Raw genomic sequence first — 54164 nt, 5'->3', positions numbered from 1 at the left:
GGTCGGCGCGGCGGGTCATGACCCCCTTCATATGCGCCTTTCACGCGCGCTTTGCACCGGCTCCGCATGCATGAAACACACGCGCCCGCAACGCCTTGCGCGCCCTCGGGGCCACGCCCATAAACACGCGATGGCACGCAGGAGCGAGCGGATCCAACTGGGGCTGGCCGACCAGCCGGAGGCGCCGGTGCGCTCCTGCGAGCATGCCGGCTGTTCCAACGCGGGCGAGTTCCGCGCCCCCAAGGACCGCGCGCATCTCAACCAGTATCGCTGGTTCTGCCTGGACCATGTGCGCGAATACAACCGGGCCTGGGACTACTACAAAGGCATGGGGCCGACCGAGATCGAGGCCGAGCTGCGATCCGATTCCGGCTGGCAGCGGCCGACCTGGCCGCTCGGCCGGCTCGGCGGCTTCAACCCCTTCGAGAGCGAGTATCTGCGCGACCCGCTCGGCATCCTGCGCGACACGCCGCTGCACAAGGCCAAGCGCGACCGGGTTCCGAGGCGGGACGAGCCGCCGGCCGAACTGCGCGCCGCGTTGGACGTTCTGGGGCTTGCCTGGCCGCTCGATGCCGCCGCGCTGCGCACGCGCTACAAGGAGCTGGCCAAGCGCTACCACCCCGACGCGAATGGCGGCGACCGCCAGGCGGAGGAGCGGCTGAAGGACATCAACCGGGCCTACAGCCTGTTGCGGCGCCGCGTGCCCGCCCGGCCGGCGGAAGCCGCCGCGGCCGCCCCGGCGGGATAGGGCCTGCCGCCCATCGCCAGCAGACCAGCTTCCACCGCGCGACGGGTAGCCTCTGCCGCCCGCCCGCCCTAGATTGCGCCCCTCTTGCCACAGCCGGACCGCCACATGACCAAGGTCGCCCTCGCCGAGAACCGGACCACCACCGCGATCGACATGCCGGACACGCAGGTCAAGGTGCGCGAGGCCTTCGGCATCGACAGCGACATGGTCGTGCCGGCCTATTCCGTCCGCACCGAGCATGTGCCGGAGGTGGACGCCTCCTACCGCTTCGACCGGGAGACGACGCTGGCCATCCTGGCGGGCTTCGCCTTCAACCGTCGCGTGATGATCCAGGGCTACCACGGCACCGGCAAGTCCACGCATATCGAGCAGGTGGCCGCGCGGCTGAACTGGCCCTGCATCCGCGTCAACCTCGACAGCCACATCAGCCGCATCGACCTGATCGGCAAGGACGCGATCGTCCTGAAGGACGGCAAGCAGGTGACGGAGTTCCGCGAAGGGATTCTTCCCTGGGCGCTGCAGCACCCCTGCGCGCTGGTCTTCGACGAATACGATGCCGGCCGGCCTGACGTGATGTTCGTGATCCAGCGCGTGCTGGAGGTCGAGGGCAAGCTGACGCTGCTCGACCAGAACAAGGTGATCCGGCCGCACAGCCAGTTCCGCCTCTTCGCCACGGCGAACACCGTGGGCCTCGGCGACACGACGGGCCTCTATCACGGCACGCAGCAGATCAACCAGGGCCAGATGGACCGCTGGAACATCGTCGCGACGCTGAACTACCTGCCGCATGCGCAGGAGACGGCGATCGTCATGGCCAAGCTCGGCATGGACGAGAAGGACGCCAAGCAGAAGCGCCAGGTGGAAGCGATGGTGGCGCTGGCCGACCTGACCCGCGCCGGCTTCATCGCCGGCGACATCTCCACCGTCATGTCGCCGCGCACGGTCATCACCTGGGCCGAGAACGCGAAGATCTTCGGCGATATCGGCTTCGCCTTCCGCCTGACCTTCCTCAACAAGTGCGACGAGGCCGAGCGGTCCACGGTGGCCGAGTACTACCAGCGCTGCTTCAACGAGGAACTGCCCACCGGCCTGCTGCTGCGCAAGGCGGGCTGACGGGTTTCTCCCTCCCCCGCCTGCGGGGGAGGGTCGGGGTGGGGGCCGCGCACCCTCCACGGCGTCCAGACCGGGGCGACGATGTCCAATACCTCCAAGGACCAGACACGCCAGGAAGAATTCAAGCGCGCCACCGCCGGCGTGCTGCGCGCCATCGCGCAGGTGCCGGAGGTGCAGGTGGCGTTCCAGCCCGGCCCCTCGGGCCTGGCCGGCAAGCGCGCGCGCCTGCCGCTTCCCACGCGCGCCCTGCCGCCCGGCGAGATGGCGAAGCTGCGCGGCGCCGCCGATTCCATCGCGCTCAAGCTCCGCCACCACGACGAGGGCGTGCATGCCGCCCGCGTGCCGTCCCGGCGCGAGGCGCGCGAGGTCTATGACGCGCTGGAGGATGTGCGCGTCGAGGTGATCGGCAGCCAGCACATGTCCGGCGTCGCCGCCAATCTGCGCGCGCGCCTGGCCGACCAGTGCGAGGCCGAGGGCTATGACCGCATGACGCGCAAGGACCAGCTGCCCATGGCCGCTGCCCTTGGCCTGCTCGCGCGCGAGAAGCTTTCGGGCGAGACGGCGCCGGCGGCGGCGCAGCGCGTGCTGGATCTCTGGCGCGACACGCTCGGCGACAAGGCCGATGCGGCGCTGGCGGAGATGGCGAACAACGCCGGCGACCAGGACGCCTATGCGCGTTCCGCGCGGAAACTACTCGCCGCCCTCGACCTGGCCGAGGCCGAGGTGGAGGCGGAGAGCGAGCAGGACGAGGAGGAAGGCGAGGGCGGCGAGACCAGCCCGCAGCAGGACCAGTCCGGCGAGGGCGAGGCGCAGGCCCAGGACACCGAGAGCATGCTCGGCGCCCAGCCCGAGACGATGCAGGGCGACGCCGCCGAGGACGAGACCGAGGAAGGCGAGGAGGAAGGCGCCGCCGCCGAGGGCGACGATCGCCCCGGCGGCCCGACCCAGCGGCGCGAGGTGCCGCAGGTGGACGATCCCTCCGCCTACAAGGCCTTCACGCGCAGCTTCGACGAGATCGTCGAGGCCGAGGATCTCTGCGACGCGGACGAGCTCGGGCGGCTGCGCCAGCAGCTCGACCAGCAGCTGTCGCATCTGCAGGGCGTCGTGTCGAAGCTGGCGAACCGGCTGCAGCGCCGCCTGCTCGCGCAGCAGCAGCGCGCCTGGGAATTCGACCTGGAGGAGGGGCTGCTCGACGTCGCGCGGCTGGCCCGCGTCGTCGCGAACCCCATGCACTCGCTGAGCTACAAGCGCGAGCGCGAGGCGGATTTCCGCGATACCGTGGTGACGCTGCTGATCGACAATTCCGGCTCGATGCGCGGACGGCCGATCACCGTGGCGGCGATGTGTTCCGACATCCTGGCCCGCACGCTGGAACGCTGCGGCGTGAAGGTGGAAATCCTGGGCTTCACCACCCGCGCCTGGAAGGGCGGCCAGTCGCGCGAGCGCTGGGTGCAGGAAGGCAAGCCGCGCAATCCCGGCCGCCTGAACGATTTGCGCCATGTGGTCTACAAGGGCGCCGACCAGCCCTGGCGCCGCGCGCGCCGGAATCTCGGGCTGATGCTGCGCGAGGGGCTGCTGAAGGAGAACATCGACGGCGAGGCGCTGGAATGGGCCTACAAGCGCCTGCTGGCCCGCACCGAGCATCGCCGCATCCTGATGGTGATCAGCGACGGCGCGCCGGTGGATGACAGCACGCTCTCCGTGAACCCCGGCAACTACCTCGAGCGGCACCTGCGCAAGGTGATCACCGACATCGAGGGGCGGGAACTGGTGGAGCTGATCGCCATTGGCATCGGCCATGACGTCACGCGCTACTACCGCCGCGCGGTGACGATCGTGGACGCCGAGGAGCTCGGCGGCACCATGATGAAGAAGCTCGCGGAGCTGTTCGACGAGGACGCCGCGATGGCCTGGCAACGGGCCGCGGCGGAGCGCGCGCCCGCCATCGCCTGATCACCTGAGGTCGGTCGTGCCCCCACCCAACCCTCCCCCGCACAGCGGGGGAGGGCTGAAGCGGCGCGGGATCCTGGCGGCCGCCTTTGGCGCGTTGCTGCCAAGTGCGGCGCGGGCCGCGCTCGCCACGCCCTTCGCCCTGTCGCCGCTGCCGGACTGGCCGCTGCTGCGGCCGCTTGGCGGCTTCGAGATCGACCGGGCCATGCTCGGCTTCGGCGGGCTGTCGGGGCTGCATATCGCGCCCGACCTGACGGTCACCACGATCAGCGATCTCGGGCGCTTCGCGGAATTTGCGCTGACTCTCGGGCCGGAGCTTCGGCCCACCGGCCTGGCGCTGCGCCGTTCCGGCCCGCTGCGCGATCCCGCCGGGCGTCCGCTGCCGCGCGGCCATTACCGCGACGCCGAATCGCTGGCGCGGCTGCCGGATGGTGCCTGGCTGGTCGGCTTCGAGCGCTGGCCCCGCATCGCCCGCTACCAGGCGCTGGACGGCCCCGCGCGCTACATCGCGCCGCCCCCGGGCCTGGCGCAGGCGCCGGCCAATGCCGGGCTGGAGACGCTGGCTGTGCTGGAGGATGGGCGCTGGCTCGCCATGGCGGAGGACCTGCCCTTGCCCGAGGCGCCCGGCGCCACCACGGCCTGGCTCGGCCGTCCCGGCGCCTGGATGCGCCTCGGCTGGCGCACCGGCGACCGGATGCACCCCGTGGACGCCACGCCATTGCCCGGCGGCGACGTGCTGGTGCTGGAACGCGCCTTCTCCTGGATCGGCGGCTTCTGGGGGCGTGTGGTGCGGCTCGACCGGGCGCGCATCGCCGCGGCGCAGCCGGGGATGGTGCTGGAGGGGACGGAGATCCTGCGGATCGAGCCGCCGCTGCCGATGGACAATTACGAGGGCATCGCGGCGGTGCGGCACGCCGGCCGCATGCTCGTCGGCATGGTCTCCGACGACAACCAGAGCCGCTTCCAGCGCAGCCTGATGCTGTTCTTCGAACTGGCGGAGTGAGCGCCGCCCGCGGCGCGGCGCCGTGACCGGGGGCGTTTGGCGCGGCGCGACGACGCATGGCAGGCTGGGCCCCCTTTCGCGCGGCCAGAGCCAGGAGGACCCATGCCCGGATCGGACAGCGCCCTCGGCCCGGCGCCGCCGGCCGTGTCCCTGCGCGGCACGCTGGAGATGGGGCTCACGCCGCGCGGGCGTCTCGCGATGCTGTGGTCGGCCCGGACTCGGATGGAGCGTCTCGTGGCGCTCCATCGCGGCCCGCGCGTGTTCAAGTGGCGCCACTTCTACCCGATCTACGAGGGATACTTCCGCCGCTTCCGTGGCCGGCCGATCACGCTGCTGGAGATCGGGCTCGGCTATGGCGGGTCGCTGCAGCTCTGGCGCCGCTATTTCGGCCGGCGCGCCCGGATCGTCGGCGTGGATGTGCGGCCCGAGTTGCGCGCCTTCGCTGCCCGCAACACCGCCATCGAGATCGGCGACCAGGGCGATCCCGCCTTCCTCGCGGAGCTCGCGCGCCGGCACGGGCCCTTCGACATCGTCATCGACGACGGCAACCACCATTTCGCGCACCAGCTCACCACCTTCCGCGCGCTGTTCCCGGCGATCAGCAATGGCGGCCTCTATGCCTGCGAGGACCTCTGCACCTCCTACTGGGAGGATGAGTTCGGCGGCGGGCTGCGCCAGGCCGGCACCTATGTCGAGTTCCTGAAGGGCCTGGTGGACGAGCTGAACCTGCCCTTCTGGCACGAGGCCGCGCGCGAGGGGCGGGAGCATGCCGCGGCCGGTGCCGCGGCGGTGCATTTCCACACCGCGCTGGTGGTGGTGGAGAAGCGCGCGGCCGAACCGCCGGTCCTCCTCCATGTCGGTCGGGAGGGCTGAACTCCCGCCCGCCGCGTTCAGGCCGCTTCCAGCAGCCGATCCCGCGGCAGGGTCAGCCAGGCGCGGGCGCCGATGCCGGGCGCCGATTCCAGCCGGATGTCGCCGCCATGCGCCGCGGCGAGGGAGCGCGCCAGGCTCAGCCCGAGGTCCAGCCCCCGCGTGCCCGCGGGGGCGAAGGGCGATTCGGGCAAGAGGTCCATGGCGGCCAGCCCGTCGCCCTCATCCTCCACCACGATGGAGACGGTCTCGCTGGCCACCACCCAATGCAGCGCCACCACGTCGCCGTCGCGGGAATGGCTGGCGGCGCGGCGCAGCAGGGCGGTCAGCGCGCCCTGCAGCGCGCGGCGATCGGCATTCACCACCAGCCGGCGCAGCGCCGGGTCCACCTGCCAGTGGCGGATGCCCGGGCGGATCTGCGCACTGACCGTGGTGAGCGCGGCATCCACCATCGGGCCAAGCGGTGCTGGCGCGGCATGGATCGCGTGCTGCGGCGCGCCGGCGGCGATCTCGGCGAGGTCGTCCGCCAGGCGCAGGATCTGCTGCGCGGGGCCATCGGCCGGCAGCCAGGACATGGCGCGGCAGGGATCGACGCGGCCGAGTCCACCCATCGCGGCGGCGATCCCCCGCATCTCCTGTGCGGCGAGGGACATGGACCGGGCGCGCGTGGCGGCAAGCTGCTCGGCCTGCCCGGCCTTCTCCCGCCAGGCGGTGCGGTCCCGCAGCAGATGCAGGGCAGCGAGGATCGCCATCATGGCGACCGCAATGGCTGCGAGGGACATGGCGTTCATCTCCATGTCCCCCATCCTCTCGTGGGATGGTTTATGACCGGTTAACGGGCCGGATCCGCCGACAGGATTGGAAAGAGAATCACGGGTTCGTGTCACGTCCGCGTGACGGAGGAGAACGCGAAAACCGGGCCGGACGATGTCCGACCCGGTTGCAGCGTGTCTCTTCGGCTGTCAGGCCGGGGTGACAACCCCGGCGCTTCAGGCTCAGGCGGCGGCCTTGCGGGCCTGCGCCTTCTCAAGCCGGCGCTTCAGCACCAGCGCCTCCTGCGGCAGGCGGCGGTCCGGCGTGCCGAGCAGGAAGCTGTCCAGCCCGCCATTGTGCTCCACCGTGCGGATGCCGTTCACCGACAGGCGCATCCGCACCGGCGCGCCCAGGATATCGGAGAAGAACGACGTCTCCTGCAGGTTGGGCAGGTAGCGGCGACGGGTCTTGTTGTTGGCGTGGCTGACGTTGTTGCCGGTCAGCACGCCCTTGCCGGTGACTGCGCAGCGGCGGGCCATGAGAGCGTATCCCAATGAACGCCCAGGCAAGTGCGCCGGCGAAGGGCGCCGGCAAGCCGGGGACGGAGTGGTTCGGAGCGGCGCCGTATCGCGGAAACCGGCCGCCGCGTCAAGGCCGAGGCTGTCTCGGGCGGGGCGATTCAGACCTGCGGGGCTGGCGCCCCTCCGGTCATCGCGGCGGCTTCGCACCGTGGGCGGGCCGATTCAGACCTGCGGGGCTCGCGCCCCTCCGGTCATCGGGCCGCGTCAGGCGCTCCCCGGCGCATCGCCATGCTCGCGCATCTCGGCCAGCTCGCCGGCCTCCACGGAACTCAGCGCGTTGCGCAGCACCTGGGCCACGCCGCGGTCGTCCATGCTGCGCGCGAGCATGCCCAGCGCACCGCCCAGCAGCGCCGAGGCGACCGAGATCGGGGCGATGTTCTGGCCGATCATGTACTCGATCGCCTTGTCCACCACGGCCCCGGCATGGCTGAGGTCCTCCGGCGCCACGCCCTGGGGATCGAACTGCATGCCTGGCCCTCCTGTCATCGGCGGCAGATAGGCAGGCGCGCGGGGCAGCGGAAGCCCTCGCCGGGCATTGCGGCCGGCGCCTGCGGCTTGTCGGTCACGGATCAGGCCGGCGCGCGGGCGCGGACCTCGGAGGATTCGGCCGCGGCGGCGGCTGCGGCGGCGGCCTCGGCGGCTTCCACCGCCTGCGCCTGGCGCCGCCACATCTCGGCATAGAGGCTGTCGAGCGCAATCAGCTGCCCATGCGTGCCGCGCTCGGCGATGCGGCCGTCCTGCAGAACGATGATCTCGTCCGCCTCCACCACGGTGGACAGGCGATGCGCGATCACCAGCGTGGTGCGGCCCTGCGCGGCGTTGCGCAGCGCCGACTGGATCTCCTGCTCGGTGTGCGTATCCAGCGCGCTGGTCGCCTCGTCCAGGATCAGCAGCCGCGGGTCCTTCAGCAGCGTGCGCGCGATCGCCACCCGCTGCTTCTCCCCGCCCGAGAGCTTCAGGCCGCGCTCGCCCACGCGGGTGTCGTAGCCATCGGGCAGGCGGAGCACGAAGTCGTGCACCTGCGCCTGGCGCGCCGCCTGCTCGATCTCGGCCTGGCTGGCGCCGGGCCGGCCATAGGCGATGTTGTAGCGGATGGTGTCGTTGAACAGCACGGTGTCCTGCGGCACCACGCCGATGGCCGCGCGCAGGCTGTCCTGCGTCACGTCGCGCACATCCTGCCCGTCCACCCGCACGGCGCCTTCGTTCACGTCGTAGAAGCGGAACAGCAGGCGGGATATGGTGGACTTCCCGGCCCCCGTCGGCCCGACGATGGCCAGCGTCCGCCCCGGCGGCACGGTGAAGGAAACGCCCTTCAGGATCTCCCGGTCCGGGCGGTAGCCGAAGCGCACATCCTCGAAGCGCACCTCGCCATCCGTCACCCGCAGCGGCTTCGCACCGGGCCGGTCCGGCACCTCGCGCGCCTCGCGCAGCAGGCCGAACATCGCCTCCATGTCCACCAGCCCCTGCTTGATCTCGCGATACGCGAAGCCGAGGAAGTTCAGCGGCTGGAACAGCTGCAGCAGGTAGGTGTTGACCAGCACGAAGTCGCCGACGGTCATCTGCCCGTTCGCCACGCGCTGCGCCGCCAGCAGCATCACCACGGTCAGCCCCACCGCGATGATCGCCTGCTGGCCGAAGTTCAGCGCGTTGAGGGTGACCTCGGACCGGACATAGGCGTGCTCGTAGCGCTGCATCGCCTGGTCGTAGCGCCGCGCCTCATGCGCCTCGTTGCCGAAATACTTCACCGTCTCGAAGTTCAGCAGGCTGTCCACCGCCTTGGTGTTCGCCTCCTGGTCGGTCTCGTTCATCTGCCGCCGGAAGCGCAGGCGCCATTCGGTGAACAGCAGCGTGAAGGCGATGTAGAGGCCGAGGCTCAGCAGGATGATCGCGCTGAAGGTGAAGTCGAACATCACCCAGAGGATGCCCGCGACGATCAGGATCTCGAGCAGGGTCGGCGCGATGCGGAACAGGAGGAAGTCCAGCACGAAGGTCATGCCGCGGGTGCCACGCTCGATCACGCGGCTGAGGCCGCCGGTCTGGCGATCCAGGTGGAAGCGCAGCGACAGCCGGTGCAGGTGCTCGAACACCTCCAGCGCGATGCGCCGCATGGCGCGGCCCTGCACCTTGGAGAAGGTGGCGTCGGACGCTTCCGTGAAGGCGGAGCTGAGCAGCCGCACCATGCCATAGGCCGCGACGATCGCGATCGGCACCACCACCAGCGAAGCGGCGCCGGCAGCCCCTCCCTGGGGCGTCAGCGCATCCACGGCACGGCCGAAGGCGATCGGGATCAGCACATTGACGCCGCGCGCGGCCAGCAGCAGGCCGAGGCTGGCGACGACGCGGGCGCGCAACCCCGGCTCGCCCTGCGGCCAGAGGTAGCGGGCAAGGGTCAGGAGGGTGCGCAGGTGGCCACGCTCCTCCCCGGTCTCGGCATGCTTCATCGTGCCACCATGTGGCGATCTCCGGCCGTCACGAAAGCCTCCGGCGGCTTCCCGGCCATGCGCCCGGCGCGTTACAGGGCCGCATGAGCCCCGACCAGGACCTCTTCCCCCGCCTCTGGCGCCATGTGGAGGCGTGCAACAACCTCGCCTCGCCGGCCCATCTGATCCCCTTCCGGGTCGCCGGGCAGCAGGTGGGGTGGATGGGCGCGGAGCTGGCGCGGGCGCTCTCCTTCTTCCCGCGCGACGTGCATTTCGACCGGGACGGCGCGGCGCTGGCCGGGCGCATCCGGGGCGAGGGCGCGGCGACCACCGCGCTGGAGCGCCTGGCCCGGCTGCTGGCGGCACGCGGCCATTTCCGCCTGCGCGACGAGCCCTTTGATGTCCGCGCCACGGCGGATGGCCCGGTGCTGGCGCGGATCGACCGCGGCGCCCTGCCGGCCTTCGGCATCATCTCCCAGGGGGTGCATGTGAACGGCTTCGTCCGCCGGGCGGACGGGCCGCATCTTTGGGTCGGCTGGCGCTCCAGGCACAAGGCGGTGGCGCCGGGGAAGATCGACAACATCGTCGCGGGCGGCATTCCCGCCGGCCTCTCGCCGGATGAATGCCTGGTCAAGGAAGCGGCGGAGGAGGCCTCCCTGCCGGCCGAGCTGGCGGCCAGCGCCGTCCCGGTGGAGCGCATCGCCTATGTCATGGCCAATGACGAGGGGCTGCGCCGCGACGTGCTGCATTGCTACGACCTCGAACTGCCGGAAGGCGTGGTCCCGCGCCCCTCGGACGACGAGGTCGAGCGTTTCGAGCTGCGCCCCGCCCGCGACCTGCTGCGGGAAGTGGCCGAGGGCGACCGCGTGAAGTTCAACGTCAACCTGGTGATGACCGGATTCTTCCTGCGCCACGGCCTGCTGGACGACCTGCCGGAGGAGGCGCGGCGGCGGCTGCGCGCGGGGCTGGCGGGATAGCGGCTCAGCTCTGTCCCGGCACGCCCATCGGCATCTGCGGCACGATCATCGGCGGCGCGGTGATCACCTGCGGCGGCGGCGGCGTCTGCAGCCGTCCCGCGACGCCCTCGACCATCGCCTCGATCACCGTGAACACCGCCTCCAGCGCGAAGCCGACGAAGAAGGCCGCGGCCGCGAGCGTCAGCGCGAAGCCGCCGAGCTGCACCGGCTCGTCGCCGCTCCAGACCACGCCGAGCAGCCCGCCCAGCATCGTCGCCAGCAGCACGCGCAGCACGGCGTGCCAGCCATCGCGCACTTCCAGCGTGTTCTCCGACAGCTTGTGGTCAAGCCGCCGCAGCACATACGCGGCGCCGCCGATGAAGCCCATCAGCAGCGGCAGCACGAAGCCCGTCAGCGTGGAGATGACGGAGGCGGTGCGCAGCTCCGTCCGATCCCAGTGGTGCTGCATCGACTGGTCGTACATCGTCTCCCCGGCATCCGGCGGCGTGCAAGGATCGAGCAGCGGCACGCCGCAGGACAGGCTGTTCCAGCGCGCCAGCCGCATCATCACCAGGCGATTGCGCAGCGCCGCCTGGCCGAGCAGGCTGCACAGCGCATCCGCCCGCGCGCCATCCGGCGTATCCGCGGGCAGCAGCGCGTAGGCGCTCGAACCCGGGCACATCGGGCGATAGGTCAGCTCCAGCGCCGGCACGCGCGGCGGCACCCAGGCATTGGGCGGCAGCTTCGCCAGCTCGCCCTGCAGCGTCTCGATCTCGGCCACAGAGGCCTGGAGCTGCTGCACGGCGCGGCGGCCATTGTCCACATGCGCGAGCAGCCCGATGGAGACGATCACCGCCAGCACGACCAGCACGATCAGGCTGAAGATCACCGCCCGCAGCCACCGCACCCGCGCCTTCACCTCGACCGAAGGCTCGCCGCCTTCCGTCGCGCTGCGCAGATAGGCGCGCGTGAGCCGGATGGTGCTGGCATTGGCGGGCGCCGCCTGCCGGCTGAGCGCGTCCACGCAGCCGGTGAGCGCCTGGAACTTGCCGCGGTCGCGCGCGATCGCCGCGGGATCCTCGGTGAGCACGGTGATCTGCGGCACCGCCGCGATGCCCGGCGACATGGCGAGGCTGCGATCCGCGCGGCGCGCGACATGGCGCAGCAACAGGCGCCCGTCGCGCTGCAGGTCGCGGACATAGGCGATGGTCGCGGCCTCGTCCTCCGTGAGCGGACCGGCCTGCGGCATCGCGACCACCGTATCCATGGCAAGCCTCCGACACCGGTATGACGACATCAGTTACGGCATGCCGGCGCTGCGGAATCCAGCGGGAATGCGGCAGCCGTCCCGCCACCCCTGGTCTGTTCCGGCCGATTTCCCGCGCCCTTCGCGCGTGCAACCGGGCTGGATCGCGCGAAGTTGCGTGGCCTTCGGGGGGCATGCGCGGCATGGCTCTTCCCGGGACACCCTTCCCGAGGATGGCATGTGCAGAGAGCGGCCTGGCTCCTGGCGCTGGTCGTGTCCGGCACCGCCTGCACGGGCATGTGGACACTGGGCGTCCTGGCGGACCGGCGGAGCGTCCTGAAGGGCGCGGAGGCCAATCTCGCCGCCACGGCGCGGCTGCTGGAGGAACATGCCGACCGCGCCTTCGCTGCCGGCGACCGTGCCGTGCAGGCGGCCGTCGCCGCCGTCGGCGATCCCGCGGGGCTGCGCGAGGAGGGCCGCGCCCCCGGCCTGCATGAGCGCCTGCGCCTGCTGGTCGTCGACAGCCAGCAATTGTCCTCGGCCTGGGTCATGGACCGCGACGGCACCACGCTGGTGGATAGCTGGTCGGAGCCGCCCTCGACCGTCGGCGCCTATGCGCACAGGCCGTATTTCCAGGCCCATCTTGCGGGCGAGCGCGGATTGCGCATCGGCTCCGCGGCGCCGGGCTCTGTCTCAGGCCGGATGCGCTTCACGCTGAGCCGTCCGCTGGAGGCGCCTGATGGTGGGTTCTCCGGCATCGCGGTCGCCGGCGTCTACAGCGACTACTTCGGCGCCGTGTATGCGGAGGCCGGGCTGGGCGACGGGGCGCAGTTCGCCTTGTTTCGCGATGATGGTGCGCGGCTGGTCGCCTGGCCTCCGGCGGCGAGCGCCAGCGAGCCGCCGGCCGACGCCCTGGGCATGCCGCAGGACCTCCCGTCTCCGGGCGAAGGTTTGGTGCGCATCGCCGATGGCGGAAGGCTCGAGGCGATCCGCCGCCTCGATCGGTTTCCCGTGGTTCTGGCGGTCAGCCAGCCGCTCGACGTCGTGCTGGCGGATTGGCGCGAGCGCACCTGGCTGGCCGGCCTGGTCCTGGCGGCGGTACTCGCGATGCTGACGGCCCTGGCCGTCGTCGGCCGGCGCGGCGCGGCGCGGCAGCAGGCGCTGACCGCGGCGTTGCAGGGCGAACGCGAGGCGCTGGAACGCCGCGTCGAGGAGCGCACGGCGGCCCTGCAGGAGAGCGAGGCGCGGTTCCGCGACATGGCGGACCATGCCCCGGTAATGGTCTGGGTCACCGATGCGGCGGGGCGCTGCACCTTCCTCGGCCAGTCCTGGTACGACTTCACCGGCCAGGCGCCGCATGCCGGGGAAGGCATGGGCTGGCTGGACGCCGTGCATCCCGAGGACCGGGCCGCCACGCGCGCCACCACCCGCGCCGCCCTTGCCGCGCAGGAGGGGTTCCGCCTGGAGTACCGCATCCGCCGCGCCGAGGACGGCGCCTGGCGCTTCGTGCTGGCGGTGGGCGCGCCGCGCTACGATGCCCAGGGCAGCTTCCTCGGCTATATCGGCTCCAGCATGGACATCACCGAGCGGCGCGAGGCGGAGGAGCGCCAGGCGCTGATGGCGCGCGAGCTGGACCATCGCGCGAAGAACGCGCTGACGGTGGTGCAGGCCGCGCTCCGCCTCACCCCCCGGCACGATGCGGATGCCTTCGCGAAGGCCGTGGAAGGCCGCGTGGCGGCGCTGGCGCGGGCGCATTCCGCGCTGGCGGAGGGGCGCTGGCAGGGCGTCAGGCTGCGCAGCGTGCTGGAAGCCGAGCTCGCCACCTTCGCCCAGGCCGGCGGCGGCGCCGCGGGCGCACAGCGTATCGCGCTGCAGGGCCCGGACATCCTGCTGACGCCGCCGGCCGTGCAGGCGCTGTCCATGGCGGTGCATGAACTGGCGACCAACGCGACGAAATACGGCGCGCTGGGGGCGCCGCACGGGCGGCTCTGCGTCACCTGGTGGCGCGACGAGGCAGCGGGAAGGCTGCGGCTGCGCTGGGAGGAGCGGGACGGGCCGGAGATCGCCAACGAGCCGCGCCGTCGCGGCTTCGGCGCGCGCGTCATCCAGGCCACGATCGGCGGGCAACTCGGTGGCGAGGCGGAGCGGCTCTGGGAGCGCGACGGGATGGTCTGCCTGATCGCCCTGCCGCTGGCCCGCGTGACGCAAGAGCGCCACGCGCCGCTTGCGGCAAGCTAGCCGTCGGCGGACCCGCTGCCGTCCTGGCCGACAGGGGCCGACAGCGCGGCCAGCGCGGCCAGCGCGGCCGCGGCCTCGTCGCGGATCTGCCCGGCGGTGTCGGCCGTGCCCTGGCCTTCCATGGCGGAGCGCGCCGCGGCTTCCAGCCGGCCCGCGCCGATCGCCGCGGCCGCGCCGGCCAGGCTGTGCGCCGCGCGGCGCAGCCCGTCCGAATCCTCGGCCGCGGCGGCGCGGCCATAGTCGTCGGCAAGGCGGCCGAGATCCGCTTCGAAGGTACGCAGCAGACGCTGGAACTCCGCCTCCGGCAGCGAGGCGGCGAGCTGTCCGGCTATGGCGGGGTCGAGGGCGCGCACGCCGATCCTCTGGCATCGCCGCGCCGGGCGGTCAATTCGCGCGGCGCGCGCACGGGACGTTGCAACTAGCGCTGCGACGTCGGCGACGTGGCCTGCGCCGAGGCCTGGGCGCCGGGCGAGCCGAAGCGCATCAGCATCGCGCGCAGCGGGTCCGCGCCGGGATTGTGCGCCTCCATCTGCACCACGATCTGCCGGGCCGATGCGTCCTTGCCGTAATAGGCGCGGGCGTAGTCCGGCAGATAGGTGAGCAGGGAGCCCTGCAGCGACATGCCCGCGAACAGGCCGCGCGTGCGCGAGATGGCGACGATATCCGCCCCCGCCGCCGCGGTGGTGGCGCCCTGGACGCCGGCCCCGAGGGTGGCGAAGGTCATCGCGGCATCCGCCCCGACCTTGAACTGGCTGTTCATCAGCGCCTGCAACCCGCGATCGGTCATCACCATGACCAGCATGGTGCCGTCCTGGATGCCGGCCTGCAGGCCGAGGCTGCCGGAACTCATCTGGTAGAAGGCAGGCGACGACCAGGACCCGCCGCCGTCGCGGCCGAGCAGCACGCAGGTCCCGCCCTCGCCGGCGAGGATGAAGCCGGCGCGGAAGACGCGCGGGCAGACCAGCGCGGCGCGGGCGCGCTTCAGCGTGTCCTGCTGTTCGCGGGTGTGGTCACCGGTGGTCATGATCTCCTGCACCGCGAGCGCAGCGCGATCGACCAGGGTCTGCTGCGCCTGCTGCGCCGCCGCGGGCTGGGCGGCGAGGAGGAGGGCAGCCACGTAGATGCCACGGAACATGAGCAGCCTCCGGCAAGGTGTTGTGTCCGCGCCGATTCTACAGGGTTGCGACTCGGCTGTCCAAGGCAGAGGCAAGGTATTTCGGGGGCGTGATGTGGCGGACCGAAGGCTCAGGCGGCCGGCAAGGCCGGCCGAGGCCGCGAAGCGGCCCGCGCACCACCCGACAGCGCGGGCCGGGGCGACCGTGGCCTGCGCGTCAGCCAAGCCGCCGGAGGCGGCGCCGGCGCCTGAGGCGCCTATACAGGCAAGGTGAAGGGCTCTTCGTTCACCGCGGCGACGCGCCAGTCGGGGCCGACCTTCTCGAGCCGCGTCAGCGACAGGTTCTTGATCGAGAAGGTCAGCACCGCCAGGCCCGGCACGCCCATGGCATGCGCCAGCGCCGCGCGGATCGACCCGCCATGCGCCACGATCACCACGTCGCCGCCCGCATTCTCCTCGACCAGCCGGTCCACCGCCGGCCCGACGCGGGCGATGACGTCGGCGAAGCTCTCGCCGCCGGGCGGGCGCTCTTCCACGCTGATCGACCAGAAGGGGTGCGGCTTGTCGCGCAGCCGCTGGAAGAAGGTGTCGTGCGGCAGGCCTTGCCATTCGCCGAGCGCCTGCTCGATCAGCTCGGGATGGGTCTCCAGCGGCGTTTCCGGGTAGCCGGCGGCGAAGATCGCCGCGGCCGTGGCGCGGGTGCGGGAGAGCGGGGTGACGAGCCAGCGCGCCGGCTGCGGCAGGCGTGCGGCGAGCCAGCGATAGGCGGCGGCCTCCTGCCGCAAGGCCAGCTCGCACAGGCCGACATCCATCGTGCCGTACATCGTCAGGCGCGCGGAGGGTTCCACCAGGGCGTGGCGGACGAGGAAGAGGCGGGTGGTGGTGGTCACCCGCTCCCTCTACTCCGCGCCGCCGAAGCCGACTACCCGCGCCGCATGCTGGCCTGCCGCGCCCAATAGGCCTCGGGGAGGCCCTCGCCCTCATAGGCGCTCGGCATCACAACCGGCACCTGCAGGCAGAGCGATTGCGCCGGCAGCACCTCCCGCCACTGCGCGACAAGGCGCTGATAGGCGCGTCCGACCGGGCGGATCCTCCGCTCGAGGTCGTACAGGCCAACCTTGTCGACATGGCCATTGTCCTCGCGCAGCGCGGTGTCCCAATCCACCTGGTCGGTCAGCGAGTACCAGGTGAAGCCGATCACCGGCACGCCGTCGTTGCGCACGCGCAGCACGTTTGCCCATTGCTTCCAGAGCCAGCGTTCGGCGTCGCCCTCGTTGTCGTCGCGGATGTTGGTCTCGGTGTGCATCACCGGCAGGCCGTAGCGGTCGTGATACTGGCGCGTCAGGACGGCATAGCCGAACACCTCGCCCGAAGCGCGGGTGTGCCCGTCCTCATGCACCAGGTGCTCGTTGGTCCAGTAGTAGTCGTTGCCCATGATGCAGTGGCGCTTGAGCGGCGAGTGGGCGAGGAAGAAGTGGTACTCTTCCCGCGTCATGCCGGAATCCATGAGATATTCGTACATGCCGCTGTCCACGCGGCGGCCGTAGTTGAGGTCGAGCGAGAGGAAGCGCTCCTGGTTGCGGATCTCGGCCGGGCCGATCGCGGCGGGGCTCTGGGCGTGGAAGTATTCTGTGCTTTCGGACTGGATGAAGATCGCGTCGGGGCGGACCTTCAGGATCTCCCGCATCGCCAGCAGGTTGCCGCCGACGACGTGCTTCAATGCGGTGACGAAGCTGCGGTCGGTCGCGAGCTGCTCGTTCCACCAGCCGTAGCGGGCGGAGAACAGGGCGCAGATGTACATCTCGTTCACCGGGGTGTAGAGCTGCACCCAGGGGAAGCGCCGCGCGAAGGCGCCGGCATAGTCGGCGAAGAGCCGTGGGAAGTCCGGGTTCTGGAAGTCCCCGATGAAGTCGGGCACGCCGAAATGGCAGAGATCGACGATCGGCACGATGTCGCGCCGCTGCAACTCGCCGAAGGTCTGGTCGGCGAAGTCCCAGTCGTGCCGCCCGGCGCCGAGCAGGGTGGTGTGGATGGGCGGCCCGTAGCGCAGGAAGCGCAGGCCGAGCTCCTGCACCAGCGCGAAATCCTCGCGCCAGCGCTCGTAATGGCCGCAGCGGGCCATCTCGTCCACGCGCAGCGTGCCGCCCTTGATGCGGGGGTTGGAGTTCTCGATGCCGGTGGCGAAGAGGAAGGCGGGTGGGTCCTGGCGCATGCGCGCCCAACGCACGGGGCGCGCGCGGGTTACGCGGGCGGGATCAGCGCGGCGAGGCGATTGGCGAGGGCGCGCGGGTCGGCATCCTCGTCGAGCAGGTCGTCGAGGGTGAAGGGCATGGACGCGGGCAGCGGCGGCGGTGACCGGTCCTCCTGCCGTGCCTCCACCCGGAGCTGTCGGACAAGGCCTCCCCAGAGCGCATCGAGGTCCAGCAAGCGGCGCATCGACGGCCGGTAGCGCTTGCGGGCCGTGCGCAGGAATGCGCGAGTCTCGGTGACCCAGTGCCTGGCGGGATCAGCAGCCGGCTCCGTCGCCAGTTTCAGCAGGTGCAGCAGCGCCTGCTCCAGGTTGCTCTCCACCTGGAACAGCTGCTCGTTGCCCAAGGACTCGATCTCCTCCGCCACGTTCTCCAGGTCGAGGTCGTTCGGCAGCACCAGGCCGGCGTCCTTTAGGCGGCGCAGCACCGCCGCCTGGTGCAGCGCCCAGGCGTAGACGTCCTCCTCGTAGCGTGGCGGCAGGTCCATGCGCCGTGCTCCTCTCGCCCGCAGCATATCGTCGCGTGGGCGGCGGATTCTACTCCCCGATGTTCAGCAGCGCCCCGCGCACGCGCGCCCCCTGGAACTGGCGCAGGAACAGCCAGCCGAGGCCTGCCAGCCAGACCAGGTCCAGCGCGAAGGCGGCGGCCAGGTGGCCCCAGGCGATGGTGCCCTGCAGCAGCGCCGCGCGCATGCCTTCGAACACATGCGCGGCGGGGATCATCCAGGCCAGCGGCTGCAACCAGCCAGGCAGCACGCTGACGGGATAGAACACCGCGGCGAAGGGCGTCAGCCCGAACAGCACGCTCCAGGCCAGCGGCTCCGCCCCCGCGCCGTGGCGCAGGATCAGCGCCGTTACGCCGAGCGCGACGGCCCAGCCCATCGCCATCAGCGCCGCGAAGAACAGCACCAGCACCGGCCCGAGGCTCCACAGGCCGAAGCCGTACAGCATGAAGGCCAGGATCATCGCGGGGATCACGCCCGCCAGCATGCGGATCATGCTCATCCCGATCAGCCCGGCCACCAGCTCCAGCGGGCGCAGCGGGCTGACGAAGACATGGCCGAGGTTGCGCGACCAGATCTCTTCGAGGAAGGAGATCGCGAAGCCCATCTGGCTGCGCACCGCCACCTCCCACAGCAGCACGCCGCCCAGCAGCACGCCAGCCGCGACGGAGGCGACGTTGTTCTGCACCCCGGCCAGGTAGGCGGTGACGAAGCCCCACACGACCATCTGCAGCACGGGCCAGTACATCAGCTCCAGCACGCGCGGCCAGGAACGCCGATAGAGCGCGAGGTGGCGATACATCAGGCCCCAGATGCGACGCAGCGCGAGCGCGCTCATGGCGTGGGCTCCAGCCGCTGCCGGTCGCGCGCGATGTCGAGGAACACATCCTCCAGGTCGTCGCGGCCATAGCGTTCCAGCAGCGCGGCCGGGCTGCCGGCATCGACCACGCGGCCCTGCTTCAGCACCAGGACGTGGTCGCAGAGCCGTTCGACCTCGCCCATGTTGTGGCTGGCGAGCAGGATCGCGCAGCCGGTCTCGGCGCGGTAGCGTTCCAGCCAGCTGCGCACCCAGTCGCCGGTGTCGGGATCGAGGCTCGCGGTCGGCTCGTCCAGCAGCAGCAATTCGGGCCGGTTGATCAGCGCCTTGGCCAGCGCCACGCGCGTCTTCTGCCCGGCCGAGAGCTCGCCCGCCGGGCGGGAAAGCAACTCGGTGAGCTGCAGCTGCTCCGCCAGCTCCCTGATCCGCGCATCCGCGCCCGGCACGCCGTAGAGATGCGCATAGACCCTCAGGTTCTCCGCCACGCTCAGCCGGTGCGGCAAGGCCACGTAGGGCGAGGAGAAATTCATCCGCGCCAGCGCGGCGAAGCGGTCGGTCGCCATGTCGTGGCCGAGTGCCAGGATGCGGCCGGAGGTCGGCACCAGCAGGCCGAGCAGCATGGCGATGGTGGTGGTCTTGCCGGCGCCGTTGCCGCCCAGCAGGCCCCAGGTCGCGCCACGCGGCATGGTGAAGTCCAGCGCCGCCACCGCGTCGGGTGCGTCGGGCCGGTAGCGTTTGGTCAGCGCCTCGACGCGGAGCGCGGGAGTTGCGGTCATCGCGCCGGCATAGGCGAGGCACGCCACCGACGGCAACGGTGTCCGCCTTAACGCTCCGTTCAGTGGCGGGCCGCACAGTGTTGCCGGAACCGGGCAAGGCCCGCTCATCGAGGGAACCCGCCATGCTACGCCGCCGCTTCCTGCTGCTGCCGCTTCTTGCAGCCGCACCGTCGGTCCTCGCGCAACAGTCGCCGGAGGCGCCGACGCAGCCGCGCGGGCGCGAGATCCTGCGCGTCACCGGCAGGATCGCCGCGCCGGACGGCGCGCGTTTCGACCTTGCCGCGCTGGAGGCGCTCGGCCGCGCGGACCTCGTCACCCGCACCGTCTGGACCGGCACCACGCCGCAGAGCTTCGCCGGCGTGAGGCTGGAGACGCTGCTGGCGCATGTCGGCGCGCAGGGAGGGACGCTGCGGCTGGTGGCGCTCAACGACTATGCGGTGACGGCGCCCCTCGCCGAGCTCGTGCAGCAGGGCGCCTTCCTCGCCACGCGGCAGGACGACCAGCCGCTGCGCATCCGCGACCGCGGACCGGTCTGGATGATCTTCCCCTGGTCGCAGCGCCCCGAGCTGGACGTGCCGACCGTGCGCGAGCGTGCGATCTGGCAGCTGCGGACGATCACGATCTCCTGATCCCGCATGCGCGGCGCAGCGCCGCGGCGTCGAGCGCCGCTGTTCCTGGCTGCCGGTGCGGCGCTGCTCTTCGCCGCCTCCATCGGCGTGGCCCTGCAGCATGCCGTGCAGCAGTACCGGCTGGAGAACCAGTCGCAGCGCGTCTCCGTCTGGTACAGCAGCCAGGCCCTGGTCGAGCTGCACCGCACGCGCAGCGCCATGCTGCGCATGGGCGAGCTGGACGCTGAGCCCCAGGACGAGACCCTGCTCGACCGCTTCGAGATCCTGCTGAGCCGCGTCGCGCTGCTGACGCCGGAGAATGCCGAGACGACGGAGGCGGTGCACCGCCAGCTCGGCAGCATCGCCGGGCTGCTGGAATCGCTCGAGGCCATCGAGCCCGCGATCATCGCCTTCCGCCCGGAGGATCGCGTCGAGCGCGCGCGCATCCTTGTCGTGCTGGATTCGGCGGAGGACCAGCTCACCAGCCTCAACGTCGCGCTGCACCTGGAACGCGCGGAGGCAGTCACGCTGGCCCAGGCCAATGCATCGCGCCTCTCGCTGGTCTTCACCGCCTGCATCGTCGGCATCGCGCTGAGCTCGGCCCTGCTGATGGCACTGCTCCGCCGCGGCATGCGACGCGCGATGGACACCGAGCGGACGCTGCGCGTGCTGGTGGAGGCGCTGCCGGTCGCCGTGACGGCGGTGGATGCGGAAGGCCGCTTCGTGCTGGCCAACGGCGCCGCGCGCGACCTCTATCGCCTGCCCGCCTCCGATGCCCAGCTCATCGGGCGGCGCGCCGGGGAGATCGGCGCCGCGCCCTGGCTGGAACGCGATGCCGCCGCCGTGCTGGCCGAGCGCCAGCCGCGCGGCGCCGCGGAGCGTGAGGTCCCGACGCAGGAAGGCGGCCGGCGCACCCTGATCACCACCTCGGCGCCCGTGCTGTCCGGGGCGGAAGTGGTGCGCGTCGTCTCGGTCGGGCTCGATGTCAGCGACCGGCGCGAGGCCGATGAGCGGATCCGCTTCCTCGCCGAGCACGACGTGCTGACCGGACTGCCGAACCGCGTGCTGTTCGCCGAGCGGCTGCGCGCGGCGCTGGTGCCGGGCAGGGCCGCGCGCGTGGTCGCGGTCCACTGCCTCGACCTCGACGACTTCAAGGCCGTCAATGACAGCCTCGGCCATCCCGTCGGCGACCAGTTGCTGATCGCGGCGGCCACGCGCATGGCCGGCACGCTGCGCCAGGGCGACGTGCTGGCGCGGCTCGGCGGCGACGAATTCGCGGTGATCCAGCCCGACATCGCCGGCCCGGAGGAGGCGGCGGAGACCGCCGCGCGGCTGGTGCAGGCGCTGGCGCGGCCCTTCCGCATCGCCGGCTACACGCTACGCAGCGGCGGCTCCGTCGGCACGGCGCTGGCGCCGCTGCATGGCGAGACGGCGGAGGCGCTGCTGCAGCGCGCGGATATCGCGCTGTATCGCGCCAAGGCCGGCGGGCGCGGACGCAACGTGGTCTTCTCCGCCGACCAGGAGGAGCGCCTGGTGGAGCGCCGCCGGCTGGAGGAGGACCTGCACCAGGCGGTGACGGTCGGGCAGATGGTGCTGGCCTACCAGCCCAAGTTCCGCCTGCGCGACGGCGCGCTGGAAGGCGCGGAGGCGCTGCTGCGCTGGCACCACCCCGAGCGTGGCTGGGTGCCGCCGAGCCTGTTCATTCCCGTCGCCGAGGAGACCGGCCTGATCCACCGCCTGACGCGCTTCGTGCTGGAGGAAGCCTGCCGCCAGGCGCTGCGCTGGCGCATGCAGGGTCTGGAGGTGCCGGTCGCCGTCAACCTTTCCGCCGCGGAATTCGGCGCCGGGCAGGGCGTCCGCATGGTGCAGGAAGCCCTGGCCGCGACCGGCGGCGATCCGCGGCTGCTGGAAGTGGAAGTGACCGAAGGCGTGTTCCTGCGCAACGCCGACCGCGCCGCCGCCGAGGTCGCGGCGCTCCGCAAGCTCGGCGTGCGCGTCGCGCTGGACGATTTCGGCACGGGCTATTCCTCGCTCGGCTACCTGCAGCACCTGGCCTTCGACGTGATCAAGGTGGACCGGCAATTCGTGGACCGGATCGAGCAGCCGGGGCCGAGCCGGCACATCGTGGATGCGGTGATCCGCCTGGCGCACGGCCTCTCGGCCAAGGTGGTGGCGGAAGGCGTGGAGACGCGCGGGCAGTTGCAGGCGCTGGCGGCGCTGGGCTGCGACCTGGCGCAGGGCTACCTGCTGAGCGAGCCGGTGCCGCCGCAGGCGCTGCCGGCGCTCTGCGGCAAGGGCGCGACCCAGGCCGGGGCCACCCCGCGCGTGGCGGCGTAGCAGCGGCGGGCGCTACGCTCCCCGCCGCCGCCTTTCGATCAGCGGCCCCTGGAACAGCCGGATGCCGGCCTCCCAGCCCCAGGCGATCGCGGCCGGCCGGTCCACCCCGGCCAGCACCACATGCTCCGACGCGGCCTGCAGCAGGCGCCGCACCGCATCCGGCACCGAGGAAGGCAGCTCCGCCGACCAGCGCAGCCGCACCATGTCGAGCCCCAGGCGCTCCGGCGGCAGCAGCGCGATCAGCGCCGGCGTCGCGTCGTCCAGCGCCAGGCGGAAGCCGCGCTGGCGCAGCAGCGGCGACAGGCGGCGCACCGTGCGTGGGTCGGCCAGCACATCCGCGGGGCGCAGGCCGATGATCACCTCCGCACGCCGCCCGGCGGGCAGCGCCTCCGCGAAGCGCGCGAAGATGCCGCTTTCCAGTGTCGCCGGGGCCAGCGGCAGCCCGACCGGCCGCCAGGCGAGCTGCGCCGCCGGCCGCGCCATCTCGATCAGCATGCGCCCTTCCGCCATCCGCCCCAGGCGGCGCAGCAGCGCGGGCGCGGCGTCCAGGTCGCGGCCGGGCAGCACCATCGCGCCCAGCGCCGCCCAGGCGATGCGACGATCCTCCCACACCGGCTCCGGCGCGCCGCCTTCGGGGTCGAGCCGGCAGACGGATTGCGCGAGCGTCGCGGGCTCGAGATCCGCCGCGGCCAGGGCGCGTTCGGCGGCGGCGAGTTCGGCGCTGCCCAGCGGCGCCGCCCCGCCGCTGTCCGGTTCGGCGGAGGCCGCCTCGGCCGGCTCCATGCCCAGGCTCTCGGCCGCGGCACTGAGAAGCTGCGCCGCCTCCTCCGGCAGGCGCAGGCGTCGCACCGCGCCGGCCGAGCCGGCATCCAGGCTGCGCAGCAGCGCCGCCTGCGCCTGCTCCAGCGCCGGTGCCGGCACGCGCGCCACGGCGACGACGTCGCCATTCGGCAGGTCGAAGATGTTCGCCCGCGTCGCCGCCAGCGCGCTGTCCAGCGCATCGCGCAGCAGGCGGCGGTGATGCGGCCGGCGCAGCGCGGGGGCGAGGCCGGAGAGGCGCAGATGCAGCACTTCCCGCGCTGCGTCGGCGGCCACGCTCTCCCGCACCAGGCTGGCGAGGTCCAGCGCGGCCTTCGTTCCGGCGCGGCCTGCGCCGTCCCGCGGCAGGGCGGTCACGGCGCGGCGCCTTCGAGTTGCGCGATGCCGAGTTCCGCCGCGAAGTGCCGTGCCTCCGCCGTCGTTGCGTCGGCCAGCACCAGCCGCGCGGGATCCAGCGCGGCGAGCGCGGCGCGCGGGGCGGGGGCCGCGAGGTCGGGCGACCAGTGCAGGCGCAGCAGCGCGCCCGGCAGCGCCGCCGGGTCCAGCACCGCCAGCGCGGCGGCGTCCAGCCCATCCAGTTCCAGCGCGATGCCGGACGCCGCGAGCCTTGCGCGGCGAGCTTCCAGCCCGGTGGGATCACCGGCCTCGGCCAGCGGCATGGTGGCGACGAGCACGCCCGGCGGGGCACTGGCGCCGGAGGGCAGGGCAGGGGGCAAGGGCAGGTGCAGCCGGGCCGGGCCACCGGCGCCGAGCAGCGGCCGCGCCTCCTCCGCCCGGGCCAGGGCCGCCAGGAGCCGGGCGGCGAAGTGGCGCGACGCGTGATCCAGCAGGTCGGTATCGCCGCCAAGCGGCCCGAGCGCCTCCGCGATGCGGGCGCGGTCAGGTTCCAGCCGCAGGAAGCGCGGCGCGGCCGCGCCGATCGCCGTGCCGCCGGAGCGGCGGATGAAGTCCGGCAGCGCCAGCCCCGCCAGATGCGCATCCAGCGCTGCCAGCCCCGGGCCATGCTGCGCCGGGCGGGGCAGGGCGGGCGGTCCGCCCGCGGCATAGGCCGCCAGCGCGGCGGCATCGTGCTCCAGTGACCAGATCAGCGTGCCGGCAGGGCCGACCAGGCGTTCCAGCAGGTGGCGCAGCCGTGCCGCGCGCCCGGCCTCGGCGCCGACCAGCAGCAGGTCGCCGCGCCGCCCGTCCAGCACCTGCCCGCCGGCGGCCAGTGCGCCTTCCTGCAGCAGCGCCCGCGCCACCTTGCGCCGGTGCGGCGCAGCTTCCTCGATGCGGAGCACCACCCGGCCGGGCTTCCCCACACCAAGGCGCAGCGCGCGGCCGAGCGGGTCGTCCGGCCAGCTCTCCGGCGGCGGCGCAAGGGTCTTCTTGGATGTGCCGGGCATGTGTCTCCCGCCCCGGCCGGCGGATGGCGACGTCCTGCCGCGGCCGGGCTAGCTTGGGTCGGCGATGATGACCGAAGACTTAATGTGGGCGCCGGCCCCCGGCTGGCTGCCGGCGGGGGTGCGCGTCTATGCGATCGGCGACGCGCATGGCTGCGCCGGGCGCCTGGCGGAGATGCACCACCGCATCTCCACCCACGCCGCCGCCAGCAAGCCGGCGAAGCTGCTGCTGGTGCATCTCGGCGACTATGTGGATCGCGGGCCGGACAGCGCGGGGGTGATCGCCCTGCTCCGCGCGCCGGTGCTGGTGCCCGGCGCCGAGAGCGTGAGCCTGATGGGCAACCACGAGCAGATGATGCTGGCTGCGCTGGACGCCGCGGCCGATGACCGGATCCGCGGCTTCTGGCTCGACAATGGCGGCGCGGCGACGCTCGCCAGCTACGGCGCGGATGCGGAGGACAGCGGCACCTGGTCGCTGGTGCCGGCGGGCGATCGCGGCTGGCTCCGGCGCCTCCGGCCAAGCCTGGCGCTCGGTGGCTACTTCTTCGCCCATGCGGGGGTGCGGCCGGACCTGCCGCTCGACCGGCAGGAGCCGGTGGACCTCGCCTGGATCCGCGAGCCCTTTCTTTCCTGGCAGGGGACGTTGCCCGCGGTGGTCGTGCATGGCCACACGCCGGTGCGCGCGCCGGAAGTGCGGTCGCATCGCATCGGCGTGGATACCGGCGCGGTGTTCGGCGGCGCGCTGACCTGCGCCGTGCTGGAAGCCGAGCGCATCGGCTTCCTCACGGTGTAGCGCGGGTCAGCGTTCCGGCGTGACGCGCCAGATCGTGTTCGACAGGTCGTCCGCGACCAGCAGCGCGCCGCGCGGATCCACCGCGACGCCGACAGGCCGGCCGCGCGCGTTGTTGTCCGCGGTCAGGAAGCCCGTCACCACATCCACCGCGTCACCCGAGGGCTGCCCGTCCTGGAACGGGACGAAGACCACGCGATAGCCCACCGGCTCGTTGCGGTTCCAGCTGCCATGCTGGCCGACGAAGGCGCCCTGCGCGAAGCGCTCGCCCATCGCGGCGCTGGAGAAGGCAAGGCCGAGTGCGGCGACGTGCGAGCCGAGGGCGTAATCCGGCGCGACCGCCGCGGCGACCTTGTCCATGTCCATCGGGCGCACGCGCTCATCAACGTTCTGGCCCCAGTAGCTGTACGGCCAGCCATAGAAGGCGCCTTCCCGCACCGAGGTCAGGTAGTCCGGCACCAGGTTCGGCCCGATCTCGTCGCGCTCGTTCACCACGGCCCAGAGCTGGCCGGTGCCGGGCTGGATGGCGAGCGCGGTCGGGTTGCGCAGGCCGGTGGCGTATTGCCGGTGCCGTCCGGTCTCGGCCTCGATCTCCCAGATCATGGCGCGGTCTTCCTCCGCCGCCATGCCGCGCTCCGTGATGTTGCTGTTGGAGCCGATGCCGACATAGAGGAATCGTCCATCGGCACTGGCCGTCATCGCCTTGGTCCAGTGATGGTTGATCACCGCGGGAAGCTGCGCGACGAGCGTCGGCTCCCCGCTCGCCTCGGTCTGGCCGTCCTGGTAGTCGAAGCGCACCAGCGCATCCTCGTTGGCGACGTAGATGGCGCCGTTGACCAGCGCGAGCCCATAGGGCGCGTTGAGGTCGTCGGCGAAGACGGTGCGGGTCTCGTAGGTGCCGTCGCCATCCGCGTCGCGCAGCAGCGTCAACCGGTTCCCGCCGGGCACCGAGGATTTGCCGAGGCTCTTGATGTAGCCGGCGATCACATCCTTGGGCCGCAGCGCCGGCGCGCCGCCGCCTGACCCCTCCGCCACGAGGATGTCGCCATTCGGCAGCACCAGCATCTGGCGCGGGATGCGCAGCTCCGTGGCGATCGCCTGGATGCGATAGCCCGCCGGCACCGTTGGCAGCGCAGTGCCCCATTCGGCGGGGCGGGGGATCGTCATGGCCGGCAGCAGGCCGCGCTCCGGCGCCGGAAGCTGCGGGTTGGGGCCGCGCTGCTCGGCAACGGGGTCGCCGTCGCAGGCGGTCAGGGCGACCGCCGCGGCGATCAGGAAGGCGGCGCGCATCAGATCGTTCCCCTCGCGTGAGAGCCGGAATAGCCGAGCCAGGACGCGACCAGCGCGAGCAGCGCCACGACGGCCGAGAGCCAGGGCGCCTCCGGCATCACCGCGTAGGCGTCCTTCGAATGCACCAGCGCGTTGATGAGCCCGAGGCCCCACATGGCCAGCAGCACCACGAAATAGATCGCCGCATGCCGGCGGCCCGGTGCGCGGATGCGGATCAGGTCGATCAGCGCCCAGAGCAGCGCGAAGCCGCCGAACAGCAGCCCCCCGGCGATCAGCCAGGAGGAGAAGTTCGTCCATTGCACGTGGAATGTCCGCGCATAGGCGATGTCCGCCAGCAGCGCGCCGAGGAACAGCGGCAGCGGGAATGCAAGCAGGATCGCATGCAGCGGGTGCAGGGGTCGGGCGAAGACCGGGGCTGTGGTGGCTGACAAGGCCTGTCCTCTCGTGGCGGAGCCCGCCTGCGGGATGGCGTGGCGGGGCTGTGTCGTATCGGGCGGCGTAGGGCCAACGAGGCAGGACCGAGCGGGTTGCAGGCAGCCGCCCAGCCTCCCGCAGGCTTGCCCGGCGGCAGTGCGGGCGTTCGGCTCGTAGGTGCGATCCCATGCCGCAGGCGTGATGCGCCTGCGCCCGCGTGACCGGAAACCTGCAAAGCCTGCCTTGCGCAGGGTGCAAGGGGTAGGGTAGGCGGTTGACATGCAAGGCCCCGCGCCCGGCGATCGCCCGATGCCCGAGATCCCGGCTGGGGACCTCGCGGATGCCGTCCGACAGCTTCGCCGCGCCTCGGTGCTGGTGGTGGGCGATGCGATGCTCGACCGCTACGTCTATGGCCGCGTCCAGCGCGTGAGCCCCGAGGCGCCGGTGCCGGTGATCGCCGTGGAGCGCGAGGTCGCGATGCCCGGTGGCGCCGGGAACGTGGTGCGCAACCTCACCGCCCTCGGCGCGGCGGTCGCCTTCGTCTCGGTGGTGGGCGACGACCAGGCCGGCAGCGACCTGACCGGGCTCATCGGCGGCCAGCCCAATGTGGAGCCCTGGCTGCTGGTGCAGGGCGGCCGCGCCACCACCACGAAGACCCGCTTCATCGCGGCCGGCCAGCAATTGCTGCGCGCCGACCACGAGCAGTCCAGCCCGATCCATGAGCGCCTGGCCGAGCGCATGGTGCGCATCGCCGCGGATGCCGTGGCGGCGACCACGGTGATGGTGCTGTCCGACTACCAGAAGGGGGTCCTGGCCGGCGACACCTGCCAGCGCCTGATCGCCGCGGCACGCGCGGCCGGGCGGCGCGTGGTGGTGGACCCCAAGGGCAACGACTACAGCCGCTATGCCGGCGCCGACCTGATCACGCCGAACCGCGCCGAACTGGCCCAGGCCACCGGCACCAAGCTGCCGACCGAGGAGGCGATCGTCGCCGCCGCCACCTCCCTGCGGGAGAAGCACGGCTTCGGCGCCGTCCTGGTGACGCGCAGCGAGGACGGGATGACGCTGGTCGATGCCGCGGGCGTCCGCCACTTCCCGGCCGAGGCGCCCGAGGTGCACGACGTCTCGGGCGCCGGCGACACGGTGGTTTCGGTGGTCGCGGCCGGGCTTGCCGCGGGCCTCGCCGCACCGCTCGCCGCGCGTCTCGCGAACATCGCGGCGGGCATCGTAGTGGGCAAGATCGGGACCGCCGTCGCCCGCGAATCGGACCTGCTGGAGGCGCTGACGCCCGAGCGCGGCGCGCTGCGCAAGGTGATGGGCCGCGCCCAGGCGGTGGAGCAGGTGGAACGCTGGCGCCGCCGCGGCTGGCGCATCGGCTTCACCAATGGCTGCTTCGACCTGCTGCATCCGGGCCATGTGCATCTGCTGGAACAGGCGCGCGGCTGGTGCGACCGGCTGGTGGTGGGGCTGAACACCGATGCCAGCGTGAAGCGCCTGAAGGGTGCCTCCCGCCCCATCCAGGGGGAGGCGGCGCGGGCGGCGGTGCTGGCGAGCCTGGCCTCGGTGGATTGCGTCACGCTGTTCGACGAGGACACGCCAGTGGAACTCATCCGCCAGTTGCGCCCGGAAGTGCTGGTGAAGGGCGCCGACTATACGGTTTCGCAGGTGGTGGGCGGCGACCTCATCGGCGAATGGGGCGGCGTGGTGCGGCTGGCCGAACTTCTGCCGGGGCAGAGCACGACCGCGACGGTGGCCAAGATCAAGGGCTGATGGACTGGGCGCTGCTGTTCCGCGACGACCGCTTCGAGGGCGGCGCGCGGCGCCCGGACGACCACCGCAACGCCTTCCAGATCGACCAGGACCGCATCGTCTTCTCCCGCCCCTTCCGGCGGCTGCAGAAGAAGACGCAGGTGCATCCGCTGCCCTCCAACGCGCATGTGCGCAACCGCCTGGTGCATACGCTGGAGGTCGCCAGCGTCGGGCGCTCGCTGGGCTTCGCGACCGGCACGGCGCTGCGCGAGGCGGGCGTGGACTTCGGCCGCACGCCGGACGACCTCGGCTATCTCGTGCAGGCGACCTGCCTGGCGCATGACATCGGCAACCCGCCCTTCGGCCATGCCGGGGAGGAGGTGATCGCCGCCTGGATGGCCGCTTTCCTGGCGCGGCCGGAGGTGGCGGCGCTCGGCCTCGATGCCGATCTCGCCTGCTTCGACGGCAATGCGCAGGGCTTCCGCATCCTCACGCGCGCCGATGGCTACCGCCAGCGCGGCGGGATGAAGCTGACCGTCGCGACGCTTGCCGCCTTCCTGAAATACCCCTGGGATGCCGCCGATGCGCGCGCCGCGCGGGGCGGCAGGGCAGGCGTGAAGTTCGGCCGATTCGCGACCGAGGCCATGGCATTCGCCACGGTGCGCGACGCCGCGGGGCTGGATGGCACCAATCCGCGCCACCCCGCCGTGTGGCTGATGGAGGCGGCCGACGACATCGTCTATTCGCTCGCCGATCTCGAGGATGCGGTGGAACTCGGGATCGTCGGCTACGACACCTATCGCGACCTGGTCGCGCCGTGCTGCACCAGCACCCGCAGCCTCGACGCCGAGGAGACCGTGCCGCAGCGGATCGCCTATCTGCGCGCGCGGGCGATCGGCACGCTGATCGAGGCCTGCGTCGCAGCCTTCCTGGCGCATCGCGATGCGATCCTGGCCGGCGCGGTGCCGCCCGGGACCGGCCTGCTCGATCTCTGCGCGGGCGAGGGGCTGCGGCACGCGCAGGCGCTGGCGGCGATCAAGCGGCACAATGCGCGGGTGATCTACTTCCATCCCCGCAAGATCGAGTTCGAGATCGGCGCGCAGGACGTGCTGGGCAAGGCGCTGGAGGTCTTCGTGCCGGCCTGCCTTGCCTTCGTGCGGGAAGGCGGCGACCGCGCCGCGCTGACGCATCGGCAGCGGCAGGTGCTGTCACTGATGCAGGACTACGAGCCGCGCGCGGATTTCTCGTCGTCCGAGAACATCCGCTGCGCGATCGACTTCGTGGCGGGAATGACGGACGACTACGCGAGCTATCTGGCGGCGCGGCTGCGGGGGCTGGATCCGGCGCTGTAGGCGTGTGGACGTCGCGTTGGAACGGCCGCCTCGCAGGAGGCATCGTCGGGCCGCTCAGCGCGCTGCCCAGCGACGAACTTAGCGATTGCCAGGGCCAAAGGCGACCACAGCAGGAACGGCGCGGAGTTCTCTCCAGAAGGCGTATTGCGCGATCGCGCCCGAGGCGGCGAACAGCAGGCGGACGTGCCACAGATATTCTGGATCGATATGCGGTTGTCCGCCCCGCAGGCCGATAACGAGCCACAGCGCGACCGGGCCCAGCGCGAACCCGCAGGCAAGGTAGGACCATCGCGATCGCAGCCCGGCCGCGGCAAGGAGTCCGTGGACGGCGAGGCCGAACACCGCCGCCGCAGGCAGGAGGAACAGCGCAGAGATCGGCAGAATCAAAACGCTGTAGACCAATCCCATCATCGCCGAAGCGACCAGGGCCAAGCCGAGATGCTCGACCGCTGCCAGGAAGGCGCCACCGACGGCGAAGCCCCCGTCTTCGCAGCAACCGGCAGCGGCTTCGACCGCACCGACAACGGCGCGCGCGAACATCCAGCCGCAAAGAAGGACCCCGGCAGCGATTTGCGCCACAGCGGCGGCCACGAAACTCGCCCGCAGCGCCGGTTTCGTCGCCACGGCGTCCCAGGCGCGTTTCCAGGGACGCTCGGTCAGTCGCGCCACGCTCGACGTCCTGCTGGTTGAGCCTTCTGCCTCCGTGAGCGTAGGTGTCTGGCTAGGCAAAGTCCAACACGCCACCCGAAGCGCCGCCCGCGGTTGCGAATTCAGGCCGTCACGACCGGGCGGTCGGGGCGGAGCGTCAACCAGAACGCAAGCGCAGCACCAAGGCCGCCGAGGCTTGCCAGTCCAAACAGCAAAATCTGGCCCTCGTCAAAGAACGGAGCGGGCCCCACGCGCCGTTCAGTGACGGCATAGATCGCTTGCGGCAGCCAGATGGCCAGCGGCCCAGCCAGGATTCCCAGGGCGAGATAGGCGCGGAGTGATCGTCGGTGGAAGGCTACGAGCAGCAGGTGACACGGAATGACCGCGAGCAAGGTCAGAGGGACGGTGACGATCCAGCCATAGGCGAGCGTGGCGGCCCACGCCAAGATGCCACTTTCCATACGCGCCGACAGGCTCGTATCGCCGTCGCGCAGACCGGCAAACACGACCAGCCAGGCCGCCACCGCCATGAGCGGCCAGGCAGCAGCACAGACGAATGTTGCCCCGACCGGCGCCATCAGCGCGGCCAGTACAAGCCGCCCGATTGAGCGACCGGCCGCCAGACGTCGTGACCAGGATGTGAGGGTGACGGCAGACATTCCGGCACCATACCAGCCTACGCGCCGCCTCGGGCATCCTCCATGACCGCCCGAGAACGGGGGACGGTCACTCCACCCTGAGCGCCGCCCGCAACTCGGAAAACCCCGCAGGGTCCTGCATGGCCGCAAGCCGCCCCGCCGCCGTCATGGCATAGCGGTGCAGCAACGCCTTCCGCCGTGCGCCCGCCAGCCGATGGTCCGGGGCGTCCCGCACCAGCTCGGCATCCGGACCGTCGGCCACCATCAGCCCGACCTCCTCCGGGATCAGCGCGCGTGGGAAATCCAGGTCCACGGCGAAATACAGCCTGTCGCAGAAGTCGCGGTACTCCGGCCACTTGCCATCCGAGAGGAAGTCGCGCGCGCAGGACTTCACCTCCACCACCACGAAGCCGCCATCCGGCAGCAGCGCCAGGATATCGGCGCGGCGGCCGTTGGGCAGGGGCATCTCCGTCACCGGCGCCCAGCCGCGGCGGGCACAGAATCGTGCCGCCGCGCGGCATATGGCGAGCGTCCGGGCAGCCGGTGCCGGGGAGAAGGCGAGCGTCATGTTGCGATGTTCGTGCTCTGTTCAGTCGATCGTCAAGTCTCTGTAGAAAGCCAGGGAACCTCGGCACTCATTGCGCGTGAAGGCCGGACCATGGTCGCCACGCGCTTCGCAGTTGCCATCCACATTCTCCTGCTCCTTGCCTCCGAGCCAGGCGGGCAGGCCACGAGCGGACGGATCGCCACAAGTGTCGGGACAAACCCGGTGGTGATCCGACGATTGGCCGGGCAGCTTGCCCGCGCCGGCCTGCTGCGGGTGCGCCGCGGTCCCGGCGGGGCCGAGCTGGCACGTCCCGCCGAGGAGATCAGCCTCGCCGAGGTCTGGGCGGCAATGCGCCGGCAGGGCATGCCGCTGCTGCCGAGCCATCCCGGCCCGCGCGGCACAGGCGATGCGCTGGGCCGCGCCGTGCCGGGGCTGTTGCGCGGCGTGCTGGACGAGGCGGAGCAGGCGATGGAGCGGGAACTGGCCGGCACGACGCTGCGTCAGTTGCAGGAACGGCTGGTCGATGCGTGACCGGCGGCGCTGCGGCGCTGCCGCGCGCCTGTCGCCCGTCGCGAATTGACGGTTGAACGCCACCGCGCCGCGCGGTCATGCTGCCGCCGTCCGGCCGGGGTGAAGCTGTCGATGGATCCTCTGGAGTTCGTCACCGATCGCAGCATCCGGCGTGCGCTTGGCTTCGCCGGCCTCGGGATCGGCATGGTGATGCTGGCGCTGTCCTTCGACCTGCCGCTGGCGCTGCGCAGCGGCGCCGACCTGGTCGCGATCGTGGCCGTGGCGCTGCTGGTGATCGCGTGGCGCACGCCGCATCGCGACATCCGCCGCAGCGAATCCTGGATGATGCTGAACGACCTGCTGCCGGAGGCGATCCCCGGCGTGCCGCGCGCGGAGGTGCAGCGCCGCCTGAAGGAGACGCTGCGCCGGCGCCTGCTGTGGCATGCGGAGCGAGTCGGGATGCTGGCCGTGGCGCTTTGGAGCCTGACGCTGTTGGCCGCGTTGCTGCGGTAGCCGGGGGGTCAGCCCGGCAGGCTGCGATCGCCCTCGCCCAGCGTCTTCTGCATCAGCACCACATCGACCCAGGCGCCGAATTTCAGCCCGACCGACTTCAGCACCCCCGTCTGGCGGAAGCCGAGCGAGACATGCAGGCCGATCGAGCCGACATTGTCGGCATCGCCGATCACCGCCAGCATCTGGCGGAAGCCCGCCGCCTCCGCGCGGTCCAGCAGCGCCTGGACCAGCGCCTTGCCCACCCCCTGGCCGCGCACGTCGTCCCGCACGTAGATCGCGTTCTCCGCGCAATGCGCATAGCCCGCGAGGTCGCGGAACTGCGTGTAGAAGGCGAAGCCGAGCAGCGTCCCGTCCTCGGCATCGGCCACCAGCCAGGCCCAGCCGCGGTCGCGGATGCGCGCGAGGCGCCGCGCCATCTCCGCCTCGTCCGGCGGCGCGACCTCGAAGGTGCCGGTGCCGTGCAGCACGTGATGCGCGTAGATCGCGGTGAGCGCGGAGACGTCGGCGTCGGTGGCGTCACGGATCTGCATGGCCACGCCGCTTAGTGTGCCGCGCGTGGCGCGGCAAGCGGCAGGCCCGTGACGAAACGCGGCGTGCTCACGCCGGGAGGCGGAGCCGCGCGGCCACGCGCTCGGCCAGCGCCAGCAGAGCGCGGTCGCGGCCGGGTGCCGCCACCAGCGAAAGACCCACCGGCGCGCCCTCCACCTTCGCCGCCGGCAGCGTCACCTCGCAGAGGCTGCCGAGGCCGGAGATGGCGGTGACGTTCAGCGTGCGCTCCCGCACCGCCTGCTGGACCTCCGGCGTCGCGTCCAGCTTCGGCGCGGGCACCGGGGAGGTCGGGTAGGCCATCACCGCTCCCCCCGCCAGCACGGCGCGCAGCCGGGCGCGGAAGGCCTCCCGGAAGCCGCGCGCGGCATGGGCCTCGGCCGGGTCCACCGCCTTGGCCGCGGCGAAGCGCTCGCCGACGCCGGGGCCGAATGACGGCCGCGTCGCGTCCACCCAGGCGCCGAGCGTCGCCCAGGCTTCCTCCGCCTGGATCACGCGGAAGGTGTCGTAGAGCCGGTCGATCCCCTCCGGCACCAGGGTCACGCCGAGCGCCGCGCCGAGTTCCTGCTCCACCGCCTCCAGCGCGCCGGCCAACGCGGTCGCGGTGCCCGGGACGGCGTTGATCCAGGCCTCCTGCACCTTCAGCAGCGGCCCGAGCGGCATCGGGTCGCCCGCCGGCAGCAGCACCTCGCCCACCCGGCGCAGCAGCGACGCGCCGCGGGTGAACCAGCCGGGCGTGTCGAAGCAGGGGGCAAGGCCGCAGGCGCCGGCCAGGCTGATCGCGCCCCAGGACGGGCGGATGCCGAAGATCCCGCAATAGGAAGCGGGGATGCGGACCGACCCGCCGGTGTCGGAGCCGAGCGCGAAATCCACCAGCCCCGCCGCCACCGCCGCGGCCGAGCCGCAGGAGGAACCGCCGGGGAACCGGTCGGGCGCCGCCGGGTTGGTGGGCGTCCCGTGCCAGACATTCTCGCCGGTCAGTCCATAGGCAAGCTCGACCGTCTTGGTCTTGCCGCGCAGCGTGGCGCCGGACAGCAGCAGGGACTGCACGATGGGCGCGTGGGAGGCGGCGGGTGGATGGGTGCGCGCCCAGTCCGGGTTGCCGTAGCCCGTGACATGGCCCGCGATGTCGAACAGGTCCTTGGCGGCGAAATCCAGCCCGGCCAGCGTGCCGTCCTGCGTCCCCGCCACATCCACGCGGCCACCCGGCACGAAGGCGCCGACCCGGTCCTCGATCTCGCGCGGCATGGCGGCCTGGCCCTTCTCCGATCCGATCCTGGTCGCAACCGAATGGTTACGGGCCAAGCCTGCGGCAGCCGAGGGGCGAAGGCAATGCTCCGGCCGGGGCGCAGCGCCGCCCGGATCAGGTCAGCGGCAGCAGCATCGCCTTGGCGGCCAGCGCCGCCAGCGCGGCGAGCGCCACCGCGCCGGGCTGGCGCATGCGGCCATCGCTCAACGCGTAGACGACGATCGCGACGATGAGCCCCCAGGCAGCGACCTCGCTGAATTCCAGCGAGCGGTCGATCAGCACCGTGTCGAGTCCGGACATGGCTGTACCTCCCGATGCAGGGGCCATCATGCACCCATCGGCCGGTCGGAAGCCAGCGTGGCGGTAGCCGCCGAGAGCGATCGGCGCGGCGCGCCGGCATGGTCCCAGTTGGCGTCGTCGAGCCAGCCCGCGATCGCGTCGCGCCGCGCCGGCCATTCATCGGCCAGGATCGAGAGATAGGCGGTGTCCCGCCGCCGGCCCTTCACCACCAGATGGGCGCGCAGCGTGCCTTCGTACACGAAGCCGAGCCGGGCGGCGGCGGCGCGGGACGGGGCGTTCAGCGCGTTGCATTTCCAGACCAGCCGGCGATAGCCCAGATCGTCCATGGCGTGGCGCATCAGCAGGAACATCGCCTCGGTGGCGGCGCGGCTGCGCTGCATCGCCGGGGCGAACCAGATATGCCCGATCTCGATGGCGGCATTGCCGGGCTGGATGTCCATCAGCGTCAGCCAGCCCTGCACCCGGCCGGAGCGGAGCGGGCGGACCGCCCAGGCCATCGGGTCGTGGGTACTGGCGAAGGCCGCCACATGGCGCCGCATCGCCGCCGCATCGGCGAAGGGGCCGTATCCCATATAGGCCCAGGAATCGCCCTCGGGGTCGGACTGCGCCGCCTGCCACAGATCCTCGGCATGGCGCAGCGCCAGCGGCTCCAGCGCCACCGCGGCGCCGCGATGGGGGATGCGGGCGGGCAGGGGGCGCGGCGTGGCGTCCACCTCGGGTCCGACGGGGGGATGGGTCATGCGGGGCCTCGGGCTTGCCCGTGCAGCATGCGCCGGCGGGGGTTCTTGCGCCACCGCAAGGCGGCGCGCGCTTCCGCGTTGCAGCATGGCCCGACCGAAGGCATCTAGGACCCCATGAGCACCGCCGACCCCGATCTCGCCACGCCGCTCCCCCCCGCGCCCCCCGGCTTCTTCATGGAGCGGGTGCTGACCGTGCATCACTGGACCGACCGGCTGTTCTCCTTCACCTGCACCCGCGACACGCATTTCCGCTTCGGGGCCGGCCAGTTCGCGATGATCGGGCTGGTGGTGGAGGGCAAGCCGCTGGTGCGCGCCTATTCCATGGTCTCCCCCCCCTGGGACGAGCACCTGGAATTCCTCTCGATCAAGGTGCAGCACGGGCCTCTGACCTCGCGCCTGCAGCACATCCGCCCCGGGGACGGGGTGCTGATCGGCAGGAAGGCGACGGGCACGCTGGTGAACGACAACCTGCTGCCCGGCGGCGTGCTGTGGCTGTTCGCCACCGGCACCGGCCTCGCCCCCTTCATGAGCCTGGTGCGCGAGCCCGAGACCTATGACCGCTTCGACCGGATCATCCTGGTCCACACGGTCCGCCAGCAGGCGGAACTGGCCTATCGCGACCTGCTCTCGGCCGGCCTGGCGGAGCACGAGCTGCTGGGCGAGATGGCACGGGAGAAGCTCACCTACCTGCCGAGCGTGACGCGCGAGCCCTTCGCCACCAATGAGCGCATCACCGCCATGATCGAGAGCGGCAGCCTGACCGCCCGCTTCGGCCTGCCGCCGCTCTCGCCCGAGCGCGACCGCGCCATGCTCTGCGGGTCGGAGGCGATGAACAGCGATGTCCGGGCGCTGCTGGAAGCCCGCGGCTTCGTGGAGGGGTCGAACAACGATCCCGGCAGCTACGTGGTCGAGAAGGCCTTCGTCACCAAATAGGGCGGTTGCCGGGTGCCCCCCGCGCCCGCGCCGTTGCACTCCTCACGGTTCCGTAACTGCCGGCCATTGCGCTGCGCCGCGATGGTCCTCTAAGGAAGCGACAGGTCAACCGCCGGCCCGGGAACGCCGGGCGGCAGCTGGGAGGATACCGATGAGCGAAGTGAAGGCGCCGGCCCGCCGCGGGCTGCTGAAGGCGGCCGCGGTCGGCGCCGTGGGCACCGCGGTGCTCGCCACCCCGAATGTCAGCCGCGCCCAGACCGTCTCCTGGCGCTTCCAGTCCACCTGGCCGCAGCGCGACATCTTCCACGAATTCGCCCAGGACTATGTCAGCCGGGTCAATGCCATGGCGGGCAACCGCCTGCGGCTGGAGCTGCTGCCGGCCGGCGCCGTCGTCGGCGCCTTCCAGCTGCTGGACGCGGTCTCCGCCGGCACGCTCGACGGCGGCCATGGCGTCTCCGCCTACTGGTTCGGCAAGAACAAGGCCTTCAGCTTGTTCGGCACCGCGCCGCCCTGGTTCGGCGACGCCAACCAGCTGCTCGGCTGGTTCTACTATGGCGGCGGCGAGGCGCTGTACAACGAGCTGGTCAACGACATCCTCAAGGTGAATGTCGTGGGCATGCTGACGGGCCCGATGCCGACCCAGCCGCTCGGCTGGTTCAAGAACCCGGTGCAGAACGCCGACCAGATCCGCGGCCTGAAGTATCGCACCGTCGGCCTCGCCACCGACATGTTCAACTCCATGGGCGCGGCGGTGACGGCGCTGCCCGGCGGCGAGATCGTGCCCGCGCTGGAGCGCGGCGTGATCGACGGCGCGGAGTTCAACAACCCCTCCTCCGACCGCGTCCTCGGCTTCCCGGACGTGGCGAAGGTCTACATGATCCAGTCCTACCACCAGAACACCGAAGCCTTCGAGATCCTGTTCAACAAGGGCAAGTTCGAGGCGCTGCCGGCCGAGCTGAAGGCGGTGCTGCGCTACGCCTCGGAAGCCGCTTCCTCCGACATGTCGTGGAAGCAGCAGCTCCGCTACCCGAACGACCTGCAGGAGATGGCGTCCCGCCAGGGCGTCAACGTGCAGGTCACGCCGCGCCCGGTGCTGGAAGCGCAGCTGCGCGCCTGGGACGGCGTGGTGCGCAACCTGGAGAGCGACGCCTACTTCAAGAAGGTCTGCGACAGCCAGCGCGCCTGGTGCCGCCGGGTCAGCGCCTTCTACCTGCGCTACCAGGCGAGCCCGGTGCTGGCCTACAACCACTTCTTCGCACGCGGCTGATCCCCGCGCTGCCGCTTGCGACGCCCGCCCCGGAAGCACCGGGGCGGGCGTTCGCGTGACGGCGCCGATCCACCGGCGCTTCCGCAAGCCCACGCAGAGCCCTCGCCATGAACACGCTGCTGCTGAGCATCGACCGGGTGAGCTCCTTCGTGGGCAAGGCCTTCGCCTGGCTGATCGTCGGCCTGACCGGCGCGATCTGCTACGAGGTCTTCGCCCGCTACCTGTTCCGCGCGCCGACGAGCTGGGCCTTCGACGTCTCCTACATGCTGTACGGCACGCTCTTCATGATGGCCGGGGCCTATACGCTCTGCCGCAACGGCCATGTGCGTGCCGACTTCGCCTATCGCCTGCTGCGCCCGCGCCAGCAGGCGGCGATCGACCTGGCGCTGTACTTCCTGTTCTTCCTGCCGGCGATGATCGGGCTGATCGTCTTCGGCTGGGACTTCTTCCTGCAATCCTACCACCAGCGCGAGGCGTCCTCGGTCAGCCCGACCGGCCCCTATGTCTGGCCCTTCAAGTTCGTCATCCCCGCCGCCGCCGCGCTGGTGCTGCTGCAGGGCATCGCCGAGATCATCCGCTGCTTCATCTGCTTCCGCGAGGGCGATTTCCCGCCCAAGGCGCATGACGTGCGCGAGATGGAGGAGATCGTGATGGAGCTTGCGAAGGCGAAGCAGGCCCGTGAGGAGGCCGCCTCGTGATCAGCGATCCCGTCCTCGGCATGGTGATGCTGGGCAGCTTCATCTTCGTGATCCTGCTCGGCTTCCCCGTCGCCTTCACGCTGATGGCGATGGGGCTCGGCTTCGGCTGGCTCTCCCTGCAGGAGCGGGTCTTCGACCTCTTCGTCCAGCGCACCTATGCGGTGATGGCGAACGACGTGCTGATCTCCGTGCCGCTCTTCATCTTCATGGGCTACGTGATCGAGCGGGCGAACATCCTGGATCGCCTGTTCCGCGCCCTGCAACTGGCCTCGGGCGGGCTGCCGGGCGCGCTCGCGGTGGCCACGCTCGCGACCTGCGCGATGTTCGCGACGGCGACCGGCATCGTCGGCGCGGTGGTGACGCTGATGGGGCTGCTCGCCTTCCCGGCCATGCTGCGCGCGGGCTACGACCCGCGGCTTGCGGCGGGCGTCACCTGCGCGGGCGGTTGCCTCGGCATCCTGATCCCGCCCTCGATCATGTTCATCCTGTACGGCGCGACGACCGGCACCTCGGTCGCGCGGCTCTACGCAGCGGCCTTCTTCCCGGGCCTCGGCCTGGCCTTCCTCTACATGGTCTACGTGATCGTGCTGGCGATGCTGCGCCCTTCCATGGCGCCGAAGCTGCCGCCGGAGGAGCGCAACGTCCCCTTCCTGACGGTGGTGCTGGCGATCCTCACCTCCTTCGTGCCGCTGGCGGTGCTGATCACGGCCGTGCTGGGCGCCATCCTGTTCGGCCTGGCGACGCCTTCGGAGGCCGCGGCGATGGGCTCGGCCGGCGCGGTGATCCTCGCCATCGTCTACCGCGCCTTCACCTGGGAGAAGCTGCAGGAGAGCGTCTTCCTCACGGCGCGGACCACGGCGATGGTCTGCTGGCTCTTCGTCGGCGCCTACATATTCACCTCGGTGTTCGGCTATCTCGGCGGGCACCATGTGGTGGAGAAGTGGTTCGTCGAGGATCTCAGCCTCAACCCCGTCACCTTCCTGATCCTGACGCAGTTCATCATCTTCGTTCTGGGCTGGCCGCTGGAATGGTCGGAGATCGTGCTGATCTTCGTGCCGATCTTCCTGCCCCTGCTGGACACTTTCGGGGTGGACCCGATCTTCTTCGGCGTGCTGGTCGGGCTGAACCTGCAGACCAGCTTCATGACGCCGCCGGTGGCGATGGCGGCCTACTACCTGAAGGGCGTGGCGCCGCCGAAGGTGAAGCTCAGCCAGATCTTCGCGGGCTGCCTGCCCTTCGTCGGCATCGTCATCTTCTCGATGGCGCTGCTCTATGTCTTCCCGGGCATCGCCACCTGGCTGCCCTCCTACCTGTACGACACGCCGGCAGGGGCCGGCACGCCGGGCAACCTGCTGGAAGCGCCGGAGGGCGGCTTCCAGATGGAGGAGATGCCCGACCTGCCCGCGCTGAACTGAGGCGCACGGCGATGGAGGAACAGGCGCGGCGTGCGCTGACGGCCGGGCTGGTCGAGGCGATCGAGACCGGCAACCCGCTGGCGCGGATGCCGCCCGGCACAGGTCCGCGCAGCCTGGCCGATGGCGAGGAGGTCGCCGCCGCGGTGCTCGAGTCGCTCGGCATCGTGCCCTGCGGCCTCCGGCTGCGGCGGCGCGACGGCGCGCCGGCGCTCGTCGGCCCGATGGTCGATGGGCGGCTGCTGCCCGATGGCGCGCCGGTCGTGCTGCGCACGCTACGCCATCCGGTGGTGACCGCGGCCGCGATCGGCGTGCTGGCGGCGCCACTGGCGGCGGAGGAATCCGGCCCGCCGGCCTTCGCGCGCATTCATCCCGCGCTCGACATCGCCGCGACACGCTTCACCGAGGCGCCGGAGGAGGATGCCGCGCTGGCTGCCGACCTTGCCGGGCTCGGGCTTGTGGTGGCGGGAAAGGGCAGGGTGGTGGCGCCGGGGCCGCTGAAGGTCGCGCTCGGCCGCAAGGGCACGCGCCCGCCGGGCGTGGAGGTGGACCTCGCGGCGGCCTTCGCCGAGGCGGCAGCGGTTGCGCGGGAGTGGGGCGGGCTGCCGGCCGGGGGGCTGCTGGTGGTGGCCGGCCTGAGCGCGGCGGTCACGCCCGAGGCGGGCGTCTTCCGCGCGCGCCTCGGCGCGCTGGGCGCCGCGGAAGCCGCCTTCGCGTGAGGCCGATGGCCCGAATTGGCGTCAGCCCGGCCTGAACCGGGCCACGGTCACCGCGTCATCGCGCAGGGCCGCCGTGACCTCCGCGCGGGCGGCATCCGTCTCCACCAGCGCCACCACACGCTCGAACCAGCCGCACTGACCGCGCACCCGCGCCTGGAACAGCCGGTCCAGCGCCGCCGCCACCGCGCTGCGCCCGCCGCAGCAGGTGCAGGCGGCCGCATGCGACGGCCCCGACAGGTCGAAGCTGGCCAGAGCCACGGCGCCATCGGGCAGGGCAGGGGGCGGCGCTTCCGCCAGCACGGCCGCCGGCCTGCCGCCCGCCAGCGCGGCCACCAGGGTCGCGGCGTCCGCCACGGTCACGATCGGGATACGGGCGTCGAGCGACCAGGTCATGTGCTAGACATAAGGATATGTTTATGCCATTTGCAAGCGCATGGACGACCTCCTCACGCAGCTGCGCGCCGCGGCCGAGCCCACGCGGCTCCGCCTGCTTGCGCTCTGCGCCCGCCACCCGCTCTGCGTGACGGATCTCTGTGCGGTGCTGGGGCAGTCGCAGCCGCGGCTGTCGCGGCACCTGAAGCTGCTGACCGATGCCGGCCTGCTGGAGCGGGTGCCGGAAGGCTCCAACGCCTATTTCCAGATGCCCGCCGGCGCCGATCTCGCGCGCATGATCCTGGCGCGGCTGCCGGAGGACGACCTGCGGCTGGCCGCCGACCGGCGAGTCGCGGCCCGGCTGGCGGCGGAACGGGCACGCACGGCCTCCGAGGCGTTCCGTCGCGACGGCATGGATTGGGACGAGATGCGCGCGCTCGGCCTGCCCGCCGCCGCGATCGAGCAGGCGCTGCTGGATGCGCTGCCGCCGCGGCTCGGCGCGCTGCTGGATATCGGCACCGGCACCGGCCGGCTGCTGGAACTCGCCGCGCCGCGCGCCGGGCGCGTGCTGGGCGTGGACATGAGCCGCGACATGCTCGCCCTGGCGCGCGCGCGGCTGGCCGAGCGCGGCCTCGCCGACCGCGCCGCGGTGCGCCAGGCGGACATGTATCGCCTGCCCTTCGCCGATGCCGCCTTCGACGCCGTCGCGATGCAGATGGTGCTGCACTACGCCGAGGATCCCGCCGCCGCGCTGGCGGAGGCCGCGCGCGTGCTCCGCCCGGGCGGCGTCCTTCTGATCGCCGACCTCGCGCCGCACGATCAGGCCGCGCTGCTGGAAAAGCAGGCGCATCGCTGGCCTGGCTTCGACGACGCGCAGCTTGCCGGCTGGCTCGGCGCCGCCGGCTGCAGCCTGGCGCAGGCGACCAGCATCGCGGGTCCGCTGACCGTCCGCATCTGGCCCGCGGAGCGGCAGGCGGCGCATGTGCATGCCTGACCGTCACGCCCCCTCCCAGCCCTCCCCCGCACCGCGGTGGAGGGCGTTCCGTGCTGCCCACGTCTCCCTCCCCCGCAATGCGGGGGAGGGTCGGGGTGGGGGCAGCGCTGCGCCCATCCTTCTGTCCTGAGGTCTCCCCACATGTCCCGCCCCCATCTCCTCGACGCGCTGCGTGACCGGGTGCTGCTCTGCGACGGCGGCATGGGCGCGCGCGTGCAGGCCATGAACCTGGAGGTCGAGAAGGATTTCTGGGGCAAGGAGAACTGCACGGAGGTGCTGAACCTCTCCCGCCCGGACATCGTGCGGGAGATCCATCGCGGCTACTACGAGGCCGGCGCCGACATGGTGCTGACCAACACCTTCGGCGGCAGCCCCGTGACGCTCGGCGAGTTCGAGCTGGAGGACCGCGCCTTCGAGATCAACAAGCTGGCGGTGGAGCTGGCCCGCGAGGCGGCGGAGGGTTTTTCCGACGGGCGGCATCGCTGGGTGGTGGGCGACATCGGGCCAGGCACGAAGCTGCCGAGCCTCGGCAACATCGAGTACGACGCGCTCGAGGCCGCGCTGGTCGAGCAGTGCCGTGGCCTGATCGCCGGCGGCGCCGATGCGCTGCTGACCGAGACGAACCAGGACACGCTCTACATCAAGGCCGCGGTGAACGCGGCCAAGATCGCGCGCGCGGCCGCGAAATCCGACATCCCGATCTTCGTGCAGGTGACGGTGGAGACGACGGGCACGCTGCTGGTCGGCCCCGACATCTCGGCCGCCGCGACCGTGGTGGATGCGCTCGACGTGCCGCTGCTCGGGCTGAACTGCGCGACGGGTCCGCAGGAGATGGCCGAGCATGTGCGCTGGCTGTCGCGCAACTGGCCGGGCCTGATCTCGGTGCAGCCCAATGCCGGCCTGCCGGAACTGGTGGACGGCAAGACGCACTACCCGCTGGGGCCGGAGGAGCTGGCGACCTGGATGGAGCGCTTCGTCGTCGAGGACGGACTGAACCTGATCGGCGGCTGCTGCGGCACGTCCAACCCGCATATCGCGGCGCTGGACGCGCTGCTGCGCAAGCTGGGCGGCGGCGCGGCGCGGCCGGCGCCGGCGAAGCGCAGCGTGGTGTGGGTGCCTTCGGTCGCCAGCCTCTACACGGCAACGGCGCTGCGGCAGGAGAACAGCTACTTCTCCATCGGCGAGCGCTGCAACGCCAACGGCTCCAAGGCCTGGCGCGAGCGGCAGGCGCAGCACGACTGGGACGGGTGCCTGGCCATCGGGCGCGAGCAGGTGGCGGAGGGATCGAACAGCCTCGACATCTGCACCGCCTTCGTCGGCCGCGACGAGATGGCGGAGATGAACGAGGTGGTGAAGCGCTTCACCAGCAGCGTGAACAGCCCGCTCGTCATCGACAGCACCGAGACGCCGGTGCTGGAGGCCGCGCTGAAGCTGCATGGCGGCAAGCCGATCATCAACTCGATCAACTTCGAGGATGGCGAGGGCCACGCCACCGACCGCATGAAGCTCGCCAAGAAGTTCGGCGCCGCGGTGATCGCGCTGACCATCGACGAGGTCGGCATGGCGAAGACCGCGGAGGACAAGCTGCGCATCGCCGAGCGGCTGGTGGACTTCGCCTGCAATCGCCACGGCCTGCCGCAATCCGACCTGCTGATCGACCCGCTGACCTTCACCATCGCGACCGGCAACGAGGACGACCGCAAGCTTGGCCTGTGGACGCTGGAAGGCATCCGGATGATCCGGGAGAAATTCCCCGACATCCAGATCATCCTGGGCCTGTCCAACATCAGCTTCGGCCTGAACCCCGCCGCGCGGCACGTGCTGAACAGCGTCTTCCTCGATCACGCCGTGAAGGCCGGCATGACCGGCGCCATCGTCCACGTCTCGAAGATCAAGCCGCTGCACCAGATCCCGCCCGAGGAGGTGCAGGTGATGGAGGACCTGATCTGGGACCGCCGGCGCGAGGATTACGACCCGCTGCAGAAGGTGCTGGAGATGTTCGCCGGCCGGAAGGCCGCGGATGCGGGGGCGAAGAAGCGTGCGGAGACGGTGGAGGAGCGACTCAAGGACCGCATCGTGGACGGCGACCGCAAGGGGCTGGACGACGAGCTTGCCGATGCGCTGGCCAAGGGCATCGCGCCGCTGTCCATCATCAACGACATCCTGCTCGACGGGATGAAGGTGGTCGGCGACCTGTTCGGCGCGGGCAAGATGCAGCTTCCCTTCGTCCTGCAGAGCGCGGAGACGATGAAGGCCGCCGTCGCCTACCTCGAGCCGCACATGGAGCGCGTCGAGGGGCAGGAGAAGGGCATCATCGTGCTCGGCACCGTGAAGGGCGACGTGCACGACATCGGGAAGAACCTGGTCGACATCATCCTGACCAACAACGGCTACAAGGTGGTCAATCTCGGCATCAAGGTGCCGCTGAACGACATCGTCACCGCGGCGAAGGAGCACAAGGCGCATGCCATCGGCATGTCCGGCCTGCTGGTGAAGTCCACCGTGGTGATGCGCGAGAACCTCGAGGAGATGTCGCGCCAGGGGATTGAGCTGCCGGTGCTGCTCGGCGGCGCGGCGCTGACGCGCAACTATGTCGAGGATGATTGCGTGAAGTCCTACGCCTGCGGGCGCGTGGCCTATGCGCGGGATGCCTTCGACGGCCTTCACCTGATGGACAAGGTGATGGGCAACGGCTTCGACGACTACCTCGCGGCCCTGCAGGCGAAGCGGAAGGGCAAGTCGAAGAACGAGAAGCGCGTGCTGGGCCAGGCCGATCCGCGCGGCTTCGCCCCGGTGGACGTGAACTACGCGCAGTCCCGCCGCCGCCGCGTGGCCGCCGAGAGCAGCGCGCCGACGCCGCCCTTCTGGGGCGCGCGCGTGATGGAGGCCGCGCCCAAGGCGCTGGTGCCCTTCATCAACGAGCGCAGCCTGTATCAATTCCAGTGGGGTTTCCGGAAGGCAGGGCGCTCGCTCGATGATTTCCTCGGCTGGGCGAAGCAGGAACTGCGCCCGGTGCTGAAGCGGATGCTCGCACTTGCCGACGAACAGAAGATCCTGAAGCCGCAGGCGATCTACGGCTACTGGAAATGCGCCGGCCAGGGCAACGACCTGGTGCTGTTCGAGCAGGACGGCGTGACGGAGGCCTGCCGCTTCACCCTGCCGCGCCAGCCCAAGGAGGATGGCGAGTGCATCGCGGACTTCGTCACCGACATCGAGGACGGGCGCGACGTCATCGGGCTGCAGGTCGTCACGGTCGGGCAGAAGGCGTCGGACATGGCGCGGGAATGGTTCGAGGAGAACCGCTACCAGGACTACCTCTACCTGCACGGCCTCTCGGTCGAGATGGCGGAGGCGATGGCGGAATACGTCCACAAGCGGGTCCGCGCGGAGCTCGGCTACGCCGCGGAGGATGACCGCGACATCGAGAAGATGCTGCAGCAGGGCTATCGCGGCGGACGCTATTCCTTCGGCTACCCCGCCTGCCCGCGGCTGGAGGACCAGGTGCCGCTGCTGCGCCTGCTCGGCGCGGAGCGTATCGGCGTCTCGATCAGCGACGAGTGGCAGCTCCATCCGGAGCAATCCACCAGCGCCATCGTGCTGCACCACCCGCGCGCGAAGTATTTTTCCGTGTAGGGACGGCCCGCGTCACTTCTTCTTCACGCAGCTCGGCCTCTCGTCCACACCGACCGGGTGCGCCATGGCGTAGGCGAAGGGCGCCGGCCCCCACAGGCCGGTGCCCATCGTCAGGTCCTGGATGCTCACGCCGATCTTGGCGAGCTCCTGCTCGGCATCGCTCAGATCCGCGGTCCAGAGCTGGCCGAAGGTCATCCAGTACGGCACCCATTGCTGCTGGGCGTCCACGGCCCCCCAGCCGCCAGGCTGCATCCACACGGTGCCGTTGCAGCCGTCGCGCGTGTCGCGCGCGAAGTCGTAGTAGCTGAAGATTGGCTGCCAGTGCACCGGCAGCAGCGCCTGGAACACGCCGATCTCGTAGAGGTTGGCCGCGGCGGTCGCGGCGGCGCTGTCGTCCACCGGCCAGGCGAGCGTGCCGTCGGCGATCAGCGCATCGGCGGCCGAGAGCTTGCCCCAGTCGGTCAGCAGCGCCTGCGCGATGGCCCCGTTCTGCGCCTGCAGGGCGGCGAATTCGGCGGAAAGCTTGCCGACCAGCTCGTTGTAGGCGGCATCCAGTGTCGGGAAGCCGCCGCTCGCCGCATCCGCCAGCTCGATCACGGCGCCGAGCACCGTGAAGATCGTGCCCGCGCCGTCCAATGCGCTCAGCCCGTCCACGACGCTGGAGAGGATGCCGCCGACATCCACGGTGACGGCGTTGTTGTCCGCCATGCGCACCATGTCGCCGACGAACTGGATCTTCAGATCGTCCGCCAGGATGGCATTGGTGACGAAGCTGTCCATGCTCGATTTCAGCGACCGCACGTTGCCCGCGGCGGCGATCTCGACGAGAAGCTGCTGCTTCAACGCCGCATCCCTGACCTTCATCAGCGACACCGCCGTGTAGATCGGGTCGAGCTCGATCGCGAGGTCGGGATAGGCTGCGCGCAGATCCATCCCGCCCAGCAGCAGGCGGTCTGCGGCAAGCGCCTGCATGACCTCCGCGTAGCTTGCATTGCCGGTGTAGTCGGGGAAGGGCGTGACCGCCGGGTTGTTCACGATCTGCAGCAGCACGTTCGTCGGGTCCGCGAAGCGCCGCCGCTTCGGCGGTGCGGGCGGCGCGATCGCCACGCGGGGCGGTGCGGGTGGCGCGCGGCGCGATGCCTCCGGCGGCACCACCGCGCTCTCCGCGCCGAGGAACATCCGGAACTGCGCCTCCAGCGACCAATGGCCGAAGCGCGTCGCGCAGAGCGTCTCGATGTCCGCGGGGCTGAACATCGCCCGCAGCTCATCCCAGCACAGCGCCGTGTCGAGGATGCGCTCGCGCCAGGGTGCGAGCATCGGCAGCGCCGCCCAGTATTCGCGGCCGAAGGGAAGCTGGCGCGTCGCCAGGCGCTGGCAGTCGATGGCGAAGGAGGGGGTGAACACCGAACCGGTGGCACGGATGCCCTCGCCCGCCATGATCGCGGCGCCGGCCTCCACCGACCCGCCCGCGGCGATGCCGCCGCAGGCCAGGATCGCGCCGGTTGCGGCGATGTCGGCGCCGGCGCGCAGCCCGCCCCCGCTCTCGATCCGCCCGGCCTGGATGCCGCGCTGCGCCGAGACGTCGCCGCCGGCGCGCAGCAGCAGCCCGGCGCCGAGCGACTTCCCCACCTTGATCCGCCCGCCCGCCTGCACGCTGCCGCGCGCATGCAGGTCGCCGGTCACGGTGACGTCGCCGGTGACGACGATGCCGCGTCCCGTCAGGTTGCCGTCCACCGTGAGGTCGCCGTCCACCTGCATGTCGCGGCCCCAGGCCGTCGAACGCGTCAGCACCAGGTCGGCCATGATGGCGTGATCCCCCGCTTGCGCGGATCATTCCGCGCGTCCGGCGCCATCCTGGCTGTTCCGTCCCATGGTCGGAAGCCGGAACGGCTGCCCGGGCCAAGGCACCGGCACGCGGAGGTCTTTTTCTGTCTGCCGAGGTCAGGCTCGGTAGGGTGTCAGATTTCCCGACACCCGTCGCATCGCCGCAAAATCACCGCGCGAGATTCATCGCGCCCGTTGAATGCTGGCGCGGCGGTCCGCCTCTGTCAGGCCGCCTTTCGCGCGCGGCGGGACAGCGCAAGCCCTGCCAGCGCCAAGCCCAGCAGGCCGAGCCCGGCCGGCGCCGGGGTCGGCGTCGGCGTGGGCGAGCCGAAGCGCACCTGCAGCCAGGCATCGTTGAAGGGGTAGTCGCCGGTCACCCAGGGCTGGGCGGTGAGGGCGGCCACATCGGGCTCGTTCTGATAGACAAAATGGCCGGCGATGATGTTGCCGTTCAGCGGCATGCCGAAGGCGCTTTCGAGCTGGGCGCCGATGCCGACCGAGCTCAGGAACGCGACATAGGTCTGGCCGGGCGTGAGGGTCAGCGTCGGCGTGAAGGTGAAGGCGCGTGGCGCGCCACTGGCAGGCTCGGTCCGCACGGTGCTGCTGAACAGGATGCTGTCGGCGCGGCCCTGGGCGGCATTCCAGCTTGCGATATAGCCCTGGAATTGCAGGCTGTTGCCGGTCAGGGACCCGGTCTGGCCCGGATCGCGGAGATACATGGTGAAGCCGATCAGGTGCGTCTGGTCGGCATCCGGCGTGAAGGTCTGGCCGATCGTCTGGGTCTCGGGGAAGCCGAAGGGGCCCGCGATGTCGGCCAGCGTTCCGGTCGTGTCGATGTCCGCCGCCATGGCGCCCCCGGCGAGGGCGAGGCAGAAGGCGGTGACGATGGCCGTCTTGCCGGGAAGGCGCATCCTGAAGCTCCTCACGCCGTGCGATCCGTCTCGAATCGCTGGCTTTCATTTAGTGCAATGTCGCAAATTGCGCGGCGGTATCTCAGCAAGGGTCGTGCCAAGGCATGAACCCAGCCATTCCAACAATTTGACCCGCGTCAGCCACCGATCTGTCAAATTCTCCGACAGATAACGCCTCTGCAACCTTCGCGTGCGGTCCGGTCGCCCCTGGCCCGGCGCCGCGCATGCCGGTATGCCCTGCGCCCGATGACGACGACCGCGGCGCAGCATCGCCTCCAGTTCATCGCCGGCGCGAGTGTCGCCGTGGCGCTGGGCGTGCTCGCCCTCAAGGCCGGCGCATGGTGGCTGACCGGCAGCGTCGCGCTGTTCGCCGATGCGCTGGAGAGCGTGGTGAACGTCGCCGCCGCGGTGGCGGCGCTGATCGCGATCCGGCTCTCCGCCCTGCCGCCGGACGCCAACCATCCCTACGGACACGCCAAGGCGGAGTATTTTTCCGCCGTTCTGGAAGGCGCGCTGATCATCGTCGCCGCGCTGCTGATCCTGAACGAGGCCTGGATGGCCTGGCTTTCGCCCCGCGCGCCGGAGCAGGCGCCGCTCGGCCTCGCGGTCTCGGCGGTGGCGACCGGCGTCAACGCCGCCTGGGCGCTGGTGCTGCGGCGGCATGGCCTCCTGGTGCGGTCGCCGGCGCTGCTTGCGGATTCGCGGCACCTCATGGCGGATGTCGTCACCTCCGTCGGCGTGCTGATCGGCGTCGGCCTGGTGGCGCTGACCGGCCTGCTTTGGCTCGATCCGCTGCTGGCCGCGCTGACGGCGCTCAACATCCTCTGGTCCGGCACAAGGCTGGTGCGCGAATCCGTCGGCGGCCTGATGGACGAGGCGGTGCCGGCCGAGCGGCTGGCCCGCATCCGCGACCTGGTCGGCGTGCATGGCGCGGGCGCGCTCGAAGCGCATGACCTGCGCACCCGCCATTCCGGCCGCTACACCTTCGTGGAGTTCCACCTGGTCGTGCCGAGCGACATGACGGTGGCCGATGCGCACGACATCTGCGACCGCATCGAGGCCGCGCTGAAGGAGGAGCTCGGCACGGCCGTCATCACCATCCATGTCGAGCCGGAAGGCAAGGCCAAGCACAGGGGCGTGCTGGTGCTGTGACCCGGGCAGCGGCCGGGCGCGGGCGCGAGGCCGGCTTCCTCGGCGCCTCCGCCGCCCTGCACGCAGCGGCGCTGGCCGCGATGCTCTGGGCGGCGACGCGGCCGCTGCCGCATCCGGCCGAGCAGCCCGTCGCGCTGGTTTGGGAAAGCACGGAGGACGGCGCGGGCGATCCGGCGGACAGCGCCGGCGCCGGCGCGCCGGGTGCGCCGCCCCCGGTGCCGCCGCCGCCCCCCGCTGCGGCCGCGCCAGCCCCGCCGGCGCCGCCGCCCAGCCCCGCCGCGGCCCCGCTGCCGCCCCCCGCGCCGCCACAGCCGGTCGCCAACGCCCCGCCTCCGCCGGCACCGGCGGCCGCCGAGGCTGTGCCGGCTTCGCCGCCTTCCGCCGGCACGCCCGTTCTGCCACCGCCGCTGCCCGCCGTGGCGGAGGCGTCGCTGCCGCCGCCTGAAGCGCCGCCGTCGCCGCCGCAACAGGCCCCCGCCACAGCCGCGCCCCCGCCGACGCAGCAGGCCGCGCTGCCGTCGCCGCAGGCGCCTGCGCCGCCGCCGCCCCCGCCCGAACCGGCGCCACCTCCGCCGGAGGAGGCCCTGCCCCTGCCGCCGCCCGCGCCCCCGCCGCGTCCCGCCCAGCAGGCCGCCGCCGCGCCGCCGCGCATCTGGTCACCCCCTTCCCGCCAGGGCCCGGAGGGTGACGCTGCGGCGCTGGCTGCCGGCCGCGGCGTCGCCACCGGCGCGATCGTCCCGCCGCGGCAGGCCGGGCGTGGCAATGCGGCGCCGGAATACCCGGCCGAGAGCCGCCGCCGCGGCGAGCAGGGGCGCGTGACCCTGCTCGTGCAGGTCGGGCCCGACGGACGCGTGGTGTCCCTGTCCTTGCTGGGCTCCTCCGGCTTTGCCGCGCTGGACCGGGAAGCCGAGCGCGCCGTGCGCCGCTGGCGCTTCGAACCGGCGACGCAGGATGGCAACCCGGTCTTCTCGACCCTGCCGGTCGCCATCAACTTCAGGCTGACCGACCGATAGCGGTCCGAGGAGAACGATGGTGGTGAAGCTCGACGTGATCACGACCCGCGGCGGCGATGCCGGGGAGACCTCGCTCGGCGACGGCGCCCGGGTGCGCAAGGATTCGCTGCGGGTCGAGGCCTTCGGCACGGTGGATGAGGCGAATGCCGCGCTCGGCGTGCTGCGCCTGCACCTGGATGGCGATGCGGAGGCGGATGCGATGCTCGCGCGGGTGCAGAACGACCTGTTCGATCTCGGCGCCGATCTCTGCGTGCCCGGGATCGGCGCGGATCGCTTGCGTGTCAGCGACGCGCAATCGCTGCGGCTGGAGCAGGAGCTGGCCGCGATGAACGCCGTGATCCCGCCGCTGCGCAGCTTCGTGCTGCCCGGAGGCTCGCCCGGCGCGGCGCAGGCGCATGTGGCGCGCACCGTAGTGCGGCGCGCGGAGCGGCTGGTGGTGGCGCTGGCCGGCGAGGAGCCGGTGAATGCCGCGGTGATCCGCTACCTCAACCGGCTATCGGACCACCTCTTCGTGCTGGCGCGGCGGCTGAACGGGAACGGCGCGCGCGACGTGGCCTGGGTGCCCGGCGCCTCGCGGTGATAGCACCGTAACCCAGCGGCGTCGTGCGGCGAAGTCCGGGCAGCAAGGAGGACACGCCATGCAGAGCCCCGCCATCCGTCTCGACCGCCGCAGCCTGGCGGCGCTGTTCATCGGCCTCGCCGTCGCGCCGCAGGCGGCGCGCGCCGCGAAGCCCGGGATCTTCGCCGAGGACGGCCTCGCGCTGCGCGGCTACGACGCCGTCGCCTATTTCACGCAAGGCCGGCCGGTGCGCGGCGATGCGCGGTTCGAGGCCGAATGGGGCGGTGCGCGCTGGCGCTTCGCCGATGCCGCGAACCGCGACGCCTTCCGTGCCGATCCCGCGCGCTACGCGCCGCAATTCGGCGGCTATTGCGCCTGGGCGGTCGCGCAGGGCTACACCGCGCCGGCCGATCCGCTGCAATGGCGCATCGTGGATGGCAAGCTCTACGTGAACTACGATGCCGGCGTGCAGCGCCGCTGGCTGCGCGACATCCCCGGCTTCATCGCCACCGCGAACCGCAACTGGCCCGCCGTGCTGACGCGCTGACGGATCAGCTCAGCGGCCCCGCGCAGTGCTTCGCGAAGCCGGGCCGCGCCTTGAGCCGGGCATACCACGCCTCCAGCGCCGGCATCGGCTTGCGCGCGATGGGCAGGCTGAACCAGCGATGCGCGTAGATGCCGAGCGCGATGTCGGCGATGGTGAAATGCGCGCCGCACACCCAGTCGTTCCGCCCAAGCTTCGTCTCCACCATCGCCCAGAGCCGCTCCGCCGCGTCGCGCGCCTTGGCCGCGGCGGCCAGGTCGCGGTCGGGCTCGGGCGTGCGGACGAAGGTGAAGAAGATCGTCGTCATCGGCGGGTTCAGCGTGCCGAGCTGCCAGTCCATCCAGCGGTCGCAATCGGCCGCCGTCTTCGGATCGGCCGGATAGAGCGTGCCGCCTGCCGCGCGCGTGCGCGCCAGGTAGCGCATGATCGCGTTGCTCTCCCAGAGGACGAAGCCGTCATCCTCGATGGTCGGAACCAGCGCGTTGGGGTTCAGCGCGAGGTATTCGGGCTCCTTCGTGCGACCGAAGGCGCCGCCGGCGTCGATGCGCTCGAAAGGCAGGCCCAGCTCCTCGCAGAGGCAGAGCACCTTCATGACGTTGGACGAGTTGGTGCGTCCCCAGATGCGCAGCATGGCGTGCCCCTCGCGTTGATGCGGGAAGCGTAGGCGGCGGGGCAGGGCCGGTCCAGTTGCCGCGGGCGCGCGGCGGGAGGATGGTGCGCGCCATGCCGTTCCCGCTGCTCGCCGCGATCCTCGCCGCCGCCGCGCCGCTGCTGGCGATGGGCAGCGAGCGCTGGCCAGGGCTGGCGCCCTGCGCGCTGTGCCTCTGGCAACGCTGGCCCTATTGGGTGGCGGCGGGCATCGCGCTGCTGGCGCTGGCGCTGCCCGGTGCGTGGCGGGTCTGGGCGCTGCGTGCGGCGGCGCTGGCCGTCCTGGTATCCGGTGCCATCGCGGCGGTGCATGTCGGCGTCGAGCAGGGCTGGTGGCCATCGCCGCTGCCGGCCTGCCTGGCGCCGACGGCGACCTTCGGCAGCGTGGACGACATGCTGGCGAGCCTGCCGGCGATGCCGAGCAAATCCTGCGACGCCCCGGCCTATGCCTTCGAGTGGCTGCCGCTGACCGTGCCGCAGATGAACCTGCTCTATGCGCTGGGCCTGGCCGCCTTCATCTGGCGCGGTGCGGGCCGGCGCGCGCGCTGAGGCGTACAGCGCGCGGTGACGGATCACTTGGTGCTGCTGGTGGAGATCGATCGCTGAGACGATGCGGGGCGCCCGGCGAACTCAGCTCTCCAGCTCGGAATCCCAATACAGGTAGTCGCGCCAGCTCTCATGCAGGTAGTTCGGCGGGAAGGACCGGCCGTTCTCCTGCAATTCCCAGCTCGTCGGCTGGCGCGGGGGCAGGCGGGGGAGCATGTGGCACTCCCGCGGCAAGCGGTTGCCCTTGCGCAGGTTGCACGGCCCGCAGGCGGTGACGACGTTGTCCCAGGTCGTGCGGCCGCCGCGGCTGCGCGGGATCACATGGTCGAAGGTCAGGTCCTGCGTCGGCTTGGAATGGCCGCAATACTGGCAGGCGAAGCTGTCCCGCAGGAACACGTTGAACCGCGTGAAGGCGGGGCGCCGCGCCGCGGGGATGAACTCCTTCAGCGCGATCACGCTCGGCAGCTTCATGCGCAGCGACGGCGAATGCACCACCGTCTCGTATTCCGAAAGCACTGAGACGCGGTCCAGGAACACCGCCTTCACGGCATCCTGCCAGCTCCAGACCGAGAGCGGGAAATAGGAGAGCGGCCGGAAATCCGCGTTCAGGACGAGCGCGGGGAAGGACCTTTCACCGACGAAGGCTCCGCCATCGGGCAAGCGCCGCTCCTTCTGCCGAAGGGCGATCCCAAGACCTGGGGCCGTAAACGAGAGGATGGCCCCAGATACTGTGGCATCGCCGCGTTAGCAGAGACTTCATGCCAGCGGCCGCGCCGCAGCGCAACACACGCCGCCGGGGCCTCGCCGCCCGCCCACGGCCATTTCATGCGCCTGTCATTCCGCCGAGATGCCGCTGCAGCATCAGCCCGCCGAGCGCGATCCCGGCATCGTCCAGCCCATGCGCCAGGCCCGTGCGATAGGCCGATTCGACGGGGATGCCGAGGGCGGTCAGCGCCGCCTCGGCCTCCCGGCTGCCCGAGACCGGCACGACATCGTCCGATTCGCCATGCACCAGAAGCACCGGCGGCCGGCCGCGCAACTCGGCTTGCAGCACCTCGGCGCCGACCAGCCGGCCGGAATAGGCGAGGATCGCGGCCGGCGGCGGATCGCGCCGCAGCCCCGTGAACAGCGCGGTCATCGCCCCCTGGCTGAACCCCATCAGCGCCACGTC

Annotated in this window: 56 protein-coding genes (2 of these 56 only partly in view); 26 read left to right on the top strand and 30 right to left on the bottom strand. The window is 71.6% G+C overall.

Going from position 1 to position 54164, the window contains the following annotated elements:
- Window positions 1–19: the 5' portion of a BolA family transcriptional regulator gene (locus E4T13_RS20720; RefSeq protein ID WP_137180251.1), read on the bottom strand. The gene continues 263 nt to the left of window position 1, outside the view; the window shows 19 of its 282 coding nt (coding positions 1–19); it begins with the start codon at window positions 17–19; its stop codon lies beyond the left edge, outside the window.
- A 111-nt stretch (window positions 20–130) separates the two neighbouring features.
- Here E4T13_RS20720 and E4T13_RS20715 point away from each other — a divergent pair, with 111 nt between their 5' ends.
- The 5 genes from E4T13_RS20715 (at window position 131) to E4T13_RS20695 (ending at window position 5687) form a co-directional block, all read left to right on the top strand.
- The gene (locus tag E4T13_RS20715) at window positions 131–748 is read left to right on the top strand and encodes a J domain-containing protein (RefSeq protein WP_137180250.1); all 618 of its coding nucleotides are present in this window, start codon (window positions 131–133) and stop codon (window positions 746–748) included.
- A gap of 105 nt (window positions 749–853) precedes the next feature.
- Entirely contained in the window at window positions 854–1861 is a 1008-nt protein-coding gene (gene cobS, locus E4T13_RS20710) for a cobaltochelatase subunit CobS (RefSeq protein ID WP_137180249.1), read from the top strand.
- Window positions 1862–1942: 81 nt separating this feature from the next.
- Window positions 1943–3814: a cobaltochelatase subunit CobT gene (gene cobT / locus E4T13_RS20705; protein WP_137180248.1), complete on the top strand. Its 1872-nt coding sequence runs from the start codon at window positions 1943–1945 to the stop codon at window positions 3812–3814.
- Between the two features lie 94 nt (window positions 3815–3908).
- A complete protein-coding gene (locus E4T13_RS20700; protein ID WP_137180247.1) occupies window positions 3909–4814 on the top strand; it encodes an esterase-like activity of phytase family protein in 906 nt (301 codons plus the stop codon).
- A gap of 102 nt (window positions 4815–4916) precedes the next feature.
- Entirely contained in the window at window positions 4917–5687 is a 771-nt protein-coding gene (locus E4T13_RS20695; protein WP_137180246.1) for a class I SAM-dependent methyltransferase, read from the top strand.
- Window positions 5688–5704: 17 nt separating this feature from the next.
- On the opposite strand, the gene E4T13_RS20690 is transcribed toward E4T13_RS20695, so the two are convergent.
- The 4 genes from E4T13_RS20690 to E4T13_RS20675 form a co-directional block, all read right to left on the bottom strand.
- Window positions 5705–6481 carry a sensor histidine kinase KdpD gene (locus tag E4T13_RS20690; RefSeq protein WP_170985115.1) on the bottom strand — a complete coding sequence of 259 codons (777 nt, stop codon included), beginning with the start codon at window positions 6479–6481 and terminating at the stop codon, window positions 5705–5707.
- Between the two features lie 198 nt (window positions 6482–6679).
- Window positions 6680–6976, bottom strand: a complete 297-nt coding sequence (gene rpmB, locus E4T13_RS20685; protein WP_137180244.1) for a 50S ribosomal protein L28 — start codon at window positions 6974–6976, stop codon at window positions 6680–6682.
- A 246-nt stretch (window positions 6977–7222) separates the two neighbouring features.
- Window positions 7223–7486 carry a hypothetical protein gene (locus E4T13_RS20680; RefSeq protein WP_137180243.1) on the bottom strand — a complete coding sequence of 88 codons (264 nt, stop codon included), beginning with the start codon at window positions 7484–7486 and terminating at the stop codon, window positions 7223–7225.
- 101 nt (window positions 7487–7587) lie between these two features.
- Window positions 7588–9459, bottom strand: coding sequence for an ABC transporter ATP-binding protein/permease (locus tag E4T13_RS20675; RefSeq protein ID WP_137180242.1), 1872 nt, complete (start codon window positions 9457–9459; stop codon window positions 7588–7590).
- 83 nt (window positions 9460–9542) lie between these two features.
- On the opposite strand from E4T13_RS20675, the gene E4T13_RS20670 reads away from it, so the two are divergent.
- The gene (locus tag E4T13_RS20670) at window positions 9543–10415 is read left to right on the top strand and encodes an NUDIX hydrolase family protein (RefSeq protein WP_137180241.1); all 873 of its coding nucleotides are present in this window, start codon (window positions 9543–9545) and stop codon (window positions 10413–10415) included.
- 4 nt (window positions 10416–10419) lie between these two features.
- On the opposite strand, the gene E4T13_RS20665 is transcribed toward E4T13_RS20670, so the two are convergent.
- Window positions 10420–11661 carry a hypothetical protein gene (locus E4T13_RS20665; protein ID WP_137180240.1) on the bottom strand — a complete coding sequence of 414 codons (1242 nt, stop codon included), beginning with the start codon at window positions 11659–11661 and terminating at the stop codon, window positions 10420–10422.
- A gap of 219 nt (window positions 11662–11880) precedes the next feature.
- On the opposite strand from E4T13_RS20665, the gene E4T13_RS20660 reads away from it, so the two are divergent.
- Complete coding sequence (locus tag E4T13_RS20660) at window positions 11881–13878, top strand: PAS domain S-box protein (protein WP_137180239.1); 1998 nt, start codon at window positions 11881–11883, stop codon at window positions 13876–13878.
- On the opposite strand, the gene E4T13_RS29980 is transcribed toward E4T13_RS20660, so the two are convergent.
- The 7 genes from E4T13_RS29980 to E4T13_RS20625 all read right to left on the bottom strand — a co-directional run bounded on the left by E4T13_RS29980 (window position 13875) and on the right by E4T13_RS20625 (window position 19336).
- Window positions 13875–14231, bottom strand: a complete 357-nt coding sequence (locus tag E4T13_RS29980; protein WP_170985114.1) for an Hpt domain-containing protein — start codon at window positions 14229–14231, stop codon at window positions 13875–13877. The genes E4T13_RS20660 and E4T13_RS29980 overlap by 4 nt on opposite strands.
- Window positions 14232–14296: 65 nt before the next feature.
- Window positions 14297–15013 carry a lipid-binding SYLF domain-containing protein gene (locus tag E4T13_RS20650; protein WP_137180237.1) on the bottom strand — a complete coding sequence of 239 codons (717 nt, stop codon included), beginning with the start codon at window positions 15011–15013 and terminating at the stop codon, window positions 14297–14299.
- Window positions 15014–15249: 236 nt separating this feature from the next.
- On the bottom strand, window positions 15250–15882 hold the full coding sequence (locus E4T13_RS20645; RefSeq protein ID WP_137180236.1) for a histidine phosphatase family protein: 633 nt from the start codon (window positions 15880–15882) through the stop codon (window positions 15250–15252).
- A gap of 32 nt (window positions 15883–15914) precedes the next feature.
- Complete coding sequence (locus E4T13_RS20640) at window positions 15915–17204, bottom strand: family 1 glycosylhydrolase (RefSeq protein WP_137180235.1); 1290 nt, start codon at window positions 17202–17204, stop codon at window positions 15915–15917.
- 29 nt (window positions 17205–17233) lie between these two features.
- Entirely contained in the window at window positions 17234–17728 is a 495-nt protein-coding gene (locus tag E4T13_RS20635) for a DUF29 domain-containing protein (RefSeq protein WP_170985113.1), read from the bottom strand.
- A gap of 49 nt (window positions 17729–17777) precedes the next feature.
- Window positions 17778–18581 (bottom strand): ABC transporter permease, encoded by an 804-nt coding sequence (locus E4T13_RS20630; RefSeq protein ID WP_137180233.1) that lies wholly within the window; start codon window positions 18579–18581, stop codon window positions 17778–17780.
- Complete coding sequence (locus E4T13_RS20625; RefSeq protein ID WP_137180976.1) at window positions 18578–19336, bottom strand: ABC transporter ATP-binding protein; 759 nt, start codon at window positions 19334–19336, stop codon at window positions 18578–18580. Before E4T13_RS20625 ends, E4T13_RS20630 begins: the two co-directional genes overlap by 4 nt.
- 122 nt (window positions 19337–19458) lie before the next feature.
- On the opposite strand from E4T13_RS20625, the gene E4T13_RS20620 reads away from it, so the two are divergent.
- Together E4T13_RS20620 and E4T13_RS20615 are read left to right on the top strand one after the other, a co-directional pair.
- Window positions 19459–19965 carry a molybdopterin-dependent oxidoreductase gene (locus E4T13_RS20620; protein ID WP_137180232.1) on the top strand — a complete coding sequence of 169 codons (507 nt, stop codon included), beginning with the start codon at window positions 19459–19461 and terminating at the stop codon, window positions 19963–19965.
- Window positions 19966–19971: 6 nt separating this feature from the next.
- On the top strand, window positions 19972–22281 hold the full coding sequence (locus E4T13_RS20615; protein ID WP_137180231.1) for a bifunctional diguanylate cyclase/phosphodiesterase: 2310 nt from the start codon (window positions 19972–19974) through the stop codon (window positions 22279–22281).
- Window positions 22282–22293: 12 nt separating this feature from the next.
- Here the strand turns inward: E4T13_RS20615 and E4T13_RS20610 are convergent, their stop codons facing one another.
- The gene (locus E4T13_RS20610) at window positions 22294–23457 is read right to left on the bottom strand and encodes an EAL domain-containing protein (RefSeq protein WP_137180230.1); all 1164 of its coding nucleotides are present in this window, start codon (window positions 23455–23457) and stop codon (window positions 22294–22296) included.
- Entirely contained in the window at window positions 23454–24485 is a 1032-nt protein-coding gene (locus E4T13_RS20605) for a hypothetical protein (RefSeq protein ID WP_137180229.1), read from the bottom strand. Before E4T13_RS20605 ends, E4T13_RS20610 begins: the two co-directional genes overlap by 4 nt.
- Before the next feature lie 67 nt (window positions 24486–24552).
- Between E4T13_RS20605 and E4T13_RS20600 the strand changes: the two genes are divergently transcribed.
- Window positions 24553–25275: a metallophosphoesterase family protein gene (locus E4T13_RS20600; protein WP_137180228.1), complete on the top strand. Its 723-nt coding sequence runs from the start codon at window positions 24553–24555 to the stop codon at window positions 25273–25275.
- 6 nt (window positions 25276–25281) lie between these two features.
- Here E4T13_RS20600 and E4T13_RS20595 read toward each other — a convergent pair whose 3' ends face one another.
- Together E4T13_RS20595 and E4T13_RS30255 are read right to left on the bottom strand one after the other, a co-directional pair.
- A complete protein-coding gene (locus E4T13_RS20595; RefSeq protein ID WP_240791225.1) occupies window positions 25282–26562 on the bottom strand; it encodes a sorbosone dehydrogenase family protein in 1281 nt (426 codons plus the stop codon).
- Window positions 26562–26993 carry a DUF2231 domain-containing protein gene (locus tag E4T13_RS30255; RefSeq protein WP_206030262.1) on the bottom strand — a complete coding sequence of 144 codons (432 nt, stop codon included), beginning with the start codon at window positions 26991–26993 and terminating at the stop codon, window positions 26562–26564. The genes E4T13_RS20595 and E4T13_RS30255 overlap by 1 nt, the downstream gene beginning before the upstream one ends.
- A gap of 292 nt (window positions 26994–27285) precedes the next feature.
- On the opposite strand from E4T13_RS30255, the gene rfaE1 reads away from it, so the two are divergent.
- Entirely contained in the window at window positions 27286–28746 is a 1461-nt protein-coding gene (gene rfaE1 / locus E4T13_RS20590) for a D-glycero-beta-D-manno-heptose-7-phosphate kinase (RefSeq protein ID WP_137180226.1), read from the top strand.
- Entirely contained in the window at window positions 28746–30077 is a 1332-nt protein-coding gene (gene dgt / locus E4T13_RS20585) for a dGTP triphosphohydrolase (protein WP_137180225.1), read from the top strand. Before rfaE1 ends, dgt begins: the two co-directional genes overlap by 1 nt.
- 78 nt (window positions 30078–30155) lie before the next feature.
- On the opposite strand, the gene E4T13_RS20580 is transcribed toward dgt, so the two are convergent.
- The 3 genes from E4T13_RS20580 to E4T13_RS20570 all read right to left on the bottom strand — a co-directional run bounded on the left by E4T13_RS20580 (window position 30156) and on the right by E4T13_RS20570 (window position 31931).
- A complete protein-coding gene (locus tag E4T13_RS20580; protein WP_137180224.1) occupies window positions 30156–30746 on the bottom strand; it encodes a hypothetical protein in 591 nt (196 codons plus the stop codon).
- Window positions 30747–30847: 101 nt separating this feature from the next.
- Window positions 30848–31384: a hypothetical protein gene (locus E4T13_RS20575; protein ID WP_137180223.1), complete on the bottom strand. Its 537-nt coding sequence runs from the start codon at window positions 31382–31384 to the stop codon at window positions 30848–30850.
- Window positions 31385–31451: 67 nt separating this feature from the next.
- Complete coding sequence (locus tag E4T13_RS20570; RefSeq protein WP_137180222.1) at window positions 31452–31931, bottom strand: MmcB family DNA repair protein; 480 nt, start codon at window positions 31929–31931, stop codon at window positions 31452–31454.
- 6 nt (window positions 31932–31937) lie between these two features.
- Between E4T13_RS20570 and E4T13_RS20565 the strand changes: the two genes are divergently transcribed.
- Both E4T13_RS20565 and E4T13_RS20560 read left to right on the top strand, forming a co-directional pair.
- The gene (locus tag E4T13_RS20565; protein WP_137180221.1) at window positions 31938–32441 is read left to right on the top strand and encodes an Rrf2 family transcriptional regulator; all 504 of its coding nucleotides are present in this window, start codon (window positions 31938–31940) and stop codon (window positions 32439–32441) included.
- A 111-nt stretch (window positions 32442–32552) separates the two neighbouring features.
- Window positions 32553–32933, top strand: coding sequence for a hypothetical protein (locus tag E4T13_RS20560; protein ID WP_137180220.1), 381 nt, complete (start codon window positions 32553–32555; stop codon window positions 32931–32933).
- Window positions 32934–32941: 8 nt separating this feature from the next.
- Here the strand turns inward: E4T13_RS20560 and E4T13_RS20555 are convergent, their stop codons facing one another.
- From E4T13_RS20555 to E4T13_RS20540, 4 genes are all read right to left on the bottom strand, one after another.
- Entirely contained in the window at window positions 32942–33463 is a 522-nt protein-coding gene (locus E4T13_RS20555; protein WP_137180219.1) for a GNAT family N-acetyltransferase, read from the bottom strand.
- Between the two features lie 67 nt (window positions 33464–33530).
- The gene (locus E4T13_RS20550) at window positions 33531–34727 is read right to left on the bottom strand and encodes an amidase (protein ID WP_137180218.1); all 1197 of its coding nucleotides are present in this window, start codon (window positions 34725–34727) and stop codon (window positions 33531–33533) included.
- Window positions 34728–34842: 115 nt separating this feature from the next.
- Window positions 34843–35028: a hypothetical protein gene (locus E4T13_RS20545; protein WP_137180217.1), complete on the bottom strand. Its 186-nt coding sequence runs from the start codon at window positions 35026–35028 to the stop codon at window positions 34843–34845.
- 26 nt (window positions 35029–35054) lie between these two features.
- Entirely contained in the window at window positions 35055–35768 is a 714-nt protein-coding gene (locus E4T13_RS20540) for a GNAT family N-acetyltransferase (protein WP_137180216.1), read from the bottom strand.
- A gap of 174 nt (window positions 35769–35942) precedes the next feature.
- Between E4T13_RS20540 and E4T13_RS20535 the strand changes: the two genes are divergently transcribed.
- The 5 genes from E4T13_RS20535 to E4T13_RS20515 all read left to right on the top strand — a co-directional run bounded on the left by E4T13_RS20535 (window position 35943) and on the right by E4T13_RS20515 (window position 40797).
- The gene (locus tag E4T13_RS20535) at window positions 35943–36701 is read left to right on the top strand and encodes a ferredoxin--NADP reductase (protein WP_368773295.1); all 759 of its coding nucleotides are present in this window, start codon (window positions 35943–35945) and stop codon (window positions 36699–36701) included.
- A 151-nt stretch (window positions 36702–36852) separates the two neighbouring features.
- Window positions 36853–37968 (top strand): TRAP transporter substrate-binding protein, encoded by a 1116-nt coding sequence (locus E4T13_RS20530; RefSeq protein WP_137180214.1) that lies wholly within the window; start codon window positions 36853–36855, stop codon window positions 37966–37968.
- Between the two features lie 107 nt (window positions 37969–38075).
- A complete protein-coding gene (locus E4T13_RS20525; protein ID WP_137180213.1) occupies window positions 38076–38666 on the top strand; it encodes a TRAP transporter small permease subunit in 591 nt (196 codons plus the stop codon).
- Window positions 38663–40081, top strand: a complete 1419-nt coding sequence (locus tag E4T13_RS20520; RefSeq protein WP_240791224.1) for a TRAP transporter large permease subunit — start codon at window positions 38663–38665, stop codon at window positions 40079–40081. The genes E4T13_RS20525 and E4T13_RS20520 overlap by 4 nt, the downstream gene beginning before the upstream one ends.
- Before the next feature lie 11 nt (window positions 40082–40092).
- Complete coding sequence (locus E4T13_RS20515) at window positions 40093–40797, top strand: hypothetical protein (RefSeq protein WP_137180212.1); 705 nt, start codon at window positions 40093–40095, stop codon at window positions 40795–40797.
- 21 nt (window positions 40798–40818) lie between these two features.
- Here the strand turns inward: E4T13_RS20515 and E4T13_RS20510 are convergent, their stop codons facing one another.
- Window positions 40819–41190: a hypothetical protein gene (locus E4T13_RS20510; protein ID WP_137180211.1), complete on the bottom strand. Its 372-nt coding sequence runs from the start codon at window positions 41188–41190 to the stop codon at window positions 40819–40821.
- 40 nt (window positions 41191–41230) lie between these two features.
- On the opposite strand from E4T13_RS20510, the gene E4T13_RS20505 reads away from it, so the two are divergent.
- Window positions 41231–42163: a metalloregulator ArsR/SmtB family transcription factor gene (locus tag E4T13_RS20505; protein WP_137180210.1), complete on the top strand. Its 933-nt coding sequence runs from the start codon at window positions 41231–41233 to the stop codon at window positions 42161–42163.
- Between the two features lie 141 nt (window positions 42164–42304).
- Window positions 42305–45796, top strand: coding sequence for a methionine synthase (metH, locus tag E4T13_RS20500; RefSeq protein ID WP_137180209.1), 3492 nt, complete (start codon window positions 42305–42307; stop codon window positions 45794–45796).
- A gap of 12 nt (window positions 45797–45808) precedes the next feature.
- On the opposite strand, the gene E4T13_RS20495 is transcribed toward metH, so the two are convergent.
- Window positions 45809–47599, bottom strand: coding sequence for a DUF342 domain-containing protein (locus E4T13_RS20495; RefSeq protein WP_137180208.1), 1791 nt, complete (start codon window positions 47597–47599; stop codon window positions 45809–45811).
- Between the two features lie 245 nt (window positions 47600–47844).
- The gene (locus E4T13_RS20490) at window positions 47845–48531 is read right to left on the bottom strand and encodes a hypothetical protein (protein WP_137180207.1); all 687 of its coding nucleotides are present in this window, start codon (window positions 48529–48531) and stop codon (window positions 47845–47847) included.
- A 246-nt stretch (window positions 48532–48777) separates the two neighbouring features.
- Between E4T13_RS20490 and E4T13_RS20485 the strand changes: the two genes are divergently transcribed.
- Genes E4T13_RS20485 through E4T13_RS20470 form a run of 4 tightly spaced genes read left to right on the top strand, consistent with a single transcriptional unit; the run spans window position 48778 to window position 51802 of the window.
- The gene (locus E4T13_RS20485) at window positions 48778–49683 is read left to right on the top strand and encodes a cation diffusion facilitator family transporter (protein ID WP_137180206.1); all 906 of its coding nucleotides are present in this window, start codon (window positions 48778–48780) and stop codon (window positions 49681–49683) included.
- Complete coding sequence (locus E4T13_RS20480; RefSeq protein WP_137180205.1) at window positions 49680–50696, top strand: energy transducer TonB; 1017 nt, start codon at window positions 49680–49682, stop codon at window positions 50694–50696. The genes E4T13_RS20485 and E4T13_RS20480 overlap by 4 nt, the downstream gene beginning before the upstream one ends.
- 19 nt (window positions 50697–50715) lie before the next feature.
- A complete protein-coding gene (locus E4T13_RS20475) occupies window positions 50716–51276 on the top strand; it encodes a cob(I)yrinic acid a,c-diamide adenosyltransferase (RefSeq protein WP_137180974.1) in 561 nt (186 codons plus the stop codon).
- A gap of 58 nt (window positions 51277–51334) precedes the next feature.
- Window positions 51335–51802 (top strand): YHS domain-containing (seleno)protein, encoded by a 468-nt coding sequence (locus E4T13_RS20470; protein WP_137180204.1) that lies wholly within the window; start codon window positions 51335–51337, stop codon window positions 51800–51802.
- Between the two features lie 4 nt (window positions 51803–51806).
- Here the strand turns inward: E4T13_RS20470 and E4T13_RS20465 are convergent, their stop codons facing one another.
- Window positions 51807–52430 (bottom strand): glutathione S-transferase family protein, encoded by a 624-nt coding sequence (locus E4T13_RS20465; protein ID WP_137180203.1) that lies wholly within the window; start codon window positions 52428–52430, stop codon window positions 51807–51809.
- Window positions 52431–52522: 92 nt separating this feature from the next.
- Between E4T13_RS20465 and E4T13_RS20460 the strand changes: the two genes are divergently transcribed.
- On the top strand, window positions 52523–52996 hold the full coding sequence (locus tag E4T13_RS20460; protein WP_137180202.1) for a disulfide bond formation protein B: 474 nt from the start codon (window positions 52523–52525) through the stop codon (window positions 52994–52996).
- An 81-nt stretch (window positions 52997–53077) separates the two neighbouring features.
- Here E4T13_RS20460 and E4T13_RS20455 read toward each other — a convergent pair whose 3' ends face one another.
- Together E4T13_RS20455 and E4T13_RS20450 are read right to left on the bottom strand one after the other, a co-directional pair.
- On the bottom strand, window positions 53078–53653 hold the full coding sequence (locus tag E4T13_RS20455) for an HNH endonuclease (protein ID WP_137180201.1): 576 nt from the start codon (window positions 53651–53653) through the stop codon (window positions 53078–53080).
- 163 nt (window positions 53654–53816) lie between these two features.
- Window positions 53817–54164, bottom strand: the 3' portion of a protein-coding gene (locus E4T13_RS20450) for an alpha/beta hydrolase (RefSeq protein WP_137180200.1). Its footprint extends 321 nt past the window's final position; the window shows 348 of its 669 coding nt (coding positions 322–669); its start codon lies off the right edge, out of view; its stop codon occupies window positions 53817–53819.

Source organism: Roseomonas sp. AR75 (assembly GCF_005222815.1).
Taxonomy (GTDB): domain Bacteria; phylum Pseudomonadota; class Alphaproteobacteria; order Acetobacterales; family Acetobacteraceae; genus Falsiroseomonas.
Note: the sequence above shows the minus strand (reverse complement) of the source record. Positions and strands in the feature narration are given on the sequence as shown.

Excerpts from the sequence above, each read along its gene's own strand:
- E4T13_RS20565 (WP_137180221.1), top strand. The coding sequence starts at position 31,938 with ATGTTCGTGCTCTGTTCAGTCGATCGTCAAGTCTCTGTAGAAAGCCAG.
- E4T13_RS20630 (WP_137180233.1), bottom strand. The coding sequence starts at position 18,581 with ATGAGCGCGCTCGCGCTGCGTCGCATCTGGGGCCTGATGTATCGCCAC.
- E4T13_RS20485 (WP_137180206.1), top strand. The coding sequence starts at position 48,778 with ATGACGACGACCGCGGCGCAGCATCGCCTCCAGTTCATCGCCGGCGCG.
- E4T13_RS20665 (WP_137180240.1), bottom strand. The coding sequence starts at position 11,661 with ATGGATACGGTGGTCGCGATGCCGCAGGCCGGTCCGCTCACGGAGGAC.
- E4T13_RS20600 (WP_137180228.1), top strand. The coding sequence starts at position 24,553 with ATGACCGAAGACTTAATGTGGGCGCCGGCCCCCGGCTGGCTGCCGGCG.
- rfaE1 (WP_137180226.1), top strand. The coding sequence starts at position 27,286 with ATGCCCGAGATCCCGGCTGGGGACCTCGCGGATGCCGTCCGACAGCTT.
- E4T13_RS20525 (WP_137180213.1), top strand. The coding sequence starts at position 38,076 with ATGAACACGCTGCTGCTGAGCATCGACCGGGTGAGCTCCTTCGTGGGC.
- E4T13_RS20465 (WP_137180203.1), bottom strand. The coding sequence starts at position 52,430 with ATGCTGCGCATCTGGGGACGCACCAACTCGTCCAACGTCATGAAGGTG.
- E4T13_RS20575 (WP_137180223.1), bottom strand. The coding sequence starts at position 31,384 with ATGTCTGCCGTCACCCTCACATCCTGGTCACGACGTCTGGCGGCCGGT.
- E4T13_RS20530 (WP_137180214.1), top strand. The coding sequence starts at position 36,853 with ATGAGCGAAGTGAAGGCGCCGGCCCGCCGCGGGCTGCTGAAGGCGGCC.
- E4T13_RS20490 (WP_137180207.1), bottom strand. The coding sequence starts at position 48,531 with ATGCGCCTTCCCGGCAAGACGGCCATCGTCACCGCCTTCTGCCTCGCC.
- E4T13_RS20595 (WP_240791225.1), bottom strand. The coding sequence starts at position 26,562 with ATGCGCGCCGCCTTCCTGATCGCCGCGGCGGTCGCCCTGACCGCCTGC.
- rpmB (WP_137180244.1), bottom strand. The coding sequence starts at position 6,976 with ATGGCCCGCCGCTGCGCAGTCACCGGCAAGGGCGTGCTGACCGGCAAC.
- E4T13_RS20515 (WP_137180212.1), top strand. The coding sequence starts at position 40,093 with ATGGAGGAACAGGCGCGGCGTGCGCTGACGGCCGGGCTGGTCGAGGCG.
- E4T13_RS20545 (WP_137180217.1), bottom strand. The coding sequence starts at position 35,028 with ATGTCCGGACTCGACACGGTGCTGATCGACCGCTCGCTGGAATTCAGC.
- E4T13_RS20715 (WP_137180250.1), top strand. The coding sequence starts at position 131 with ATGGCACGCAGGAGCGAGCGGATCCAACTGGGGCTGGCCGACCAGCCG.
- E4T13_RS20650 (WP_137180237.1), bottom strand. The coding sequence starts at position 15,013 with ATGTTCCGTGGCATCTACGTGGCTGCCCTCCTCCTCGCCGCCCAGCCC.
- E4T13_RS20510 (WP_137180211.1), bottom strand. The coding sequence starts at position 41,190 with ATGACCTGGTCGCTCGACGCCCGTATCCCGATCGTGACCGTGGCGGAC.
- E4T13_RS20470 (WP_137180204.1), top strand. The coding sequence starts at position 51,335 with ATGCAGAGCCCCGCCATCCGTCTCGACCGCCGCAGCCTGGCGGCGCTG.
- E4T13_RS20550 (WP_137180218.1), bottom strand. The coding sequence starts at position 34,727 with ATGCCGCGCGAGATCGAGGACCGGGTCGGCGCCTTCGTGCCGGGTGGC.
- metH (WP_137180209.1), top strand. The coding sequence starts at position 42,305 with ATGTCCCGCCCCCATCTCCTCGACGCGCTGCGTGACCGGGTGCTGCTC.
- E4T13_RS20670 (WP_137180241.1), top strand. The coding sequence starts at position 9,543 with ATGAGCCCCGACCAGGACCTCTTCCCCCGCCTCTGGCGCCATGTGGAG.
- E4T13_RS20540 (WP_137180216.1), bottom strand. The coding sequence starts at position 35,768 with ATGACCCATCCCCCCGTCGGACCCGAGGTGGACGCCACGCCGCGCCCC.
- E4T13_RS20680 (WP_137180243.1), bottom strand. The coding sequence starts at position 7,486 with ATGCAGTTCGATCCCCAGGGCGTGGCGCCGGAGGACCTCAGCCATGCC.
- E4T13_RS20675 (WP_137180242.1), bottom strand. The coding sequence starts at position 9,459 with ATGAAGCATGCCGAGACCGGGGAGGAGCGTGGCCACCTGCGCACCCTC.
- dgt (WP_137180225.1), top strand. The coding sequence starts at position 28,746 with ATGGACTGGGCGCTGCTGTTCCGCGACGACCGCTTCGAGGGCGGCGCG.
- E4T13_RS20505 (WP_137180210.1), top strand. The coding sequence starts at position 41,231 with ATGGACGACCTCCTCACGCAGCTGCGCGCCGCGGCCGAGCCCACGCGG.
- E4T13_RS20495 (WP_137180208.1), bottom strand. The coding sequence starts at position 47,599 with ATGGCCGACCTGGTGCTGACGCGTTCGACGGCCTGGGGCCGCGACATG.
- E4T13_RS20620 (WP_137180232.1), top strand. The coding sequence starts at position 19,459 with ATGCTACGCCGCCGCTTCCTGCTGCTGCCGCTTCTTGCAGCCGCACCG.
- E4T13_RS20605 (WP_137180229.1), bottom strand. The coding sequence starts at position 24,485 with ATGCCCGGCACATCCAAGAAGACCCTTGCGCCGCCGCCGGAGAGCTGG.
- E4T13_RS20635 (WP_170985113.1), bottom strand. The coding sequence starts at position 17,728 with ATGGACCTGCCGCCACGCTACGAGGAGGACGTCTACGCCTGGGCGCTG.
- E4T13_RS20460 (WP_137180202.1), top strand. The coding sequence starts at position 52,523 with ATGCCGTTCCCGCTGCTCGCCGCGATCCTCGCCGCCGCCGCGCCGCTG.
- E4T13_RS20690 (WP_170985115.1), bottom strand. The coding sequence starts at position 6,481 with ATGGAGATGAACGCCATGTCCCTCGCAGCCATTGCGGTCGCCATGATG.
- E4T13_RS20640 (WP_137180235.1), bottom strand. The coding sequence starts at position 17,204 with ATGCGCCAGGACCCACCCGCCTTCCTCTTCGCCACCGGCATCGAGAAC.
- E4T13_RS20560 (WP_137180220.1), top strand. The coding sequence starts at position 32,553 with ATGGATCCTCTGGAGTTCGTCACCGATCGCAGCATCCGGCGTGCGCTT.
- E4T13_RS20695 (WP_137180246.1), top strand. The coding sequence starts at position 4,917 with ATGCCCGGATCGGACAGCGCCCTCGGCCCGGCGCCGCCGGCCGTGTCC.
- cobT (WP_137180248.1), top strand. The coding sequence starts at position 1,943 with ATGTCCAATACCTCCAAGGACCAGACACGCCAGGAAGAATTCAAGCGC.
- cobS (WP_137180249.1), top strand. The coding sequence starts at position 854 with ATGACCAAGGTCGCCCTCGCCGAGAACCGGACCACCACCGCGATCGAC.
- E4T13_RS20625 (WP_137180976.1), bottom strand. The coding sequence starts at position 19,336 with ATGACCGCAACTCCCGCGCTCCGCGTCGAGGCGCTGACCAAACGCTAC.
- E4T13_RS20615 (WP_137180231.1), top strand. The coding sequence starts at position 19,972 with ATGCGCGGCGCAGCGCCGCGGCGTCGAGCGCCGCTGTTCCTGGCTGCC.
- E4T13_RS20570 (WP_137180222.1), bottom strand. The coding sequence starts at position 31,931 with ATGACGCTCGCCTTCTCCCCGGCACCGGCTGCCCGGACGCTCGCCATA.
- E4T13_RS20535 (WP_368773295.1), top strand. The coding sequence starts at position 35,943 with ATGGAGCGGGTGCTGACCGTGCATCACTGGACCGACCGGCTGTTCTCC.
- E4T13_RS20555 (WP_137180219.1), bottom strand. The coding sequence starts at position 33,463 with ATGCAGATCCGTGACGCCACCGACGCCGACGTCTCCGCGCTCACCGCG.